Source organism: Pseudomonas sp. FW300-N1A1 (assembly GCF_058789115.1).
Window position 1 is genome coordinate 1 of record NZ_JBYTBK010000027.1, and the last position, 55280, is coordinate 55280.

General features: G+C 61.4%; 53 protein-coding genes and 2 pseudogenes (1 of these 55 running past the window's edge). 25 read left to right on the forward strand and 30 right to left on the reverse strand.

Translation table 11 applies throughout. From position 1 onward, the window contains the following. The 3 genes from AC3WQN_RS17750 to AC3WQN_RS17760 all read right to left on the reverse strand — a co-directional run. Positions 1 to 356: toxin VasX (locus AC3WQN_RS17750; protein ID WP_492606947.1), on the reverse strand; the 356-nt coding region annotated here is incomplete at its 3' end. Beyond that, entirely contained in the window at positions 353 to 1291 is a 939-nt protein-coding gene (locus AC3WQN_RS17755; RefSeq protein WP_103402417.1) for a hypothetical protein, read from the reverse strand. The genes AC3WQN_RS17755 and AC3WQN_RS17750, both read right to left, overlap by 4 nt. Then, positions 1288 to 3357 (reverse strand): type VI secretion system Vgr family protein, encoded by a 2070-nt coding sequence (locus AC3WQN_RS17760; protein ID WP_492589203.1) that lies wholly within the window; start codon positions 3355 to 3357, stop codon positions 1288 to 1290. Before AC3WQN_RS17760 ends, AC3WQN_RS17755 begins: the two co-directional genes overlap by 4 nt. Before the next feature lie 755 nt (positions 3358 to 4112). Here AC3WQN_RS17760 and AC3WQN_RS17765 point away from each other — a divergent pair. Further along, on the forward strand, positions 4113 to 6737 hold the full coding sequence (locus AC3WQN_RS17765; RefSeq protein ID WP_103402112.1) for an EAL domain-containing protein: 2625 nt from the start codon (positions 4113 to 4115) through the stop codon (positions 6735 to 6737). A 4-nt stretch (positions 6738 to 6741) separates the two neighbouring features. On the opposite strand, the gene AC3WQN_RS17770 is transcribed toward AC3WQN_RS17765, so the two are convergent. Then, positions 6742 to 7488 (reverse strand): SDR family oxidoreductase, encoded by a 747-nt coding sequence (locus tag AC3WQN_RS17770; protein ID WP_103402113.1) that lies wholly within the window; start codon positions 7486 to 7488, stop codon positions 6742 to 6744. 256 nt (positions 7489 to 7744) lie between these two features. Then, positions 7745 to 8686, reverse strand: coding sequence for a class I SAM-dependent methyltransferase (locus tag AC3WQN_RS17775; protein ID WP_103402114.1), 942 nt, complete (start codon positions 8684 to 8686; stop codon positions 7745 to 7747). A 351-nt stretch (positions 8687 to 9037) separates the two neighbouring features. On the opposite strand from AC3WQN_RS17775, the gene AC3WQN_RS17780 reads away from it, so the two are divergent. Genes AC3WQN_RS17780 through thpR form a run of 3 tightly spaced genes read left to right on the forward strand, consistent with a single transcriptional unit; the run spans position 9038 to position 10755 of the window. After that, positions 9038 to 9583 (forward strand): cytochrome b, encoded by a 546-nt coding sequence (locus AC3WQN_RS17780; protein WP_103402115.1) that lies wholly within the window; start codon positions 9038 to 9040, stop codon positions 9581 to 9583. Positions 9584 to 9608: 25 nt separating this feature from the next. After that, the gene (locus AC3WQN_RS17785) at positions 9609 to 10181 is read left to right on the forward strand and encodes a YceI family protein (protein ID WP_103402116.1); all 573 of its coding nucleotides are present in this window, start codon (positions 9609 to 9611) and stop codon (positions 10179 to 10181) included. A 28-nt stretch (positions 10182 to 10209) separates the two neighbouring features. Beyond that, positions 10210 to 10755 carry an RNA 2',3'-cyclic phosphodiesterase gene (gene thpR / locus AC3WQN_RS17790; protein WP_103402117.1) on the forward strand — a complete coding sequence of 182 codons (546 nt, stop codon included), beginning with the start codon at positions 10210 to 10212 and terminating at the stop codon, positions 10753 to 10755. 22 nt (positions 10756 to 10777) lie between these two features. Here thpR and AC3WQN_RS17795 read toward each other — a convergent pair whose 3' ends face one another. Beyond that, positions 10778 to 11767 carry a LysR substrate-binding domain-containing protein gene (locus tag AC3WQN_RS17795; protein ID WP_178081958.1) on the reverse strand — a complete coding sequence of 330 codons (990 nt, stop codon included), beginning with the start codon at positions 11765 to 11767 and terminating at the stop codon, positions 10778 to 10780. Between the two features lie 151 nt (positions 11768 to 11918). On the opposite strand from AC3WQN_RS17795, the gene AC3WQN_RS17800 reads away from it, so the two are divergent. Next, positions 11919 to 13040 (forward strand): M20 aminoacylase family protein, encoded by a 1122-nt coding sequence (locus AC3WQN_RS17800; RefSeq protein ID WP_103402129.1) that lies wholly within the window; start codon positions 11919 to 11921, stop codon positions 13038 to 13040. Between the two features lie 78 nt (positions 13041 to 13118). Beyond that, positions 13119 to 13907 (forward strand): ABC transporter substrate-binding protein, encoded by a 789-nt coding sequence (locus AC3WQN_RS17805; protein ID WP_103402119.1) that lies wholly within the window; start codon positions 13119 to 13121, stop codon positions 13905 to 13907. A gap of 33 nt (positions 13908 to 13940) precedes the next feature. On the opposite strand, the gene AC3WQN_RS17810 is transcribed toward AC3WQN_RS17805, so the two are convergent. Further along, the gene (locus tag AC3WQN_RS17810; RefSeq protein WP_103402120.1) at positions 13941 to 14387 is read right to left on the reverse strand and encodes a cupin domain-containing protein; all 447 of its coding nucleotides are present in this window, start codon (positions 14385 to 14387) and stop codon (positions 13941 to 13943) included. A 195-nt stretch (positions 14388 to 14582) separates the two neighbouring features. Here AC3WQN_RS17810 and AC3WQN_RS17815 point away from each other — a divergent pair, with 195 nt between their 5' ends. Next, the gene (locus AC3WQN_RS17815) at positions 14583 to 15494 is read left to right on the forward strand and encodes a pyridoxal-phosphate dependent enzyme (protein ID WP_103402121.1); all 912 of its coding nucleotides are present in this window, start codon (positions 14583 to 14585) and stop codon (positions 15492 to 15494) included. A 64-nt stretch (positions 15495 to 15558) separates the two neighbouring features. Here the strand turns inward: AC3WQN_RS17815 and ppnN are convergent, their stop codons facing one another. Further along, on the reverse strand, positions 15559 to 16932 hold the full coding sequence (ppnN, locus tag AC3WQN_RS17820) for a nucleotide 5'-monophosphate nucleosidase PpnN (protein WP_095083122.1): 1374 nt from the start codon (positions 16930 to 16932) through the stop codon (positions 15559 to 15561). A 102-nt stretch (positions 16933 to 17034) separates the two neighbouring features. Further along, positions 17035 to 17181, reverse strand: a complete 147-nt coding sequence (locus AC3WQN_RS17825; protein ID WP_158248624.1) for a hypothetical protein — start codon at positions 17179 to 17181, stop codon at positions 17035 to 17037. Between AC3WQN_RS17825 and AC3WQN_RS17830 the strand changes: the two genes are divergently transcribed. From AC3WQN_RS17830 to AC3WQN_RS17840, 3 genes are all read left to right on the forward strand, one after another. Next, positions 17180 to 17629: a thioesterase family protein gene (locus AC3WQN_RS17830; protein WP_103402122.1), complete on the forward strand. Its 450-nt coding sequence runs from the start codon at positions 17180 to 17182 to the stop codon at positions 17627 to 17629. The genes AC3WQN_RS17825 and AC3WQN_RS17830 overlap by 2 nt on opposite strands. A 298-nt stretch (positions 17630 to 17927) precedes the next feature. Then, positions 17928 to 18743: a carbon-nitrogen hydrolase family protein gene (locus tag AC3WQN_RS17835; RefSeq protein WP_103402123.1), complete on the forward strand. Its 816-nt coding sequence runs from the start codon at positions 17928 to 17930 to the stop codon at positions 18741 to 18743. Positions 18744 to 18848: 105 nt separating this feature from the next. Beyond that, positions 18849 to 19949, forward strand: a complete 1101-nt coding sequence (locus AC3WQN_RS17840; RefSeq protein ID WP_103402124.1) for a polyamine ABC transporter substrate-binding protein — start codon at positions 18849 to 18851, stop codon at positions 19947 to 19949. Between the two features lie 44 nt (positions 19950 to 19993). Here AC3WQN_RS17840 and AC3WQN_RS17845 read toward each other — a convergent pair whose 3' ends face one another. Further along, positions 19994 to 20395, reverse strand: coding sequence for a hypothetical protein (locus tag AC3WQN_RS17845; RefSeq protein WP_103402125.1), 402 nt, complete (start codon positions 20393 to 20395; stop codon positions 19994 to 19996). A gap of 118 nt (positions 20396 to 20513) precedes the next feature. Continuing rightward, positions 20514 to 21227: a murein L,D-transpeptidase catalytic domain family protein gene (locus AC3WQN_RS17850; protein ID WP_103402126.1), complete on the reverse strand. Its 714-nt coding sequence runs from the start codon at positions 21225 to 21227 to the stop codon at positions 20514 to 20516. Between the two features lie 146 nt (positions 21228 to 21373). Between AC3WQN_RS17850 and AC3WQN_RS17855 the strand changes: the two genes are divergently transcribed. From AC3WQN_RS17855 to AC3WQN_RS17875, 5 genes are all read left to right on the forward strand, one after another. Then, positions 21374 to 22945, forward strand: a complete 1572-nt coding sequence (locus tag AC3WQN_RS17855; protein ID WP_103402127.1) for a L,D-transpeptidase family protein — start codon at positions 21374 to 21376, stop codon at positions 22943 to 22945. Positions 22946 to 23207: 262 nt separating this feature from the next. Continuing rightward, positions 23208 to 23906 carry an AzlC family ABC transporter permease gene (locus tag AC3WQN_RS17860; protein WP_095146876.1) on the forward strand — a complete coding sequence of 233 codons (699 nt, stop codon included), beginning with the start codon at positions 23208 to 23210 and terminating at the stop codon, positions 23904 to 23906. Further along, positions 23906 to 24217: an AzlD domain-containing protein gene (locus tag AC3WQN_RS17865; protein ID WP_178081959.1), complete on the forward strand. Its 312-nt coding sequence runs from the start codon at positions 23906 to 23908 to the stop codon at positions 24215 to 24217. Before AC3WQN_RS17860 ends, AC3WQN_RS17865 begins: the two co-directional genes overlap by 1 nt. Before the next feature lie 110 nt (positions 24218 to 24327). Continuing rightward, positions 24328 to 25077, forward strand: a complete 750-nt coding sequence (locus tag AC3WQN_RS17870) for a tellurite resistance TerB family protein (protein ID WP_492589205.1) — start codon at positions 24328 to 24330, stop codon at positions 25075 to 25077. A 180-nt stretch (positions 25078 to 25257) separates the two neighbouring features. Further along, complete coding sequence (locus AC3WQN_RS17875; RefSeq protein WP_103402182.1) at positions 25258 to 26043, forward strand: sulfite exporter TauE/SafE family protein; 786 nt, start codon at positions 25258 to 25260, stop codon at positions 26041 to 26043. Here AC3WQN_RS17875 and ampC read toward each other — a convergent pair. The 3 genes from ampC to AC3WQN_RS17890 form a co-directional block, all read right to left on the reverse strand. After that, complete coding sequence (gene ampC, locus AC3WQN_RS17880) at positions 26040 to 27212, reverse strand: class C beta-lactamase (protein ID WP_103402183.1); 1173 nt, start codon at positions 27210 to 27212, stop codon at positions 26040 to 26042. The two genes, AC3WQN_RS17875 and ampC, sit on opposite strands and share 4 nt — an antisense overlap. A 169-nt stretch (positions 27213 to 27381) precedes the next feature. Then, positions 27382 to 28428, reverse strand: coding sequence for a class I SAM-dependent methyltransferase (locus tag AC3WQN_RS17885; protein WP_095083142.1), 1047 nt, complete (start codon positions 28426 to 28428; stop codon positions 27382 to 27384). Positions 28429 to 28824: 396 nt separating this feature from the next. Beyond that, on the reverse strand, positions 28825 to 29190 hold the full coding sequence (locus tag AC3WQN_RS17890) for a VOC family protein (RefSeq protein ID WP_103402184.1): 366 nt from the start codon (positions 29188 to 29190) through the stop codon (positions 28825 to 28827). A gap of 187 nt (positions 29191 to 29377) precedes the next feature. Between AC3WQN_RS17890 and AC3WQN_RS17895 the strand changes: the two genes are divergently transcribed. Further along, positions 29378 to 29905, forward strand: coding sequence for a DUF4174 domain-containing protein (locus tag AC3WQN_RS17895; protein WP_103402185.1), 528 nt, complete (start codon positions 29378 to 29380; stop codon positions 29903 to 29905). A gap of 162 nt (positions 29906 to 30067) precedes the next feature. On the opposite strand, the gene AC3WQN_RS17900 is transcribed toward AC3WQN_RS17895, so the two are convergent. The 3 genes from AC3WQN_RS17900 to AC3WQN_RS17910 are packed head-to-tail and all read right to left on the reverse strand — an operon-like array spanning position 30068 to position 32669. Beyond that, complete coding sequence (locus AC3WQN_RS17900; protein WP_103402186.1) at positions 30068 to 31249, reverse strand: acetyl-CoA C-acetyltransferase; 1182 nt, start codon at positions 31247 to 31249, stop codon at positions 30068 to 30070. A gap of 23 nt (positions 31250 to 31272) precedes the next feature. Continuing rightward, on the reverse strand, positions 31273 to 31932 hold the full coding sequence (locus AC3WQN_RS17905) for a CoA transferase subunit B (protein WP_103402187.1): 660 nt from the start codon (positions 31930 to 31932) through the stop codon (positions 31273 to 31275). A 38-nt stretch (positions 31933 to 31970) separates the two neighbouring features. Beyond that, positions 31971 to 32669 carry a CoA transferase subunit A gene (locus tag AC3WQN_RS17910; protein ID WP_095146890.1) on the reverse strand — a complete coding sequence of 233 codons (699 nt, stop codon included), beginning with the start codon at positions 32667 to 32669 and terminating at the stop codon, positions 31971 to 31973. A gap of 168 nt (positions 32670 to 32837) precedes the next feature. Here AC3WQN_RS17910 and AC3WQN_RS17915 point away from each other — a divergent pair, with 168 nt between their 5' ends. Further along, positions 32838 to 33722: a LysR family transcriptional regulator gene (locus tag AC3WQN_RS17915; RefSeq protein WP_095083154.1), complete on the forward strand. Its 885-nt coding sequence runs from the start codon at positions 32838 to 32840 to the stop codon at positions 33720 to 33722. 121 nt (positions 33723 to 33843) lie between these two features. Here the strand turns inward: AC3WQN_RS17915 and AC3WQN_RS17920 are convergent, their stop codons facing one another. The 5 genes and pseudogenes from AC3WQN_RS17920 to AC3WQN_RS17940 all read right to left on the reverse strand — a co-directional run bounded on the left by AC3WQN_RS17920 (position 33844) and on the right by AC3WQN_RS17940 (position 37422). Beyond that, the gene (locus AC3WQN_RS17920; RefSeq protein ID WP_146038401.1) at positions 33844 to 34218 is read right to left on the reverse strand and encodes a hypothetical protein; all 375 of its coding nucleotides are present in this window, start codon (positions 34216 to 34218) and stop codon (positions 33844 to 33846) included. Positions 34219 to 34334: 116 nt separating this feature from the next. After that, positions 34335 to 35387: a hypothetical protein gene (locus AC3WQN_RS17925; RefSeq protein WP_103402188.1), complete on the reverse strand. Its 1053-nt coding sequence runs from the start codon at positions 35385 to 35387 to the stop codon at positions 34335 to 34337. Positions 35388 to 35450: 63 nt separating this feature from the next. Next, a pseudogene (locus tag AC3WQN_RS17930) lies at positions 35451 to 35584 on the reverse strand (IS5/IS1182 family transposase); the annotation flags it as partial. Between the two features lie 172 nt (positions 35585 to 35756). Continuing rightward, positions 35757 to 36626: a tetratricopeptide repeat protein gene (locus AC3WQN_RS17935; RefSeq protein WP_158248625.1), complete on the reverse strand. Its 870-nt coding sequence runs from the start codon at positions 36624 to 36626 to the stop codon at positions 35757 to 35759. Positions 36627 to 36633: 7 nt separating this feature from the next. Beyond that, the gene (locus AC3WQN_RS17940; RefSeq protein WP_146038402.1) at positions 36634 to 37422 is read right to left on the reverse strand and encodes a hypothetical protein; all 789 of its coding nucleotides are present in this window, start codon (positions 37420 to 37422) and stop codon (positions 36634 to 36636) included. A gap of 12 nt (positions 37423 to 37434) precedes the next feature. Between AC3WQN_RS17940 and AC3WQN_RS17945 the strand changes: the two genes are divergently transcribed. Both AC3WQN_RS17945 and AC3WQN_RS17950 read left to right on the forward strand, forming a co-directional pair. Beyond that, the gene (locus tag AC3WQN_RS17945) at positions 37435 to 37824 is read left to right on the forward strand and encodes a hypothetical protein (RefSeq protein WP_492589207.1); all 390 of its coding nucleotides are present in this window, start codon (positions 37435 to 37437) and stop codon (positions 37822 to 37824) included. A 195-nt stretch (positions 37825 to 38019) separates the two neighbouring features. Then, positions 38020 to 39786, forward strand: a pseudogene (locus AC3WQN_RS17950) (RHS repeat-associated core domain-containing protein); the annotation flags it as partial. A 170-nt stretch (positions 39787 to 39956) separates the two neighbouring features. Here AC3WQN_RS17950 and AC3WQN_RS17955 read toward each other — a convergent pair. From AC3WQN_RS17955 to AC3WQN_RS17965, 3 genes are all read right to left on the reverse strand, one after another. Beyond that, the gene (locus AC3WQN_RS17955) at positions 39957 to 40196 is read right to left on the reverse strand and encodes a Pathogenicity locus (RefSeq protein WP_103402192.1); all 240 of its coding nucleotides are present in this window, start codon (positions 40194 to 40196) and stop codon (positions 39957 to 39959) included. An 84-nt stretch (positions 40197 to 40280) separates the two neighbouring features. Continuing rightward, positions 40281 to 41258 (reverse strand): 5'/3'-nucleotidase SurE, encoded by a 978-nt coding sequence (locus tag AC3WQN_RS17960; protein ID WP_492589209.1) that lies wholly within the window; start codon positions 41256 to 41258, stop codon positions 40281 to 40283. Between the two features lie 75 nt (positions 41259 to 41333). Then, on the reverse strand, positions 41334 to 41477 hold the full coding sequence (locus AC3WQN_RS17965) for a hypothetical protein (protein ID WP_158248618.1): 144 nt from the start codon (positions 41475 to 41477) through the stop codon (positions 41334 to 41336). Between the two features lie 41 nt (positions 41478 to 41518). Here AC3WQN_RS17965 and AC3WQN_RS17970 point away from each other — a divergent pair, with 41 nt between their 5' ends. Beyond that, entirely contained in the window at positions 41519 to 42397 is an 879-nt protein-coding gene (locus tag AC3WQN_RS17970; protein WP_103401767.1) for an SDR family NAD(P)-dependent oxidoreductase, read from the forward strand. 20 nt (positions 42398 to 42417) lie between these two features. Here the strand turns inward: AC3WQN_RS17970 and astA are convergent, their stop codons facing one another. Beyond that, positions 42418 to 43452 (reverse strand): arginine N-succinyltransferase, encoded by a 1035-nt coding sequence (gene astA / locus AC3WQN_RS17975; protein WP_103401768.1) that lies wholly within the window; start codon positions 43450 to 43452, stop codon positions 42418 to 42420. A 31-nt stretch (positions 43453 to 43483) separates the two neighbouring features. Next, positions 43484 to 44500: an arginine N-succinyltransferase gene (locus AC3WQN_RS17980; protein ID WP_103401769.1), complete on the reverse strand. Its 1017-nt coding sequence runs from the start codon at positions 44498 to 44500 to the stop codon at positions 43484 to 43486. Positions 44501 to 45012: 512 nt separating this feature from the next. On the opposite strand from AC3WQN_RS17980, the gene AC3WQN_RS17985 reads away from it, so the two are divergent. Both AC3WQN_RS17985 and cobF read left to right on the forward strand, forming a co-directional pair. Beyond that, a complete protein-coding gene (locus tag AC3WQN_RS17985; RefSeq protein ID WP_103401770.1) occupies positions 45013 to 45600 on the forward strand; it encodes a histidine phosphatase family protein in 588 nt (195 codons plus the stop codon). Beyond that, positions 45597 to 46364, forward strand: a complete 768-nt coding sequence (gene cobF / locus AC3WQN_RS17990; protein WP_103401771.1) for a precorrin-6A synthase (deacetylating) — start codon at positions 45597 to 45599, stop codon at positions 46362 to 46364. Before AC3WQN_RS17985 ends, cobF begins: the two co-directional genes overlap by 4 nt. A gap of 7 nt (positions 46365 to 46371) precedes the next feature. Here the strand turns inward: cobF and AC3WQN_RS17995 are convergent, their stop codons facing one another. Together AC3WQN_RS17995 and xthA are read right to left on the reverse strand one after the other, a co-directional pair. After that, positions 46372 to 47706 carry a substrate-binding domain-containing protein gene (locus AC3WQN_RS17995; RefSeq protein WP_103401772.1) on the reverse strand — a complete coding sequence of 445 codons (1335 nt, stop codon included), beginning with the start codon at positions 47704 to 47706 and terminating at the stop codon, positions 46372 to 46374. Positions 47707 to 47840: 134 nt separating this feature from the next. Further along, positions 47841 to 48653, reverse strand: a complete 813-nt coding sequence (gene xthA / locus AC3WQN_RS18000; RefSeq protein ID WP_103401773.1) for an exodeoxyribonuclease III — start codon at positions 48651 to 48653, stop codon at positions 47841 to 47843. 175 nt (positions 48654 to 48828) lie between these two features. Here xthA and AC3WQN_RS18005 point away from each other — a divergent pair, with 175 nt between their 5' ends. The 3 genes from AC3WQN_RS18005 to AC3WQN_RS18015 all read left to right on the forward strand — a co-directional run bounded on the left by AC3WQN_RS18005 (position 48829) and on the right by AC3WQN_RS18015 (position 54940). Continuing rightward, the gene (locus AC3WQN_RS18005) at positions 48829 to 49479 is read left to right on the forward strand and encodes a GNAT family N-acetyltransferase (protein WP_103401774.1); all 651 of its coding nucleotides are present in this window, start codon (positions 48829 to 48831) and stop codon (positions 49477 to 49479) included. Between the two features lie 65 nt (positions 49480 to 49544). Beyond that, entirely contained in the window at positions 49545 to 51272 is a 1728-nt protein-coding gene (locus AC3WQN_RS18010; protein ID WP_103401775.1) for an autotransporter assembly complex protein TamA, read from the forward strand. Next, complete coding sequence (locus AC3WQN_RS18015) at positions 51269 to 54940, forward strand: translocation/assembly module TamB domain-containing protein (RefSeq protein WP_103401776.1); 3672 nt, start codon at positions 51269 to 51271, stop codon at positions 54938 to 54940. The genes AC3WQN_RS18010 and AC3WQN_RS18015 overlap by 4 nt, the downstream gene beginning before the upstream one ends. 202 nt (positions 54941 to 55142) lie before the next feature. Here the strand turns inward: AC3WQN_RS18015 and lpxH are convergent, their stop codons facing one another. Next, on the reverse strand, positions 55143 to 55280 hold the 3' portion of the coding sequence (gene lpxH, locus AC3WQN_RS18020) for a UDP-2,3-diacylglucosamine diphosphatase (protein WP_103401777.1). It continues 615 nt past the right edge of the window; the window shows 138 of its 753 coding nt (coding positions 616-753); the start codon falls outside the window, past its right edge — the gene reads right to left on this strand; its stop codon occupies positions 55143 to 55145.

The following is a 55280-nucleotide window of genomic DNA, read 5'->3' on the forward strand; positions in this document are numbered from 1 at the left end:
AAGGAAGCCGGGGCATCGTGATCGGCCGAGACGCAGCGCGGTGCCAGCAAGGTCTCGTTGGCAACCGGTGGCGCATACGGATTGAACTGGCGCAAATAACCGTCGGGGGTGACCTGGTAGGCGTGCCAGATCGAGCGGTCCAGCAGGACATACAGGTAGCCGGCACGCAAGGTGCGCAAGCCCAGGCGGGTCTCGACCTGGCCGCTCTCGGAGACGAACGGAGGGCTCATGGGCTGTGGGACCAGGGCCTGGCGCAGGGGCAGGATCGGCAGGCCCTGGCGCTCGCACGCCCTGCACTGATCGGTGGAGAAGTCGGTTTCGGCGACGATGATGTTGATTTGATCGCCGAGGGTCATCGGGCTGCTCCTGAATAGGTCAGGTCCGACACGACCCGTTGCCAAGCCCTGTCGGTGTAAGGGGCGAGCAATGCACCCAGTTGCGTCTGTTCCCGGACGGCCTGCCCAATGAGGGCGCGGACTCTGGCATGTTCATGCACGCGTGGATGGAGCATCAGGCTGTGCAAGGCCAGCTTCCGGATGTCGTCGTGGTCGTGCAGCCCCAGCCCTCTGGCCAGACAAATGTGCGCATAGGCCTGCACGGCCGCCGACGCAGGCAACGAAGTAGGGCCGGTCCAGCGTGTGGGGGCAAAGGTCAGTGGCTGTTGCAGGCTCTGGCGCCAACTGCTCAGCAGGGCTGAAACCAGAATGACGTCCTGTTGCACGGAAGCCGCCTCAGGATCTGGAGGGAAACAGTGTTTGGGGTCGCCGATCAATACGCTGCAGGTACCGCTGCTGGTGGGAAACACCCAGTGGCGGATCGGCCACCAACGTCCCTGTTTGAGGTGGTTGACGCAGGCCGCCAGTAACTCCAGGCGCAGGGGTTCATAGACTGGAATGAACGGCTGGCCTTGTTCTGTTGGAAGGTGACCGAGCGAGAGGATATGGGCGCTGATGATTTCGGCCGGTTCAGGACTGCTGAGTAAGCCGCACACATAGCGTTTCGGCTGGACAAGGTCGATCTGGGAGCGAAGGGCCAGTTGTCGCAGTCGCTGTGTGCAGGGCGACTCGCCGGGGGACGCCAGGGTCACCAAGGCTGGACAATCTTGCGGCGAATGAGCCAGATCCGGGCGGGGCAGGCGTGTAACGGCACGCTCACCCAGTGCGTGCCGTAATGCGTCGATGTGTAGCGGATCGGTGGATGCGCAGCCGGCGAGCGGATCGAGCAGCAGGTACAAGTTGCAATCGGCGGCATGCTGCTCGGCCAGAATTCCCTGAATCGTCGAGAGGTTCATTGGCTTTTCTCCACGCAGCGCTGGCCGAGTTCGGGACTGAGCTGGAGTTTCGGGGCCTGACTGCTGCCGGAAGCGGTCGTTGTGACCGGCCCTTGCAAGTTAATGGTCACACCGGTGAGGTGTATTCCCTCGGCATCGAGCGTGATGCTGCCACCGGGACCTTGAAACACCAGGCGTTCGCTGGCCTGTAATTGATAGACCGTCGTGCGGTGGTGCATGCCCTGGCCCACGGTCAGGTGGTGATGGCCCTTGACTGTCTCCTCACGATGGCCGCCCACGTCACTGCGGTGGTTGACCTGAGTGGCTTCATAACGGTCATTGCCGACCTGTTCCCAGCGATCCTGGCCAATGCGGATCTCGTGGTCATGACCGATGGACAGGTTACGATCACCGCCGATTTCGTGGGATTGATTGTGGCCGACGCGGACCTGCTCATCATTCCCCACCACCTCGCTACGGTCATTGCCAACCTCCGTGGTCTCATTGTTCTTGACCCGGTTGTTCTGATCCCGTTGCGCATGGATAAACACCTCCTCCTGCCCCAGTTCATCCTCGAAGCGCAGCTCATTAAAACCCTCGCCCTTGTGGGTCTTGCTCTTGAGCGTCATGCGCGTCTTGTGTTTCGGCAGCTCGTAGGGCGGCCGGTTGTCAGCGCGGTAGGCGCGGCCGGTGGCGATGGGTTGGTCGGGGTCGCCGTCCAGGTAGCTGATGATCAGTTCCTGGCCGATGCGCGGCACGGCCATGGCGCCCCACAGCGCGCCGGCCCAGCCCTGGGTGACGCGGATCCAGCAGGAGCTGTGTTCGAAGGCCTGGCTGGTGTTGTCCGGGCGGAAGCTGTGTTCGTAGGCTTCGTTTTCGCGGTCCCAGGGGAAGCAGACCTTGACCCGGCCCCATTCGTCGCAATAGATCTCCTCGCCCGGCGGGCCGACCACGGTGGCGATCTGCGGGCCGTCGATGCATGGTTTGTCGCGCAGCGGGGCTTTCCAGTCGGCGTCCCCGCGGATCGCCGTGGCGCTGAAGTGGTAGGCGGTGCCGTGCTCGCTGGCGCTGGCGTCTTCCTGCTGGCTGCTGTGTTGTTGGCCGGTGTGGTGGAGGCTGATCGTGCGCCAGCGGGTGATGAAGTCTTCGCGTGGGTGTTCGGTCAGCCCGAAGGCCAGGCCCGGTTGCAGGCGCGCGTCGTCGCCGTCGAAGTGGGCCAGCCGGGCGTCGTTGCGCAGGGCGGCGAGGCGGGTCTGGGTGAAGGGTTTGCCGGCGGCATCGCGTTTGTAGCGGCCGGGGTAGTCGTAACGTTCGTAGTCCTTGTGCTGGTTGTTCAGCTCGCGCCCGCCGTCGGCGCGGTGCTGCAGGTTGTAGCGCGGGTGGCTGAAGGTGTAGTCGCGCTGCACCTGGCGTGCGCTGCGGACCTGCTCGGTGTAGTGGAAACGCTGCAGGGCCGGTTCCGGCGAATCGCCGCCGGCCATGGGCTGGTAGCGCACGTTACAGTCTTCGTCGGAGCCGATGCTGCCGAGGCCACCGACGCGGTCGGTGAGGATCAGGCGGTGGCCGTCGGCGCGGTGTTCGAAGCAGTAGAGCAGGCCTTCTTCGGCGGCCAGCCGGTCGATGAAGTCGAGGTCGGTCTCCCCGGCCTGGACGCAGTATTCGCGGGGCTGGTGGTCGAAGCAGATGATCGGTTGCACATCGCCCAGGCGCTGGGTCTTGAGCACGGCAGCAATGATCTCGGGCACGGTCTTGCCCTGGAAAATCCGCCAGTTGGAACACAGGCCCGCGCGGGCCAGCGCCGGTTCGACCACGGCGCGGTAGCGGGTGCGGCGAAAACCGGTGTCGCCCTGGCTGAACAGGCTGACCAGGCCGTGGACATAACGCACCGCGGTCTCGCCGCGCCACAGGGTGAACAACGCCGGCAGGTCGAGCACGCGGTTGAAGTCGATGGCCGGGTCGTGGCTGGCCAGGTCCAGGGTCAGCTTGAAGGGGCGGGACAGGCCCTCTTCCAGCTCGAACTCGACCACCTCGAAGGCGTCGCCTTGCAGGGGCTCGAAGGTGAAGCGCAGGTCGCTTTGACGGGGCATGGGGACTCCTTGTCGAGTGGCCGGCGTTCGTCGATCAGCCAGCGGTCGTCAACGTTTCCGGGGGGAGGGGGTGATCGATGTTGCCGCAGCCCCCCCACTCTAAGCGGGTCTGATTTCTGGCCTCAATAGGCTGTAAAAAATCAGGAAATGTCCTACTGCGCATCTGGCTGTATCTGGCGGATCAGGAGGGGGGACGGGGCGACCGGTCTGTTTCAGGCACCCAAGCAATGCCAGTGCGACCCCGTAGCGACCAGCACGGCGGGCAAGTACCGGGCTTGAGTGCTTGTGGCACGTTTGCCGGTCAAAAAAAGAGCCTCAAAGCTCTTTGATGGGGAGGAAGTAGAGCCCAGAGGCTCAAGATGCACGTGGAACCAGTGGCGAGCTTGATTGGGGTTCAGAACACTCGCCACTCACGCAACGGCTGGAGCACTCAAGCCATTGCGTAAAGTTATCGTAGAAAGATGAGGGCGCGCGCTCAAGTACCGCTAGTCGCATGCAGCGTAGGTATTTCCGTGGGCTGACGAGCTGCCTGACTATTTTCGATAGGGCCATCATTTCGCGACTATTCTGTGATTTTGCACCGGCAGAACGGTGCCGTCGTTGTCGTACAAAAGTGAATAACCCCTACTGTTCACTATCAGCAAACCGTATTTAGCGTTACTGCGATCAGGACTCCTTCCAGTTCCGAGGGTTCCTATGGCGCCCCACCTGCAGTCAGGGATGCGGGTCAGTGGTGGCTTGAACAAGTGACAGCAATGGACACCAGAGTCAGGCTGGCAAGTGCCCGGGATGCGCAAGACTTTTTCGTGCAGACCCTGGAACAGGCAGTGGATGCGGTGGTGGTCATCGATGACCTGAACAACGTGGTGTTTTTCAATGCCGCGGCCGAGCGCTTTTGGGGCTGTCATCGCCTGGACGTGCTGGGCAGTAACGTCGGTTCGCTGGTGCCCGAGGCCATACGTGCCTACCACGATGGTTATGTCAGCGCGAACCGCGAGACCGGGGTCAACAAGATCGTCGGGGTCAGCCGCGATGTGCGCATCGCGCGCCAGGATGGTGAAGAGCGCTGGGGCGCCATGTCCATCTCGAAGATCACCTTGCCGGGCCGGATCCTGTATGCCGCTTTCCTCAAGGACATTACCCAGGCACGGTTGAACGATATCGAGCACCGCTTGCTGTCGATGTCGGTCAATGTCACCAGCTCGGCCACCTGCATCGTCGACGCCGATACGCGCCTGATCTATGTCAATGACGGGCTTGTGCAATTGCTGGGGTATGGACGCGAGGAAGTGATCGGGCATTCGCCCATGATGTTCTTTGTCGCCGACGGTCTGGCTGACGCCTCTGCGCATACGGCGCTGGAAGGGGTGCTGCTGGGGCAGTCCAGCGAAGCCAGTGCGCTGATCCGCAAGCGCAATGGCCAGCGGTTGTGGGTGCATGTTTCGTCCACCCCGGTGTTCGATGCCCAAGGCAAGGTCGACAACATCGTGATCGTGCTCACCGACATTACCCGCTCAAAGCTGCACGAGGTGCTACAGGAAAAGGTCATCGGGGCGTTGTTGAAAGAGGAACCCCTGGAAGACGTGTTGACCCTGCTGTGCCAGGAGATTGAGCGCATTGCGCCTGAAGTCATCGTCTCGATCCTGAGCGTGGACCCGGACGGGATCCTGCACCCGCTGGCCGGTCCTGGCTTGCCGACGGACTACTCCAGGGCAATCGAAGGCTTGTCCATAGGGCCCGTGGCCGGGTCGTGCGGTACGGCCGCCTATCGCGGCGAACCGGTGCTGGTCACCGACATCGATCACGACCCGTTGTGGGCGCAATACCGGTCGCTGGCCGAACAGGCAGGGTTGCGCGCGTGCTGGTCGATTCCCGTGCGCAATGGCGCCGGACGGGTGGTGGCCACCTTTGCGCTGTACTTCAGGGAATGCCGCGCACCGGATCCGCTGCATGCGCACCTGGTCACGGCCGGGACGCACCTGTGCATGCTGGCGCTGGAGCGTGAAGAGGCCCGGCAATCCATTCGCCGAATGGCCTTCTACGATGCCTTGACCGGCCTGCCCAATCGCGACTTCCTGCTGGCTCAGGCACAACGCTGCCTGGTCGAGGTGGAGCAGGAACAGGCCGAGCTTGCAGTGCTGTTTATCGATCTGGATCGCTTCAAGCAGGTCAACGATGCCCTGGGGCACGCCGCCGGCGATGAGTTGCTGCAAGTCATGGCGCAACGCTTGCGTAGCGTGCTGCGGGAGTCGGACATCGCCGGGCGCTTGTCCGGCGATGAGTTCGTGCTGGTACTGCCCAGGATCAATGCCACGCGGGTCACCGGCTTTCTTGAGCGGCTGAAAATGATCCTGGGTTTCCCGGCCAGCATTGCCGGCACCCCCGTGGTGCTGTCGGCCAGTATCGGCATCAGCATGTTCCCCGGTGACGGGCAGGATATGGAGAGCCTGCTGCAGTGTGCCGATATCGCGATGTACCAGGCCAAGCGCACGGAACCTGGCGGCTTCCGCTTCTTTCTCGAAGAAATGAACCAGATTGCCCTGGAGCGCTTGATGCTGGAGACCGCGCTGCGTGACGCCCTGGCCAATGATGGGCTGGTGCTGGTGTATCAGCCACAAGTGGCATTGAAGAGTGGACGCCTGGTGGGCGTCGAGGCATTGGCGCGCTGGAACCATCCGATCCTGGGCAGTATCTCGCCCGATCGGTTCATACCCTTGGCGGAGGAGTGCGGGTTGATCAACGACCTGAGCCAATGGGTCCTGCAGGAGGCTTGCGAGCACCTGGCGCAGTGGCGTCGACAAGGCGTGACGGTGCCTTCCCTGTCGATCAACCTGTCTCCGCTCAATTTCCAAAATCTGAATCTGGCGGGGCAGATCGCCCAGCAATTGCAGCGATGGGCGTTGCAGCCTGCCGACTTGTGCGTGGAAGTGACAGAGGGCGTACTGCTGTCCAGCAGCCCGGGTCCGGAACAAACCCTGCGGGACCTGCATGCACTGGGTGTGCGCCTGGCCATCGATGACTTTGGCACGGGTTACTCCAGCCTGGGGTACCTGCGCCATCTGCCGATCAGTGAGCTGAAACTGGACAAGAGTTTTGTCGACGATCTGGAGCTCGATGGTTCCTGTCGTGCCTTGAGCGAATCGGTCATCGGCATTGGCAAGGGGCTGTGCCTGCTGGTGGTGGCCGAAGGTATCGAGCATGCCGTCCAGCGTGACATTCTCCAGGCCCAGGGTTATGAGGTCGGGCAGGGCAATCTGTTCTCTGCGCCGCTATCGTACGAAGCATTCCAGCAATGGGTGCTGGCGGGCGAGGCGCTGAATCAACCCGCTTATGTCGCCACTGCCAGCACCGGCATTGGGCCTCCCTCAACGGGGGGCTGAGCCGTCAGGCCTGGCTTTTCAGCCAGGTTTCGAAGTGGGTCGGCCCGATGATCGGTTGGTTCCCGGGTGTCAGGGACAAGTCATCGATCTGCGCACCGAAGTAATGGGCCTTATCGTCGGCGATGATCTGGCGCGGATCGTGATTGTGGTGCAGCCATACCCGGGCAAACTCGACCAGCGGCCAGCGATCGGGACCAGCCACTTCCAGGGTCTGGTTGGCGGGTGCCTGCACGGCGATTTTCGCCAGTGCCGTCGCGACGTCACTCGAGGCGACCGGTTGCAGGTCGGCGGTGGTCAGCCGGATACAACTGCCTTCGCACCCGGATTGCGCAATGCTCTCGATGAACTCGAAAAACTGCGTGGCCCGCAGCAGGGTGTAGGGGATACCCGAGTCCTTGACCAGTTGTTCCTGAGCCATCTTGGCCCGGAAATAACCACTTTCCAGCATCCGCTCGGTGCCCACCACCGATAGCGCCACATGGTGCTTGATGCCGGCGGCGGCCTCGGTCTTGAGCAGGTTGCGTCCAGAGGTTTCAAAGAAGTCCAGGACGGCAACGTCCTCGAATGACGGTGAGTTCGATACGTCGACCACCACCTCGGCGCCGTGCAAGGCGCTTTGCAGCCCTTCGCCGGTGAGGGTGTTGACGCCCCGACTTGGCGATGCGGCCAGGGCTTCATGGCCCATCTCGTGCAGTTTGTTGCAGAGCGCTTTGCCGATCAGGCCCGTACCGCCGATAACGACGATTTTCATGTCCTGTCTCCAACCGTGAGTCCAGTCCTGTCGGGTATCCATGCCCCGCGCCGACGCCGTGCCGCTGGACAAGTGCAAGGGCTCTGCCTGCAGGTGCGGGTGCCGCAGTCGAGCGACCAGCATCCTCTCAATGTAAGCACTATCCAGCAGCCATTCCCATGGACTGACAGACGGTGGCCTTCAGTTGGACAGGATGATCTGCGCATCGTCAGCCTGGACGGGCTTTTCAGTGTTTCGACGGCGGCGCTTTGCGTGCTTACTCAGCCAGGGTGAACACCAGGGCCTTCAAGCCGCTTTGCACGTCGGTGTCGGGAAACTCCGGCGGGTTTTCCAGGCGTTGTGCAAAGTGCAGGGCGGGGGCCTCGCGGGTGACACCGTCGATCAGGAAGTCCGGACCGAAGGCCGGGTCGTTCATGCAGGCCAGCACCGTGCCCCGGGGGCTGAGCAGTTCCGGCAGGCGGCGCAGTACGCGCTGGTAGTCCTTGGTCAGCAGGAAGCTGCCTTTCTGAAAGGATGGCGGGTCGATGATCACCAGGTCGTAAGGCCCGTTGTTGATGACCTTGCCCCAGGACTTGAACAGGTCGTGACCGAGAAAGCTCACTTTGCCCAGGTCATGCCCGTTGAGCCGATGGTTGTCACGGCCCCGGCTCAGGGCGGCGCGGGACATGTCCAGGTTGACCACATGCTCGGCGCCGCCTTCGATGGCCGCCACGGAAAAACCGCAGGTGTAGGCGAACAGGTTCAGGACCCGTTTGCCCTGGGCATTGGCCTTGACCCAATTGCGCCCGTAACGCATGTCCAGGAACAGTCCGTTGTTCTGCTTCTTGCCCAGGTCGATCCGGTAGCGCAGGTCGCCCTCGGTGAGCGTCCATTCCTCGACTTCCTGGCCCAGCAGCCATTCGGTGGTGCTTTGCGGCAGGTAGCGGTGTTGCAGCAGCAAGGAGTGGGCGCCGGACTGCTGCCATTCAGGTGACTGGCTGATCTGCAGCAGCAGCGTTTTGAGCGCCTCCAGCTGTTGCGGCTCTGGCTCCTTGAACAACGCAACCAGCACGATGCCTTGCATCCAGTCGACGGTCAGTTGCTCCAGCCCTGGCCAGCAGCGACCCCGGCCGTGAAACAGGCGACGGGTTTCATCGGGTATCGCTGCCAGGGCCGTCAACAAGTGGTTGTGCAGGGTGGCGAGAGCGTCAGGGTTCATCGAGCAGGGGCCAGCAATGTGAGGGGGCGGCATTTTAACCACAATACCGGGGGCAAGGCCTAATGCCGGTCAGTTAAGCCAAAGACCAGCCGAACATAGAACCCGTGGCGAGGGAGCTTGCTCCCGCTGGGGCGCAAAGCGGCCCTGTTTTGGGGCTGCTACGCAGCCCAGCGGGAGCAAGCTCCCTCGCCACAGGTTTCGTGTTCGGCTTTATTTCTCTTAACTGACCGGCATTAGGGGCAAGGCCTGCTTATTGGATTTGCACAGGCACCGGTACGGATCAACAATGTAGCGAACCTTGTCAGGCAGTGTCGTTGCATCGGGCACAGCGTCGGTCGTCACGGAGCGCTCATGAATGATCGTTATACCCGCACGGCGATTTATCTGCATTGGCTGGTGGCGCTGGGGCTGATCGGTACCTTTGCGCTGGGCCTCTACATGCCCGACCTTGCCCTGTCTCCCACCAAGCTGAAGCTGTACGCGTGGCACAAATGGGCCGGGGTGACCCTGTTCCTGCTGGTGCTGATCAGGCTGGGCTGGCGCTTGAGCCATCCCGCGCCACCGCTGCCCGCCACGGTGGCCCCGATGTTGCGGTGGGTGTCCCATGTCAATCACGGGTTGATGTACGGGCTGATGCTCGTCATTCCACTGAGCGGCTGGTTGATGAGTTCGGCCCTCGGTTTCCAGACCTCCTGGTTCGGCGTCCTGCCGTTACCCGACTTGCTGGCCAGGGACGTCGGGCTGGGGGAGCGCCTCATAGTGTTGCACCAGGCACTGAATTACCTGCTGCTGGCGCTGGTGGTCATCCACACCGGCGCCGCGCTCAAGCATCATTTCGTCGACCGTGATGAGGTGCTTGAGCGCATGCTGCCCCGACGGCAAAAACCTCACCCATGAGCCCGCTCACCCTTTGGAGCCTCCCATGAGCGATCGAGTTGTGCGCGCAAGTGCCTGGTTGGTCATGCTGGCTTTCGCGGTGCCGATCGGTGCCGACGCGGCTCGGTACCAGCAGGTGAATGCGACGGCCAGCCAGATCACCTTCACCTACCACCAGATGGGGTCGCGGGTGTACGGCACCTTCAGCAGGTTCGAGGCGACCATCGACTTCGACTCGGCGAACCCGGCGGCGGCCCGTGCAGCGCTGACCATTGATCTGGACAGCATCGATGTCGGCAACCGTGACGCCAACAGCGAACTGAAAAAGCCAGGCTGGTTCAACACGGCCGTCTACCCGCAGGCCCGGTTTGTCTCGAACCGGGTGACGGCGCTGGGCAATAACCGTTATCAGGTCGAAGGGTTACTGACACTCAAGGGCCTGACCCGCGAGGTGGGCGCACAGATCACCTTGAAGCCGGACAGCGCCATTGGCATTTTTGATGGCAACTTCATCCTCAAGCGCGCCGACTTTGATATCGGCGAGGGTGAGTGGGCGGATTTCGGGGTGGTCTCCAACGAGATCAACATCCGCTTTCGCGTGGTTGTACCCGAACAGTAACCGGCGTGGACGCCTAGAGGTCGTGGACATGAACAGCGGACCTGGTGAACAACGCGAACCCTTCAAGCGTTTGTTTTTCGCCTTGCCCTGTGCGCCGGCGCAGCGCCGGGCGATTGCCCAATGGCGCAGTGCTCTGGGGCTATCTCTTGGGCGGCCGGTACCGGCTGAGAACTTTCACCTGACCCTGATGTTTCTGGGGGCTGTGCCGGTCCGGCAGATTCCGGCGATCTGCAGCGCGGCCGCGACGGTTCGACCACCAGGCGAGCCGCTGAGGGTGGTCCTCGATCGCCTGGACGTCTGGCGCCGGGCCGGCATCCTGCTCCTCGCCCCGGTGCAGGCGTCGCGGCCATTGCTTGAGCTGGTGTATGCCTTGCAGCAAGCGATGCTGCCGCTCGGGCTGGAAGACGCGCCACGGGAGTTTCGCCCGCACCTGACCTTGATGCGTGAATACCGGGCGCCGGTTCCTGAATCGATAACGGCCCCGGATTTTCAGCTCAGCGCCAGGCACTTCGTGCTGTTCGAATCCCATAAAGGCCGCTATCGGGCTTTGGCCCAATGGCCGCTGGAAGGGTGACCGGAGGCTGGGTGCCCGCGCTTCAGACCAACACGCGCAGCGTCTCGAACAGCGCCCGGTCTGCCTGTTTCGCGGAGCGGGCGTGGCGGCGAATGACCTGCAACAGGCAATCGGTGAAGCACAGCGCCGGCTGGCTGAGTGCGCCATTGCGACGGGTGACGATGCTCAGTTGACGCGGCTCGAACTGCTCCTGCAGTTCCAGCGACACCAGGCGTCCGAGGAAGGGCGGGGCGGTGCTCAGCAGCGACGGCCCCCAGGTACACATGTCTGCCCGCTCCACCATCATTTGCAAAATCGCCAGTGAATGGGCGCGGACGATGCGTTTCTCGTCGATCTGCGCGCCGTGCTTCCAGAACAATTCCTGCATCAAGGCGTCGTGGCCGTCGGGTGCATAGTTCAGGGTCCAGTCCAGATCCAGCAGTTCGTGCAGCGACCGTGCCCCTTGTCGCGGGTGGCCCTGGCGCACCAGCACCGAGGTCTGGTAGTCCAGCAGGGTTTCGCAGGCAAATTCCGTGGTCGCCTGGGCCGGGTGCAATTGGCCGATGGCGAAGTCCATGCTGCCGTCACGCAGCAACGGCTGGGCCACCGCCATCAGGCTTTCGAACAGTTCCAGTTGAATGTCCGGCATGCGTGCGCGAAAGGCCAGTACCACTTCCGGCAGGAAGGTCAGCGCGACCCAGGGCGTGACTCCGACGCAGAGCCGGCCCCGGGCCTTGCCGCGCAGGTGATCGAGCTCGGTTTGCGCATGCTCCAGTTGCTTGAGCACCAGTCGCGCGTGGGTCAGCAGCACCTTGCCGTAATCAGTGAAAGTCAGGCCGCTGGGGGTTCTGACGAACAGAGGCAGCTGCTGTGTGCTTTCCAGTTCACGCAAGGCCTTGGTGACGGCGGCCTGGGACACCTCCAGCGAGCGGGCGGCGGCGCGGATGCTGCCGGTTTCGGCACTGGCGACCAGCGCTTGTAATTGATGCAGCTTCATGCGCTCACCCTGATGACAACCATGGGTTGTCATCATAACCAAACTGAGCCTCCCCAGCCGGTATTCCAGTGCCTAAGATCGACGCCAGCAATGTCGGTCAGGCTCTGGCCGCCGACTGAATCTACCGAGGAGTAGTGCCGTGGACGCGGGTCATGTTTTGCCGGGAATCGCTGCACAGCAAGAGGAAATGATCAGCCTGCGTCAACGCATACACGCCCATCCCGAGCTTGGGTTCGAGGAGTTCGCCACCAGTGCGCTGGTGGCGCAGTGCCTGAGCCAGTGGGGCTATGACGTCAGCACCGGCGTGGGCAGGACCGGCGTGGTGGCGACGCTGCGTAATGGCGTAGGGCGTTCCATCGGGCTGCGCGCCGACATGGATGCACTGCCGATTCAGGAAACCACCGGCTTGCCCTATGCCAGCCGGGTCGACGGTGTGATGCATGCCTGCGGCCACGATGGTCATACCGCAACCCTGCTGGCAGCGGCCAGGCACCTGGCCCACACCCGGGACTTCAATGGCACCGTGCAGCTGATTTTCCAACCGGCCGAAGAGGGCCTGGGTGGCGCAAGAACAATGCTCGAAGACGGGCTGCTCGAGCGCTTCCCCTGCGATGCGGTGTTTGCCATGCACAACGTGCCAGGCTATCCGGCGGGGCAACTGGGTTTCTACAGTGGCCCGTTCATGGCCAGCGCCGATACGGTGACGATCAAGGTCATTGGCACGGGCGGCCATGGTGCGGTACCGCACAAGGCGGTCGATCCGGTGGTGGTCTGCGCCTCGATCGTGATCGCCTTGCAAAGTATCGTCTCGCGCAATGTCAGCCCGCAGGAGATGGCGATTATCACCGTGGGTTCGATCCATGCCGGGAGCGCGTCGAACGTGATTCCCGAATCCGCCGAGATGAGCCTGAGCGTGCGCGCGCTGACCCCCGAGGTGCGCGGCTTGCTGGAACGGCGGATCACCGATCTGGTGCAGGGGCAGGCCGCCAGTTTCGGGGCGCGGGCCGACATCGACTACCAGCATTGTCATCCGGTGTTGATCAACGATCCCGAGCAGACCGCGTTCGCCCGCCAGGTCGCACAAGACTGGCTGGGAGCGGGGCACTTGATCGACGACCTGCGGCCCTTTACCGCCAGTGAAGACTTTGCGTTCATTCTGCAACAATGCCCCGGCAGTTACCTGGTGATCGGTAATGGCCTGGGCGACAACGGCTGTTTGCTGCATAACCCCGGTTACGACTTCAACGATGCCTGCCTGCCGATAGGCGCGAGTTATTGGGTGAAGCTGGTGGAAGGTTTTCTGCGCTGAGGCGCAGTGGTTCAAGCAACCCGTCTGTACCCATGTGCAGTCAACCCGGCTCGGCGAGCTCCCTGGAGGAAAATAACCATGAACAAGATGATTGCGGCGGTTTCACTGGTGTTGATCTCGGCATCCGGCCTGGCCGGAGCGGCCGACTGGTCCGGCAAAGTGTTGAGGCTGGCGGTTGACCCGACATACCCACCGCTGGAATACAAAAACCAGGATGGCACGCTGACCGGTTTTGGCGTCGACATCGCCCAAGCCCTGTGTGCAGAGCTGAAGGCCAAATGCGTCTGGGTTGAAAGCAGCTGGGACGGGATGATTCCGGGACTGCTGGCCCACAAGTTCGACGCCATTGCGTCGTCGATGACCGTCACCCCCAAGCGCCAGACCCGGATTGCTTTTACCGACAAGGTGTCCAACGCACCGGCCCGCCTGGTCATCAAGCGTGGGGCGGACCTGCAGCCCACCATCGAGTCGCTCAAGGGCAAGCGCGTCGGCGTGGAGCAGGGCTCGACTCAGGAGGCCTTTGCCAAAGCCGTCTGGGGCACCCAGGGCGTGGAGGTCCTGTCCTATCAGAATCAGGACCAGGTTTATGCCGACCTGGTGGTAGGCCGGCTCGATGCCTCGTTACAGGGCTCGATCCAGGCCAGCTACGGGTTTCTCAACAAGCCGGTGGGCAAGGACTACACCTTTGCCGGTGGCACCCTGGATCACCCCGAGTTCTTTGGCGTCGGTGATGGTATCGGCGTGCGCAAGGACGACCTCGAACTGCGCGAAGACCTGAACAAGGCGCTGGCGACGATTCTGGCCAACGGCACGTACGCGCGGATCAACGACAAGTACTTCGATTTCGACGTCTACGGCGCGAAATGACGGTCGCTCCCGCATTGGTCAGTCGCTGCATGTTTACTCGCGTGCAGCCCACGGTAGAAAGGTAACGCCGAACTGCTCGGCAATCGCCAGGATCTGCGGCAGGTCCTCGGGCACCTTGAGCTGATCCAGGGCGGTGAACAGCTTGCCGCCCCTGGGGTCGGAGACCACCCCGATGATCTTGGCGCGGGCACTGAGGTTTTTGTAAGCGTGAATCGTGCCGGCCGGGATATGCACGTAACCGCCGCGGGTCATGGTGGTGGAGCAGCCATCCACGGTGATCTCGACCTGGCCGTCGATGACGTAGAAGGCTTCGTCCCAGGGGTGGAAATGCGGGGGCGGGCCGCCGCCCTGCACGCCTTCCTGGATATGCATTTCGAAGGGTTTGCTCAGGTCGCCCTCGGCGAGAATGGTGATGTTTTCGCCCACAACCTTGACGGGCGCCGGGGTCTGGTCGGCTTCGATGATGTGAACGGTGCGCATGACGGCTCTCCGGCGCGAGGATCAACGCATGTGAGTATAGGCACCCGGGGACCGTGGTCCTGGCAGTTCCCGCCATGCGGTAATCGGCAGGCTCGCGTGGGTGAGGGCGCAGGAAGCTAGACTCAGGTGTACAGCGCATTTTCAGTCGGCACCGCTAGCGGGTTGCCGTCCATCCGGTCATGTCGGGAGGCCCTAATGCTGCATATCAGAACGCCCCTGGTGCTGCACCCGGGGCTGAGCACCGCGAGCCGGCGCATCTGGCTCAAGCTGGAAAACCTGCAACCGGGTGGCTCTTTCAAAATGCGCGGTATGGGCCTGCTGTGTACCGAGGCGGCCTTGCAGGGCAAGCAGAAAGTGGTCTGCCCCTCCGGTGGCAATGCCGGCTATGCCACCGCTGTCGCGGCTGCTGCATTGGGCCTGGCGGCGATCATCATTGTGCCGGACACCACCCCTGAATCGACCCGGGCGCGCATTGCCAGGACCGGGGCCGAGGTGAGGGTGCACGGCAAGGTCTGGGACGAGGCCAATCAGTTGGCGCTGGAACTGGCCAGGGACGCCGATACCGAATACGTGCCAGCGTTCGACCACCCGACACTGTGGGAAGGGCACAGCACGATGGTCGATGAGATCCTTGAGGACTGCCCTCAGGTCGATACGGTGGTGCTGTCGGTGGGCGGCGGTGGCTTGCTGGCCGGCGTGCTCACCGGACTGATCCGCCACGCCCGGCTGGATTGCCGGATCATCGCCTGCGAAACCGAGGGCACGGCCTCATTCGCGGCGGCGCTCAAGGCCGGGCACCCGGTCAAGCTCGCCGGGATCAACAGTGTTGCCAGCTCATTGGGTGCACTGCAGGTGGCGCAGTGGCCGGTGCAGCACATCGGCCGGTTCCCCCACACTTGTGTGGTGTTGCCGGATGCCGACGCCATCATGGGGGTCGTGCGTTATGCCGATGATTTGCGCCAATTGGTGGAACCGGCGTGCGGTGTTTCGCTGGCCGTGGCCTATCTGGACCACCCGGCCATTGCCGATGCCCACGATGTGGTGATAGTGGTCTGTGGCGGGGTGAGCATCAGTGCCCGGCAGGTGGCGCAGTGGGAGCAATCGTAAGGCGGGGGCTGGGGCCTGGGCAGACCCGGAACCTGGGTTCCGGGCCGGTCAGTCGAGGGTGCGCTTAACTGATGACCCGGTAGCACGGGACATACGCGGCGCCACCTGGCAGCTTCATGCGATGTTGGGCCACAAAGGCTTGCAGCAGTTTGTCCAGCGGCTGCATGACGGCCGCGTCGCCGTTGATCTCGTAAGGGCCATGTTCTTCGATCAGGCGAATGCCCTTGTCCTTGACGTTACCGGCGACGATCCCGGAAAACGCGCGGCGCAGGTTGGCCGCCAGTTCATGGGCGGGCAGGTCGTGGCGCAGTTGCAGGCCGGCCATGTTTTCGTGGGTGGGGTCGAACGGGCGCTGGAAGCCTTCGTCGATCTTCAGCAGCCAGTTGAAATGGAACGCATCGTTACGCTCGCGGCGGAACTGCTTGACCTCCTTGAGCCCCTGGACCATCTGCCGGGCGACCTCGGCCGGGTCGTCGATGATGATCTCGTAGTGACTCTGGGCTTCTTCACCCAGGGTGGCACCGACGAACGCGTGCAACTGCTGCAGGTAGGGTTCTGCGCTGCGCGGGCCGGTCAGGACGACCGGAAAGGGCAGGTCGCGGTTGTCCGGGTGCATCAGGATCCCGAGCAGGTAGAGGAACTCCTCGGCCGTGCCGGCACCGCCCGGGAAAATGATGATGCCGTGGCCGACACGCACGAAGGCCTCCAGGCGCTTCTCGATGTCAGGCAGGATCACCAGTTCGTTGACGATCGGGTTCGGTGCCTCGGCGGCAATGATGCCGGGCTCCGTCAGGCCCAGGTAGCGGCCGTTGATGATCCGTTGCTTGGCGTGGGAAATGGTGGCGCCCTTCATCGGGCCCTTCATGACCCCCGGCCCGCAACCGGTGCAGACGTCCAGGCTGCGCAGGCCGAGTTCGTGACCGACCTTTTTGGTGTACTGGTATTCCTCGCTGCTGATCGAGTGACCGCCCCAGCACACGACAATCTTGGGTTCCACGCCGGGGCGCAGGGTGCGGGCGTTGCGCAGCAAGTGGAACACGTAGTCGCTGATGCCTTGCGAGGAGTCGAGGTCGATGCGCTGGCTGTCCAGTTCGTTCTCGGTGTACACGATGTCACGCAGGGCGCTGAACAGCATTTCGCGGGTGCTGGCGATCATTTCGCCGTCGACGAAGGCGTCCGCCGGTGCGTTGAGCAATTCCAGGCGTACACCACGGTCTTGTTGATGAATGCGAATCTCGAAGTCGCGATAGGCTTCCAGAATGGTCTTGGCGTTGTCGACATGGGCGCCGGTATTGAGGATGGCCAGGGCGCATTGGCGAAAGAGAGAGTAGATGCTGCCTGACCCTGCGGCGCTCAATTGTTGAACTTCGCGTTGGGACAGTGTTTCCAGGCTGCCTTTGGGGCTCACCGAAGCATTGATTACTTGTCTTGCTGTCATTCTAAATTCCCTGAGAACGATGAGAGCGGGCCGACAGGCTCGATAACATCAGGATAGTCAGCGCCGAAGCGATCGTGCTGTCGCCATCTTCTAGGCGTGCGGTCATGAATGCAAATATCGCTGACCTGGAGCGTGGGCCATCAGCGCCTGCGGCTGCCCCATGATCGCAAATTGTCTGATAGCGCTGACGCTGTTTGCCCACGGCTGAACAACAGTGGCCAACTCTTTTCCCGTGACGAGAATCAGCATGGCCCGCCTGCACCTGGACTTCCCGCAGAACCCGTTTTTCTATGCCACCGCGTTGACTGTCCGGGTGACGGACGTCAACGCCGCCCATCATCTGGCCAACGACTCGATGATCTCGATGATTTCCGAGGCGCGTGCGCGAATGTTGTTTGAGTATGGGGTGAGCATCGACGACATCATCGTGACTGACCTGGCGACGGTCTATCGCGCAGAAGCCCGCGCCCGGGATCAGTTGCGGTTCGAGGTGGGGCTGATGGACCTGAACAAGTATGGCGGCGACATCATCTTCCGTATCACCCGTCCGGCCGACGGGACACTGATTGCCCTGGCGAAATCGGGCTTTGTGTTTTTCGACTACCCGAGCCGCAAGGTCATCGCCATGCCGGCGGATTTCATTTCCAGGTTTCCCGAGGTCAATGTGCTGTTTGCCACCATGCACAGCAGGCTTTGAGTCATATCACCGTGGCGAGGGAGCTTGCTCCCGCTGGGCTGCGCAGCGGCCCCATCAAGTCCACGTGTTCCGTCAGAACGACAGTGTCCATCGCTTTAAGGGCCGCTTCGCTTCCTGAGCGGGAGCAAGCTCCCTCGCCACGAAGATGGCGGTGCCTGAGCTACCGGGGCGGGCCCGACTACCCCTCTCGGGTTACCCCTTCGACGTAATTACGCCGCCGTTGGCCGGCGCTCCATACTCGGTTGCAGCCCTGGTTCAGGGCTATCGAATCCGCTGTGACGAGGTCGAAAGACAACCCATGAAGATTGAACTGGTACAGCTGGCCGGTCGCGATGGCGACACGGCCTATAACCTGCAACGAACCCTGGACGCTATCGCCACGTGCGCTGCGGACACCGATGTGCTGGTGTTTCCGGAAACCCACCTGATGGGGTTTGCCTGCGCCGAACGACTCGGCGAGGTAGCCGAAACCGTGGACGGGCCGACAGTGCGGGCGGTGCTGCAGGCGGTGCGTGAACGGGATGTGGCGGTGGTGGTGGGTTTCGCCGAGCGTGAGGGCGAGGACTTCTTCAACACCTCGTTGCTGCTGACCCCCCAAGGCATTGCCTTGAGTTATCGCAAGACCCACCTGTGGCCTTCGGAGTGCGGGGTGGTCCAGCCCGGGGACCGATTTGCCACCACCCTGTACAAAGGCGTGCGGGTGGGGCTGTTGATCTGCTACGACATCGAGTTCCCGGAACCGGCCCGTGCGCTGGCCCAACTGGGAGTGGACCTGATGCTGGTGATCAACGCCAACATGGACCCGTTCGGTCCGGTGCACCGCACCGCGATCCTGGCAAGAGCCCAGGAAAACCAGGCGTTTGCCGTGCTGGTCAATCGATGTGGGGAAGGTGATGGCGATCTGATCTTTGCCGGCGCCAGCTCAGTGGTCGATCCGTCGGGGCGGCTGTTGTTCGAAGCCGGGCGCGAGGAATGCCGGCACGTCGTCGAGCTGGACTTTGCGGCGTTGCACACCTCGCGCCAGGACTATGACTACCTCAAGGACCGGCGATTGCCGCTGGCCTGCCAGCAGATCAACCACGCCGATGGGCGTCGTGAGTTGCTGATCCCCTGAGCCGCGCCTGCCAGCGCCGTGTGCGGCACTGGCCCTATTCTTCACATTCAGCAGACATCGCCCGCGAACGGGCCGATGATCGTGCCGTCGCTCTGGAGTCTTGCGATGAAACCTCTGTGTAGCGTGCAACTGGCCGCGGCCGCTTTGCTCAGCCTGGGAATGGCCTGCGCCAGCGCCGCCGAACCCAGCGTCTCGATTTACAACTGGTACGACTACATCGCACCGGATGCCACGAAAAACTTCCAGCAGGAAACCGGCGTCGCCACGGTCTATGACGTGTTCGATAATGGCGATGTGATGCAGAGCAAGCTCATGGCCGGGAGCAGCGGTTATGACGTGGTGGTCGCCAGCAGCGAGCTGCTGCCCAACCTGATCAAGGCCGGGGTGCTCAAGGAACTGGATCGCAGCCAGCTGCCGAACCTGCCGCACCTGGACCCCGAGATCCTGGCCAAGGTGCAGCGCAACGACCCGGGGAACCGTTTCGCCGCGCCCTACCTGTGGGGCACCACCGGCATGGGCTACGACGCCGACAAGGTCACGGCATTGCTGGGCGCGCAGGCGCCGGTCAACTCCTGGGACCTGATTTTCAAGGAAGAGAACATTGCCAGGCTGAGCCAGTGCGGCGTGGCGATGCTGGACTCTCCCAATGAAATCATTCCGGTTGCACTGCACTACCTCGGACTGCCGTACAACAGTCATGACCCCGAGGACTACCGCAAGGCCGAGGCGCTGCTGCTCAAGATCCGCCCGTATATTCGCTACTTCGACTCATCCCGGTTCATCTCCGACCTGGCCAACGGCAATGTCTGCGTGGTGCTCGGCTGGTCGGGCGGTGTGTATGACGCGCAACTGGCCTCGGAGAAGGCGGGCAACGGCCGCAATCTGGTCTACAGCATCCCCCGTGAAGGGGCACCGGTCTGGGTGGAAAACCTGGTCCTGCTCAATGACGCACCGCATCCGCAACAGGGCCTGAGCTTCATCAACTACATGCTGCGCCCCGAGGTCATTGCCGCGACGTCCAACTACCTGGGCTACCCGAACGCCAACAAGGACGCCACCGCACTGGTCGAGCAGAAGGTGCGCGACAACCCGGGCGTGTATCCCTCGGCCGCCACCATGGCGACGCTGTTCCCGCTGGAGCCTTTGCCGCTGAAGATGGAGCGGGTGAGAACCCGGGTGTGGAGCAAGGTGAAAACCGGCAGTTGAACCCAAGGGCACCACCCAAGGGACTGGGTGCCCGTTGCACCGGCTCAGGCGTCGCGCAACAGGTCGTGTTCGTTGAGCAGTTCGTAGGCAATTTCCGGGTGGTTTTCCAGGCCGCGCCGAATGGCGGCGGGGATGGTCTTGCGAGTCTTGCGACACAATCCGGGCAGCTCCAGCAGCCGAATGCCGATGCCGAGCATGCTGCGCACTTCATGGACGCTGGGGGTGATTTCCACGCGAATGCCCAGTTGCTCGTACATTCGCTGCCGCAGGCGCTGCAGATCGGTCAGGCTCTGCAGGTTTTCCAGACGTTCGAGCAGGCGCTTTTCCTCAGGCCGGGTCAGTTGCAGGATGCGCACATCAGTCCCGGCTGATTCCAGCAACTGGTCACGCCCGCAATCGCAGGCGCCGGATGGGCAGGGTGAGCGAATCGGCAAAGAGGCTGTCATGGTCTCCCATCATAGCTAGGGTCTGTTGACGTGTGGTGGTGGGCATCCGTCGCGGCCGTCACCAAACGTCAACAGACCCTAGGGAAAATCGCCTGTGCGGAGCCTTTCAGGTGACCGGCTAGCCTTTGTTGTTGGCAAGGATGCTGGCCACCTGGCGCGGTTGGCAGTTGAGATAGGGCGATGACTTCAACCAGCGCTGGTCCGGATACCAGGAAAACATGAACTGGCCGTCCTTGAGTTTGTCGATCACCTGGCGTGCCACCTGTGGCCGTACCGCCGGGCAACCCTGACTGCGGCCGATGCGGCCCTGGCGCTCGCTCCACAACGGGCTTACGTAGTCCGCGGCGTGAATCACGATCGCCCGATCACGGGCCTGGTCATTGAAACCGGGCTCCAGGCCGTCCATGCGCAGGGAATAGCCGTGGGCGCCCTGATAACTTTCCTGGGTGCGAAACAGCCCCAGACTGGACTGGTAGCTGCCCACGCGGTTGGAGAATCGGGTGGCAAAATTTTCACCGGACATTTGGCCGTGGGCCACCAGGTCGCGCAACACCAGGGCTTTCTTGCGCAGATCGAAGATCCACAGACGTCGCTCTGTGGACGGCTGCGAGTAATCGATCACGGCCAGGTGCTCGGCCCGCCGGGCGCCATTGTTGACCGCGCATCGCATGGCGCTCAGGGCACTTTTTAGCGCTTGGGGATTGAGTTCCGGCGCGGCGTGCGCGAGGCTGTTATACAACGCCTGATGAGTGGTGCTGGCGGCGAGCGCCGGACTGCAGAGGGCGCCAAGGGTGGTGACTGCCAGACAGATCCGGCGCAAAAAAGTCAGCATGGGTAGAGAGTCCTCATTGTTTCTGTTGGCTCCCGACTTCCTGTCGCTCCCCGGGCAGGTCCGTTTACGGGCTCGCCTGACGCTCGCCGCACCTGCTGCAGAGGTCGACCGTCAAAACCTGACGGCCATGGATTGGAGTAAAGCAGTTGTTCAAAAAGCACGCATGTTACTTGAGCCTTTATTTGCTCGCTGTGCCATTGGTCGCGACTGCCCAGAATGAGCTCGCTGATCACGACGCGCCGTTGCCATTGGCGCTGACCCAGTTACCGGTGGATTGCCCGGGCCTGAAAATGCGCCCGAATGCTTCGGCGCTGGCGTTGGTGCAGGCTTTTTACCAGCAGCAAAACCAGGCCCCGGTGTGGTCTGGCGACGCACGCTTGCCGGCCTTGCAGGCGCAGTTGGCGCAGTTGGCCGATGACGGCCTGGACCCGCAACGTTACAGCCTGCCCAAGGAAGAGGCGGTGGGTGGCCCGCTGTGTACCGATATCGGCATTAGCCTGCGTTACCTGCAAGCGTTGCGGGAGCTGCGTTACGGCCGCTTGCAGCAAAGCCGTTTCGAACCGATGTGGCGTGCCCAGCCATCGCAGATGGATCGCAATGCCGAACTGCTGGCCATTGCCGGATCCGGCTTGCAGGACATGGCGGCGGCCTTTGACGCCGCCCGCCCGGGCCTTGAGCAATACCGCAGCCTGCGCGAGGTCTACTCCCTGCAGCGTCAGCAACTGCTGCCCCATTGGCCGGTCGTGGCCAGCGGGCCTTTATTGCGCCCCGGCATGCAGGATGCACGCATACCTGGACTGGCTCAGCGGCTGTTCGGCGAGGGCTACTTGCCCTTCATGCCGGTGCTGGTCGGCACGGATTACACCGCTGAGCTGGCCAGCGCGGTAAAAAATTTCCAGCTCAGCCATTCGCTGCAAGCCGATGGCGTTATCGGGCCGGGCACCTTGACCGAACTGAACATCAGCTCGCAGGTACGACGTGAGCAGCTGCGCATCAACCTCGAGCGTTTTCGCTGGCTGGCCCAGGACATGGAACCCGACAGCCTGTTGGTCAATGTGGCCGCCGCTCAGTTGACCGTGTTCCAGGACGGTGTCCCGGTCTGGCAGACCCGCACCCAGGTCGGGCGTGCCGAGCGCCAGACCCCGTTGTTGAAGTCCCACGTCACACGCCTGACGCTGAACCCGACCTGGACGGTACCGCCGACCATCATGCGTGAAGACAAGCTGCCGGAAATCCGACGGGACCAGGCATTCCTCAGCCGGCAGGACCTGCGGGTGCTCGACCGTGATGGAAACCCGCTAGCGGCGGAGGACATCGACTGGGACAACCCGGGTAACATCCTCCTGCGCCAGGATGCCGGACCGAGAAATCCGCTGGGGCAGATGGCCGTGCGCTTCCCCAATCCGTTTTCCGTGTACCTGCACGACACCCCCAGCCAGGCGCTGTTCCAGAAAGGTCCACGGGCCTTCAGCTCAGGTTGTGTGCGGGTCGAGCATGCCATGCAGTTGCGCGACCTGCTGTTGAGTCCGGCGGAACGCCTACGCACCACCGAGCTGCTGGCCACCGGGCGCACGCACGAATTCAGGCTGTCGGTGCCCGTGCCGATCCTGCTCAGCTACTGGACCGTGCAAGCAGACGGCCATGGCCGATTGCTGTATGCCCCGGATATCTATAGTCGCGACCCGGTGTTGGTGACCGCGATGAGCAATACGCTTTGAGCCCCAGGGTCTGTTGACGTTTGGTGACGAACCGCGTTGCGATGCCAACGTGCGCGAGGCAAGGCGCGGGATGCCGCCAATGGTTGTTCCCTTGGCAAATCCCGCAACGCAGCCTCGCGCACGTTGGCGCGCAACCCGAAGGGCCGCCGTCGCGGTCGTCACCAAACGTCAACAGACCCTAGGTGCAACCGCGCAAGATTGTTCAAGACACGCGGCCGATTGACTGACACATTTGCAAACCCTTTCTTTGTTGTAGAGCGCTATGTCTGACACGTTATTGCCGCGCAGTGCCTTTCTGCGCGGAGCCGTTGCCGTCATGCCCTTGTCCCTGGCGACCGCGCCCTGGGGCTTGCTGGCGGGTTCCATGGCCATCGAGGCCAATCTCACGCCATTGCAGGGCCAGGGCTTGTCGAGCATCGTCTTTGCCGGTGCCGCGCAGTTGGTGGCGATTGGCATGCTCAAGGGCGGGGCCGGGATTTTCTCGATTCTGCTGACCACCTTGCTGCTGACCTCCCAGCACCTGCTGTACGGCATGAGCATGCGCCCCGTAGTGTCGCCACTGCCGGGCCGCTGGCGGGTCGGGCTGGGCTTCTTGCTCACCGACGAACTCTTCGCCCTGACCAGTCAATTCGACCAGCAGCAGTTCAACCGCTGGTATGCGCTGGGGGTCGGGCTGACGTTTTACGTGGCGTGGAACCTGTTCACCCTGGCCGGCATTGTGCTGGGCAGCAGCATTCCGGGGCTGGAACACCTGGGGCTGGACTTCTCCATCGCCGCCACCTTTATCGCCTTGATCACCCCAGTGGTGCGCAGTATCCCGACGGTGGTGTGCGTGGCGGTCTCGTTGTTCTGTTCGGTGTTGTTCAACTACTGGCAAGTGGGGTCGGCGCTGGTGCTGGCCGGTTTGCTGGGGATGAGTGCCGGGTTTGTCTGCAACAAGTTTTATGGAGCACGCACATGATGGTCTGGGCAGTTATTTTCGGCATGGGGCTGCTGGTGTTTCTCAACCGCTACGTGTTCCTGGAACCACGCTTGCCGGTGCGCCTGAGCAGCAATGCGCGGCAGTTCCTCGGGTTCGCGGTGCCGGGGATGCTCACGGCGATCTGCGGGCCGATCGTGTTCATGCCGGACCACCAACTGAATCTGCAATGGGACAATCCGTACCTGCTCAGTTCGATGGTGGCCATTGGCTTGGTGCTCTACACCCGCAGTACCTTGATCAGCATGTTGCTGAGCATGGCGTTCTTTTTCCTACTGCGCTGGTGGTTGTGACCTGGGCCTTCAGCGCTTTGAGGGATGCGTCGGTCGGACGGTCATGGCGCAATCGGCCGCGAGGGCTATCGTTGCCTGACTGAATTACTGCCTTCGAAGAGGACACCGTCATGAACACCAGCGATCTGCTTGAACAATTGTTGCGGGCCGGCCAGGGCTCGATGAGCCAACAGGGCGGTGGTGCCCCGGCAGGGCAAGGCGGCCTGGGCGACCTGGGGGGACTGCTCGGCGGGCTGCTGGGCGGCGCCGGCGGCGGTGCTGGTTCCGGTGGGGCGGGGATGGGCGGGCTGGGTGGTTTGCTCGGTGGACTGGGCGGCATGTTGGGGAGCGCGGGCGGTGGTGCTGGCGGTTCAACCCAGGGCCGCTCGGGCGGGACCAACTATGCCGCGCTGGCTTCCCTGGGCATGCTGGCGTTCCAGGCCTACCAGAGCTGGCAACGGCAACAGGCATCGGCCCCTCGACAGGCACCGCAGACCGTTGACCAGTTGCTGGGTGGGCCCGAAGTCGAAGATCACAGCCATGCGGTCCTGCGGGCATTGATTGCGGCGGCCAAGGCGGACGGTCGCATCGACCCGCAGGAACAGCAGATGATCAGCACCGAGATCGGTCGTCACACCGATGACCCAGACCTCCAGCAATGGCTCGATGAGGAAGTCGCCCGTCCACTGGACGCGGCCGATGTCGCGACCTCGGCGACCGACCCGGGCATCGCGGCGGAAATGTACCTGGCCAGTGTCATGCTGGTGGACGACCAGCAGGAGGCCGAACGTACGTATCTTGACGAGTTGGCGGCGGCACTGAGTATCGATCCGCAATTGCAGGTGCATCTGGAGCAACAGGCCAGGGGCAGGGCGGTCTAGGGTCCAACCCGGTACTTCAGGCAGGGGCGTTGCCGACCCTTGTGGCATCGATCGTGGCAGGGAGCAGGGCGGGTCGCCGGTTATAAAGTCAGATCATATTGGTATAGGTGGTTATAAGAAAAATCGCTATGCTGCTGCCAGCTTTTTCAGGTCGTCACGCTGGTTCGGTAAGGTATGGCAATGGACTTCGGTAATGTTGGATTTGTAGTTGCAGGCTTGCTTGTCGGGTTCATTGTCGGGATGACCGGAGTTGGCGGCGGATCGCTGATGACGCCGATCCTGCTGTGGTTCGGCATCAACCCGGCCACGGCTGTCGGCACCGACCTGCTCTATGCGGCGATTACCAAGTCCGGTGGCGTGCTGGTTCATCAGAAGAACCGCAACATCGACTGGAAAATTACCGGCTGGCTGACGGCGGGCAGCGTGCCTGCCGTGGCGCTGACCCTGGTGTTCCTCAAGTACTTGAATACCGATCCGCAAGCGACCAACGCGATCATCAAGCAGGCCCTGGGCTTTGTCTTGCTGTTGACGGCACTGGCCATCTTCTTCAAGGGCCGGCTGCTGGCCTTCGCCCATAAACACGCGGGCGACCACTACCACTTGAGCGCCAGGAGCCTGAACCTGCTGACGGTCGGCACGGGGGCGTTGCTCGGTGTGATGGTGGCGTTGACGTCCATCGGTGCCGGGGCCCTGGGCACGGTGGCGCTGTTCGTCCTCTATCCGTTCCTGGCCACCAAGCGCCTGGTGGGCACCGAGATCGCCCACGCCGTGCCACTGACCCTGGTGGCGGGCCTGGGGCATGCGAGCATGGGCAACATGGATTGGCACCTGTTGGGATTCCTGCTGATGGGCTCGTTGCCGGGGATCTACGTCGGCAGCCACTTGTCCGGGCGAATCTCCGATAGCGTTCTGCGTCCTTGCCTGGCCACCATGCTGGTGTTCATCGGCTACAAGTTGGCGTTCTAGTCGCGCGACTCCAGTGCACTGAGGATGTCGTGGGCGGCTTTTACCCTGAGTGCATTGGGGTAGTTCCGGTTCGCCAGAATCACGATGCCGATTTTCCGGCTGGGCACGAAGGCGATATAGGCGCCAAAACCATTGGTTGATCCGGTCTTGTTGATCAGCACATCGGCCTGCGGCGATTGCGCTGGCGTGAGCCAGGTGATCGCTTGCGCTTGCAGGGCCATATCCGACGAGTTGCCCGCCTGCAGTCGATCCAGTGTGACCGGGTAGGGGTAGAGCTCCCATCCCAGGCCCTGAGTCATTTCGCCGGCGCTGTAGTAGCCGGTGTGGGTGGTGGCGATTGCCGCTTGCAGCGCAGGCTCCAGCCGTGCCGGGTCAATGTTCGCTTCGACGTAGCGAATCAGGTCCGCGGTGCTGGACTTCATGCCATAGGCTTCGGAATCCAGGGCTCCGGGGCCAACCCGGACCGGTGCATTGGACTTGTCATAGCCCTGTGCGTAATGGCTCAGTTGGTCTTGCGGGACCTTGAGGTAGCTGTGCTTGAGGCCAAGTCTTGGCAGCAGGTCTTGCTCCATCACGTCATCGAAGGGTTTACCCAGGCTGCGGGCCGCGAGATAGCCGAACAGCCCGATACTTGGATTCGAATACTGCCGGTGGCTGCCGACGGGGTAGCGTGGCGTCCACTTTTTGAAATACCCGAGCATGCGCTGCGCGTCGTCGGCGTCGGCCGGAAACTGCAAGGGCAGGCCGCCCGCGCTGTAGGTGCCGAGCTGGAGCAGGCTGACGTTGTCGAAAGTGCTGCCGCGCAACGCTGGCCAGTGCTTGCTCGCCGGATCACTCAGGGTCATTCGGCCGGTGGCCAGGGCGTAGGCGCCCAGGGTTGCGGTGAAGGTTTTGCTGACGGACCCGAGTTCGAACAAGGTGTCATTGCCGACGGCTTGGCCGCTTTCTCGGGACGCCACTCCGTAATTGAAATAATGCACCTTGCCCTCCACCGTGACCGCGACGGCCATGCCGGGAATGTCCTGCTCTTGCATCACAGGCTTGAGACTGGCGTCCACCACGGCTTTGACCCGCAGGTCTTGTTCATCGGCGCTGGCAACGTGGCTGGCACCGAACATCAATAGACAAGCGCTGAGCAGGCGCAGTCGGGTTGTGGGGCAGGTGTGCATGATCGAACCGATATCCCTATGGGTTGAAGAGGTGACCGGCCTTGGGGAAAGGCATGGCGTAATCGATAAGGGGTCGACTGTATGCGGTTTATCGCCGGACGACAAACGAGGCTGGTGAGCTCGCCTGCCTGTATGACGCACCCGGCGCCATACAGGCGGAGTGAGCGGACTACTTGCGCGCCTCCAGAATCAGGTTGAACGGTGTCTCGGCTGCCCGGCGGAAATGCGTGAAGCCAGCCTCGATGAAGACATCCCGCAGCCGTGCTTCACCCGCTTGTGCACCGAGCCCCAGGCCGACTTCCTGCGACAGCGAGTTGGGCGTGCAGATGAACGTCGATGCCGCGTAGAACAACCGTCCGACCGGGGTCGCGTTCTGGTCGAGCTGGTCAGTGGCATACGGTTCGACCAACAGCACCGTACCGTCGGGCTTGAGCGATTGATACGCATGTTTGGCGGCGCCCACCGGGTCGCCCATGTCGTGCAGGCAGTCGAAGTAGCAGACCAGGTCGTAATCGTTGCCGGGGTAATTCTTGGCCGTGCCCTGGACGAAGCGTGCACGGTCCGCCACGCCGCCTTCCTCGGCGCGCTGGGTCGCCGTGGTGATGGAGGGGGCATGGTAGTCGAAGCCGACGAAGGTCGAGGCCGGGAAGGCTTTGGCCATGACCACGGTTGAAGCGCCGTGACCGCAGCCGACATCCGCCACCTTGGCCCCGGCTTGCAGTTTATCGACCACGCCTTCCAGCGCCGGCAACCACTCGCCGACCAGGTGCGCGCGGTAGCCGGGCCGGAAGAAGCGCTCGGTGCCGCTGAACATGCAGGTGTGGTGATCGCCCCAGGCAAGTGCGCCATCGCCGCGCATGGCCGCGACCAGTTTGTCCTTGTCATGGAACAGTGACGCAATCACCACGGCACCGCCGGCGACGTACACCGGTGAGTCTTCGACGGCCAGCGCCAGGGCCTGCTCTTCCGGCAGGCGGAACGTGCCGTCGCTGTGCTCCATGTAGCCTGAAGCCGCATGGGCGCTAAGCCATTCACGCAGCAGCCGGGCATTGCAACCGGTCTTGCCGGCCAGTGCCTCGGGGGTGACGGGTTGACTGTCGGCCATCGCCCGGTACAGGCCCAGTTCTTCTCCCAGAATCACGTTGGCAAGCATCGCCGCGCCGCCCATGTCGGTAACCAACTTGCCCATGAAGTCATTCAGTTTGCCTTCGTCCATCGCCGGCGCTCCCAAAAAAAGGCCACCGGCGAACGAGGAGGCGTGCAATGACGGCGACCTTTCAGGCGGTGGTCGGGTGGATGATCAGGGCAACAGCGCAGACGTGAAGCAAGGCCATGCCGTCTGCCACGCGAATGCCCGGACACAGCGTATGTCCGGGCAGTTTGGACGCGATACCGTCGTCCTGCTGGGTGTCACTGTGGGGCAGGGCCCCACAGGACGATTACGAATGGGCCATTGGTTCCAGCGTCATGAGCGTGGTAATGGGCAGGCACGCTGCTGATGGACGCGAATTTGGCTATGTCCCCCTACCGGGAACACTTTGAGTGTAGTCCGCGCGCACCCTCCCTGCGTTGATCGCGGGATATTTGCCGTGGGCATCTGGACAAACGGCCACTAGGGGCGGGTCATGATTTCCAGCAGGTGGCCATCCGGGTCATCGAAGTACACCCTGCGCCCGCCAGCCATTTCGTTGATCTGAGCGGGGCGCTGTTTGCCGGGGTCCGCCCAGTACGGCAGCCCTTGCGCCGCCAGGCGCGCGAACACCTGGTCGAAGGTCGGGTCGTCGAGCAGAAAGGCATAGTGCTGCAGGCTGATCGTGTCGTTGTCGTAGTAGTCCAGCGACACCCCGTTATCGAGCTTCACGATCAGCATCGGGCCAAAAGGCGTCGGGGCGGGTAGCCCGAGCAGGCTGGCCAGGAAAGGTGCCGAACGCTGTTTGTCGCGGCACCAGACGATGGTGTGATTGAGTTGCACGCTCATGGCTGAAACCTCCGTGACCCTGCTTTGTGGCTTGCCTCTTCAGGCTAGTTCGCGGCTCGGGATCAAGTTGCGGATTAAGCCCGCTGACCTAAGCTTGGCAACATGGCGGCAGAAATTTCAGGCAGCTGATCTGGATCTTTCGCCTTGATGCGCAATCATATAGCGTGGATATCAAAAGGAGATGCGCATGCTCATTCGGTCACTGACCCTCGCTACGCTGTTCGCTGTTTCCGGGCCTTTGTTCGCTGCCGATAGCGACACACCGCTGGCCCAAGAGCGCGGCAAGACCCGCCCACTGATTGTCATCGCTCCCAGCAGTATCGACCCGACACTGGTCAATCTCAAAAAATCACTGGATGAGCCGGCCAACAAGAAAGCCTTTCAAGAGCGCAACATGGTGCTTTACACCGTGGTCAACCTCATGGGCCAACGCGACGGCAAGGACCTTGACGCGCAAACCACCATGGCGCTGATTCGCGAACTGAAACTGGGCGTCAGCGGCGAGACCAAGGTCATCCTGGTGGGCAAGGACGGCGAGAAAAAACTCGACCACCTGGGGCCGATCGAGACCAGGGTGGTGTTCGAGACCGTTGACCAACTGCCCGCCGCCGAGAAAGAAGCGATGCCGCCACCCCCTCCGGTGGTGGAAACGCCACCAGCCAAGGGCGGCAAGGCGGCCAAACCCGCCAAGCCACCTCAACCGCTGGACGACTGAAAACCAGTGCCGGTGCGCGCCTCCCCACACTTGCGGCCAAGGTGTTTGCGCAAGGGCTGCAGGCATAAAAAAACCCGGCGCAACCGAAGTCACGCCGGGTGTGTTGCCAGTCAACGCGCGGATATCGTGGATCCGCGTGCTGACTGTTGAACGCTTGAAAACTCAGGCCCGTTCGAGGGCCAGTGCCACGCCCTGACCACCACCGATGCACAGGGTGGCGAGGCCTTTCTTGGCGTCGCGCTTGATCATCTCGTGCACCAGCGACACCAGTACGCGGCAACCCGAGGCGCCAATCGGGTGGCCCAGGGCAATGGCGCCACCGTTGACGTTGACCTTGCCCGCATCCCATTGCAGTTCTTTGCCGACCGCCAGTGCCTGAGCGGCGAAGGCTTCGTTGGCTTCGATCAGGTCCAGTTGTTCCAGGCTCCAGCCGGCCTTGTCGAGGCAGCGGCGGGTGGCGGACACCGGGGCAATGCCCATGATGGCCGGGTCGACGCCGGCATTGGCGTAAGCGGCGATCTTCGCCATGACCGGCAGGCCCAGTTGCCGGGCCTTGTCGGCACTCATCAGCAGCACCGCAGCGGCACCGTCATTGAGCGACGAGGCGTTGCCGGCGGTGACGCTGCCGTCTTTCTTGAAGGCCGGCTTGAGCTTGGCCAGTGATGCGGCACTGGTATCGGCGCGGGGTTGTTCATCCACGGCGAAGGACAACGGATCGCCTTTGCGCTGGGGGATCAGGATCGGCGTGATCTCCTCGGCAAAACGCCCGCCTTCAATGGCGGCCGTGGCTTTTTGCTGGGAGGCCGCGGCGAAGGCGTCCTGTTCCTCGCGGGTCAGTTGGTACTTGTCCACCAGGTTCTCGGCGGTGATGCCCATGTGGTAATCGTTGAACGCGTCCCACAGGCCATCGCTGATCATGCTGTCGACCATCTTCGCGTGGCCCATGCGCAGGCCGGTGCGAGCGGCCGGCAACACATAGGGGGCCAGGCTCATGTTTTCCATGCCGCCGGCGATGATCACTTCGGCGTCGCCGCAGCGAATCGCCTGGGCACCCAGGTGCAGGGCCTTGAGGCCCGAGCCGCAGACCTTGTTCAGGGTCATCGCCGGTACCGCGTGGGGCAGGCCGGCGAGGATCGCGGCCTGGCGGGCCGGGTTCTGCCCCGAGCCTGCGGTCAGCACGTGGCCCAGGATCACTTCATCGACCTGATCGGCCGCCAGGCCGGTTTGCGCCAACAACTGGCGAATCACCGCCGCGCCGAGTTCCGGTGCCGGAATGCTGGCCAGTGCGCCCTGGAAACTGCCGATGGCCGTACGGGTGGCGGCGACAATCACGACTTCTTGCATCAGATATCTCCTCAGTACGCGAATCAGGCGAACTGCATTTCCGGAACATGGTCAGGGACGATCAGTTTGCCGGCGGTCTTGCTGACGATTTCGTCGACGCTCACACCCGGCGCACGTTCCTTGAGGATGAATGCGCCGTTGTCGATTTCCAGGTAAGCCAGGTCCGTCAGCACGCGCTTGATGCAGTTGGCGCCGGTCAGCGGCAGGCTGCAATAGGACAGCAGTTTGGACTCACCGTCCTTGGAGGCGTGGGTCATGGTGACGATGATGTTGTCGGCACCGGCCACCAGGTCCATCGCACCGCCCATGCCCTTGACCAGTTTGCCAGGGATCATCCAGGAGGCGATGTTGCCGTGTACGTCGACTTCAAAGGCACCGAGCACGGTGAGGTCGATATGGCCGCCGCGGATCATCGCGAAGGATTCGGCGGAGGAGAAAATCGACGCGCCAGTGCGGGCGGTAACGGTTTGCTTGCCGGCGTTGATCATGTCGGCGTCGACCGCGTCGTCAGTCGGGAAGGCGCCCATGCCGAGCAGGCCGTTTTCCGACTGCAGCATGACTTCCATGCCTTCTGGAATGTAGTTGGCGACCAGGGTCGGAATGCCGATGCCCAGGTTTACGTAGTAGCCGTCCTGCATTTCGCGGGCGACGCGCTGAGCCATTTGTTCGCGGGTAAGAGCCATTTTTTATTCTCCGTTGTTCGTCGGGCTGGGGGCGAGAATCACTTGCGCACGGTGCGCTGTTCGATGCGTTTTTCGAACGTGCCGCAGATGACCCGGTCAACGTAGATGCCGGGGGTGTGGATCTGGGTCGGGTCCAGCTCGCCAGGTTCGACGATCTCTTCGACTTCGACCACGGTGATCTTGCCGGCGGTGGCCGCCAACGGGTTGAAGTTCTGTGCGGTGTGGCGGTAGACCACGTTGCCGAAGTGGTCGGCTTTCCAGCCTTTGACGATGGCGAAGTCGCCGGTGATGGATTCTTCCATCAGGTACGGACGGCCATTGAACTCACGGATTTCCTTGCCTTCGGCCACCGGGGTGCCGACACCGGTCGCGGTGAAGAAGGCCGGGATGCCTGCGCCGCCTGCGCGCATTTTTTCCGCCAGGGTACCCTGGGGGGTCAGCACCACTTCGATTTCGCCGCTGAGCAACTGCTTCTCGAACAGGGCGTTCTCGCCCACGTAGGAGGCCACCACCTTGCTGATCTGGCGGTCTTCGAGCAGTACGCCCAGGCCAAAGCCGTCGACGCCGCAGTTATTGGAAACCACGGTCAGGTCGCGGGTGCCTTTGTGTTTGATCTCGGCGATCAGGTTCTCCGGAATGCCACACAGGCCGAAGCCACCCGCAATCACGGTCATGCCGTCTTCAAGGCCGGCCATGGCCTCTTCATAGGAACTCACGCGCTTGTCGAAACCTGCCATATGCACCTCTTTTGTTCTTTGTGGGCGGCTGGCTAGCCGTAGGGGAGCAGTGTTGCGCCGATGGATATATTTGTTAAATTGATTTTTAGGTTAGATTGATTGATAAGTCTCATTAATTGGTTGCGAGCAGCGTGCAGCCTGCAACTGATAGCGGGAGTAGAACGACCGATGACCGTCAAGCAGATCCGGGCATTTCTGGCGGTGGCCCAGAGCCTAAGCTTCGCCGTGGCCTGTGAGCGCCTGCACCTGTCGCAGTCGGCGCTGAGCCTGACCATTAAGGCACTGGAAGAAAGCTTGGGCGGGCGGTTGTTCAGCCGGACCACGCGCAACGTGGCGCTGACCCCGGAAGGTGAGTCGCTGTTGCCGCTGGCCCGACGGCTGATTGCCGACTGGGACAACACCGAGGACGAAATGCGCCAGCGCTTCACCCTCCAGCGCGGCCGGGTGACCCTGGCGGCCATGCCTTCGTTTGCCGGCAACCTGCTGCCACCGATCCTCAAGACTTTCCGTGCCCGTTACCCCAAGGTCAACGTCACGGTCAACGATGTGATCAACGAACAGGTGCTGGAAATGGTCCGCGACCGCCAGGTGGAACTGGGCGTGGCCTTCGAGCCGATGCAGAGTTCTTCGCTGGAGTTCACCCCGCTGTACCTCGACCGGTTTATCGCGGTGGTGCCCAGTGATTCGCCGTTGGCCGAGTTGACTGAAATCGACTGGAACACCCTGCTGGAACAACCCTTCATTACCCTGCAACGACCGTCCACGGTGCGGGTGATGCTGGAAGAACACCTGCAGGCGCGCCAGACCCGGCTGCCGGTGGCGTTCGAAAGTCATCAGTTGGCCACGGTCGGGCGCATGGTCGCCAGCGGGCTGGGTGTCAGCGCCGTGCCCGCCCTGTGTGCCGAACAGATGCGCGAGCTCGGCGCCCGTTGCATCCCCCTGAGCGAACCGACCATCGAACGCGCCATCGGTGTGCTGACCCGCCCCGGTGCCGAACTGTCGACGGCGGCCCAGGCGCTGTTCGACATCCTCAAAGGTGAGGTCCGGCTGTAGGCCCGCAAAGCGAACCTATGATGTTTGGCCATCGTGGGCTCTTGCCTTTGATGGGCGCGGACTCTACTGAATCCCGACGCTTGCAGGGTTCAAATGAGTTTTGACTGATTTCGTACAGAGCCTAGGGTTTAAAGGATGTTCTGACTTCGCCGTGCTTATCTACGGTGCCTATTATTTTTCTCACGATATTATAGCTACCCCCATCGTCATTGGTTTTTTTGTCATCAAGCAAGACCGTGATCTTTTCTCCTGGTGTATAACCAATTGTTTTAATGAGGAGTCCCACAGTGTCCCCAGAGGATGCACTTTCAAGCTCGATAGAAAAGTCACTTGCCATCCATGTTGCCGATATGATTTCTTTACCATCGTCGTGTAATGGAGTGGTCGCACTTCCTGTGCTCTCTATCGTTCCGGTCGGGGTGGGGCAAACCACATTGCTGCAAGCCGTTGTCAGGAGGCTCAGCGCGCAAATTACTACTAACGATGTAAAATTCATTATTTGCTCGCTGTATGGTTTTCACAGGGCGGCGTGCTTAATGTCAATTGGCGCTGAGTCGTCTTTCAAGAGTGGCCTTGCTATCATTTTATGGCCAATTGATGCATTTTAAATGGTTATTTCCGCTTGATTATATAAAGGTGCTCATTCGCTGAAAATAGAGAGTATTTTAAATTTGGATTTGTGTAGTAGGCAAAATCTACGAGTAAGCTCTCTTTTGGTGGAAAAGTTTCACCCTTGAAGTCAGTGCGGGATAAGCTGCCTTTGTTTTTGAACTTCAAGCTGCTTTCACCCACCGTCACTTGATAATAACCTACGCCATCCCAGCTGTAAGACATGTGGCAACCCACCTGATCTGAGGCGCAGAATTTACTGTATGTTTGTCTTTCAAAGTATGGGATTGTAATGTTGTTTGGCGGTACATATCGTCCAAAACTACGTTCAGTGTCAGTGAAGTCTGTGAACAAGGTGTTGAAGCCTGATATTCTTTTGCCAGAATAATCAGATTTTAATGAATTCCCGTACAGGATGTACCACTCGCTCGTTGAGTTAAGATAGTATATTTTTCGAATTCGTCGCTTGTTTTCTTGTGGGCTGATTTTTTCCCAAGCTGCAACGTCATCCAGTCGCGCGCTTTTTCTTACGACTTCTTTGTAGTAAGCGTCGACCTGTTCGGTACTCCAGGTTAACTCTTGGTTGACGGGAATAAACGGTTTCTTTGTATTGTCACCGTTGAATGGCCAGGTGGAGTAGTAAGCCTTCTCTTTGTTTACCAGAAAAACACCATCAACCATTTCTTCATTGCCGGTGTTTTCCTTTGCCAGGAAGCTTCTTGTAAATTGACGTCTGTCAATAATATTTCCAGAGGTGTCCAGTTTGTAGAGTTCGTACAAGCGGGTGCTGTTGTCAATGTCTGTTGCGACTTTAATGATGACGTTGTTTGTGACTTTATTGATGCTGTGTTCGACTGTGGCTCGCGGTGGGGTTTTAAACTTTTCAATGGTGTAGTTTTCGAACTCTGTGATTTCGTCGATATATTTATAATCTACGAATTCAGTGGGTAGCTTTTCTATTTTCTCGCTAGAAAAAAGCGGGGGAGAGTCTTGGTAACCGCAACCCGCCAATACGCTGAGTGCGGAAATGGTAAAAAATGAGATGATTAGGTTCATATATACGATCTTGATCCGTCAAGGTGGCTCGTTGCTTATGCCATAATGCTGCTAACTTCTCAGCCTCGCAGCTATCGACCAGATGATTTCCCGTTCCGCATGCTTCGATTGTGTGGCAGCATCAGTGTAGCTCGCATCGCCAGAAACGTAGCTCTTCCACCCTACAACACATCGGCCAGGTTGGCCGCTGTCCCGACAGGTACCCTTTGCGACTCTTGATCGAGGGCAGCGCGGCAATCCAGATCACTCTGTCATTTGCAAGTAAATTGAGCCGAAAAACGGGATAAATGCGAGCCGGGCCGATTTCAAATGCGCGCCGTAACAGCTAACGAGTGCCTGATCTTTGCCCGCGAACCATGAATGAACTATCTAGATTATTGCAATATTTGGGCAGGTTGCATTTTCAGGTGAGCGCCCAAGGAATTCACTTGCCCAAACTCCAAAGGAGACGTACCAGGGGTCATTGACATCAAGTAATTCTGCTTCGGCTTCTTCAAGCCCGCTGTTCGCCGCATTTTGAAGCCAGAGCCTGCTCTGTTTCGAATCTACGGCGACATTATGATCCCCTGAACCATAAATTTGACTAAGGGTAAATTGAGCTTGCCCGTGATGCTGCAGGGCTGCCTGACAGAGCCAGTACGCGGCTTTGCGATCGTCAGAAGAATACGCGGCGTCCATTTCGTTCATGCTTCCGTCTGCTTCCATGGCGGCCTGTTCGATGCCGCGAGTATCGGTCCAGTACAATGTACTCAAGGTATATTGAGCTTCGGCATTGCCCTGTTTGGCAGCTTGCTCATACCAATACATGGCTTTCATTACATCTTGTTCGACCCCGGTTCCTCGCAAGTAGCTAAATCCAAGCTCCATTTGCGCTAAATCCAAGCCTCGTTTTGCTGCCTGCTGTAGATACGAAATCATTCTTTTTTCGTCAGGCTCGCCAACATCGCCATCTCTATAAAGGATCGCTATTTCAAACGCCGCGCGTGCATTACCTAATTCTGCAGCCTTACCATACCAGCGCAACGCACCGGAGTAATTCTGTTGTGTGTAATACGTGTAGCCTAGATTAAAGGCTGCCTGGGCATCGCCTTCTCGGGCTTTTTGAATCCAGGTCATCTCTTGCTCGGCGCCCTCTGCCGCCTGGGCCTCATAAGACTGTTTATCCTCGGCGTGGACCTGCAGGCTTATGACTGACGTTACAGCAAGCAATACGCGTAGTAGCAGGGTATAGACACTCATGATTTTCTCAATTCCCATTAAGTTCGGCCGCTCTCCAAGGAGAACTGTCATTGCTTATGTTTTTCCATACACGCCCATCGGTCGTTCGAAAGGTGCCTCCTGTCGCACAACATCCACCCGCTCCGAACGCCATCCGTCCAAGCCAGACTGTTACTGCGGCCTCTTCTGCTTTGAGAAATTGCCGATCACAGACGGTGAAAAATGGATAAAATTCAGGTTCGACAACCAGGAATGCCTCCATATTTTTTAACGCGCCATTTATTCTGTATACCTTACAGTCGTGAACGGCAAAGTGAACAGCTTTCCCCTGCAGCGCGCCCTCGAAGGCAAGCTCTGGTGGAACGTCACGAAGCAAAATCTCTGCTGCACTTGGTGTTAGCTCGGGCTCCGCAGATTCTGTAATCGACGGTACAAGACTGGCCACGCTCAGCACCAACGCGTGAGCACCGACGACTATCCAAAATGGCTTGCGCGAGGGCGGTGCGACACTTCGAAGCGCTTCTTCTATGCGTTGCTTCAGCATATTGCGCAAGATCTGATCATCAGTACTAGATAGTGCGGCTTCATGCTGACCTTGCTCCTGTTGCCATTGGGCAAAGATTTCCATCAGTGGAACATGCTGAAGAACGATACCTGTTATTTTGCGCGCGGTCCTTCCTCCTCCCAAAGGAACACTCAGAGTATCGACAGAAAGCCAGCCCTTTGTGCGTGGCAATATTTGTGGTGTACATGACTTGAGTTCAAAACAGTCGGCGATGGCATCGGCAAGCTTTGGGGCCAAGGTATCGATATTCACGTTCAGTACTCAATGCAGGGCTTTGGCTCGACCCTACGCGATGCCCTCGGTTGTGAAGCCGAAGGTGGGCCCCGGCAATGGAATCTGGAGTGTTCCCTGGTGCACATCGCCCAGGCCGAGTGTGGGGTGGTGGTGGTGGTGGTGGTGGTGGTGGTGGTGGTGGTGGTGGTGGTGGCCCAGCAGGAGTCCGCGCAAACGGTAATCGAGCAACTGTGTCAACGCAGCGGCGGCAAGATCCAGCCACCTCAGTTCGCGCAACGTACCCTGGGGGTTGGCGCGCAGATCGTGCGCGATCTCAATGTGCGCAAAATGCGCCTGCTCAGTTCGCCAGTTCCCTACAAGGCCGTGTCGGGGTTCGATCTGGAAGTGGTGGAGTTTGTGCCGTTCCAGATGCCGTCGTAGGGATCGACAGCACCACGCCTGTGGAGCGCCTACTCGACGTTCCACAGGCGTGTCTGTAGTCGTTTTGTCAGATGTTTGAAGGATCTGTCTGCAAAATACCAGGCCGAATCTGAATTTCCGGCAGCCCGATCAACAACCCGTTTCGCTGATGCAGAATCGCTCACCTTCATTCTGCGCCAGAGACATCGGATGCTCGCACCTGCCCAGTACCGCTATGACGTCCAGGACCGACGGCTGCACGTGACCTTGCCGGACGGCGCAACCCGCACCTTCAGCTACAACGACCGTGGCCAGGTGACGGCCGAACAGGATGAGCTGGGGCAGGTCATACGCTACGAGTACGACGACAAACTGCACCTGCTCAGGCGGCGGATCAATGCCGATGGCACTCAGCTTCGTTATGGCTATGACGACACCCGGCGGTTGCTTTGCGAGATCGAAAACGAGGTGGGCGAACAGTATCGGCTGGTGTACGGCAGCATCGGACTGATCGAGCAGGAAACCGGTTTCGACGGGCGGCGTACGGCTTACCGCTATGACCCCAAGGGGCATCTGCTGGAGAAAACCGAGTTCGGCGATGACGGCGCCATGCTGATCACCGGCTACCGACGTGACGGGGCGGGGCGCCTGTTGATCAAGACCTTGCCCGATGGCAATCAGGTGGAGTATGGCTACGACAACCTCGGCCGACTGCTGAGGGTCGATGATGGCAATCACTGGCCACTCAACTTCACGTACGACCTCCAGGCCCGCTTGATCAGCGAGCATCAGGGCTGGGCTCGCTTGTGTTACCGCTACGATGACGCTGGCCGACTCAACCAGGTGCAGTTGCCGGACAACCGCTTCCTCGACTATCGCTACGCCGAGGACGGTATGTTGTCTGCCATTGATTTCGATGGCGAGCGGCTGACCCGTCATCACTTTGAATCCGGTCGCGAGCAGGAGCGCCAGCAAGGCCCATTGCTCAGCGACTACCACTACGACGAACAGGGTCGGTTGCAGGTTCATGCGCTCAGCCGACCCGACCGTCCGCTGTACATGCGCCACTACAGCTATGGGGTCAACGGCAACCTGGCGACCATCGCCGACAGTCGTCACGGCCAGCGCAGCTACTATTACGATGCCCGTAATCGCCTGGTCCGCGTGCGTCACGCGCGTGGCGAAGCGACGCAGCAGTTCGCCTACGACCCGGTCGGCAACGGACGGCAAGGCGACCGTCTCTGTGAATACGACGCCTTTGGCAACCTGGTCTGTGAGCGCCAAGCTAGCGATCCCTCGCTCGTGACCCAGTACCGCTACGACTGTCAGCACCGGCTGGTCAGTGTGCTCCTGCCCAGTGGCCGCTTGGCGACCTACCGCTATGACGCCTTCGGTCGGCGCACGGCCAAAACCGTCGATGGCAATACGGGCGAGTTCTTCTGGCAAGGCGAGCAACTGGTCGCCGAATTCTCCGGCGAGCATGATCGCAGCTACGTGTTCGAGCCCGGCACGTTCCGTCCGCTGGCGATGCTTGACCGTCATGGCGCGGGGCCGGTGCGCCCGTTCTACTACCAGCTCGATCATCTGGGCACCCCGCAGGAACTCACGGACAGCCGCGGCCAGATCGCCTGGGCCGCCACCTACCAGGGTCAGGGACAACTCGCCGGCCTCAGGCACTCCGACGAGGAACCGTTGGAGCAGCCATTGCGGTTTCAGGGGCAGTATTTCGACACCGAAAGTGGCCTGCACTACAACCGGCATCGCTACTACAGCCCGGACCTTGGCCGGTATCTGACACCGGTTGCGAACAGGCTGGCAGGTGGGCTCAACGCTTATCTCTACACGCCGAACCCGACGGGCTGGGTCAACCCATTGGGGCTCACCCCTTGTCCGGCTGGCGCCCGGTGCGAACTGGGTCCGGAGGTGGAGGATCCGACGAGCAAGGCATGGGTCGATGGGGGGGAGCCGACGGTGCCAGGGCCGTGGATACAGGCCGGTTCCCGGCTCAAGTAAATGGCGGTATATCCGTCTGTCAGTTTTTTAATGAGGTGCTGCTCTTTTCACGAAATTCTCACATTTGCAGGCGCAGATTGACCAGACAAAAGGACTTGACCCCATAGACAGAGAACCCGCCATGCGCGGGTTTTTTGTTGTCAATCTGCCAGCATTTTCGCCTGGGTTATTGCCGCCTCAATCGCTGCCCGTGCCTGGGGGCTATTCTTCCAGCAACTGGACCCGACGATGGCTGACGCCTGGGTCACGATCTCAAGCGCATTGGCCTGGCTCAGTTGCTCAAGTGAGTTGAATCCCAATTGCTCCAACCGATGGACGACAGTCGGACCGACTCCTTTGACGCTTAACAGTGTTTGCGTTTCTTCCGTTGAAAATCCCATGGCAACTCCTTTTTCCAGATTCGCGACACTGTAGCCCATGCCTGTCATGAATGGAGCTGGAGTAAGCGCGATTCACGGTTGCGGTCAGGGTTTGACACCACGCAACATAGCTTGCGCCTGGTCCTGCAGCGCCTGCGGGGTGGCCAGGTTGCCGTCGATCACGGTGATCACCGCATGGCCCAGGGATAACAACCAGGCGTCGGCCTGTTGTTGGCTCGGGGTCGGGGCGGGTGGGGCGACCAGATTGACTCGTACGATGCCGTCCGCCCCCCGTTGCGAGGTGAAGTTGACCTTGTCCCAATTGCCGATCGGCGCAAATTTCACCCCTTTGACCTCGCTCGCCGGCAGTGGCGGGTAGTTGAGGTTCAGCCCGTTGACGCCCGGCAGGCCGAGCACGTTCAACTCACAGGCCTGAGGGTCTGTTTTGCAGCGGGCGCGAGCCTGGGTGCCGGCTTCACTGGCCAGGGTGATCACCCGTACCGCAAAGTCGGCGGAGTCGCCCATGGCATCGAGGGTCTTGCGGTAGTCGGCCTTCTGGTCGCGGATGATCAGGTCCATATCAATGGCTGTCGACATGGCCTCCGCCGGCACGCCCTTGAACATGACCCGGACGGCGGCGTTGAGGGTGCCGGACATCTGGGTCAGCGGGCCGACGTTTTCGCCGAAGTTGGTCCCGAAGACCACCAGCTCCGGGCGCCGGTCCTTGAGCAGCAGATCGAGGTCGACGTTGACCGCGTCCACCGGGGTGCCAATGGCCGAGTTCTTGCCGGCCGGCGCGCTGTAGCCGTCCGATGGCCCGACACAGAATTTGTGCGGGGCCAATTCAGTGACCGCCAAGGCTTGACCGGGGATCACCACGCTGGTGGCGCTGATGCCGCTGCTGTCATTCAACGGGCCGACCAGGGTCACGTCGTGACCTGCTGCCGTCAGCGCCTGGTACATCGCATCAATGCCGGGGGCACGACAACCGTCGTCGTTGGTCAGCAGAATGTCCAGCGCCTGGGCATTGAGTGACAGGCCAGCGCTGGCCAGGGCGAAGGCGCCGGTGAGTGGTTTGTTCATGGGGGACTTCCCTGGAGGTAAACGGAACAGACGAAAAAGCCCCGACCGAGTGATTCGGCCGGGGCTTTTCAGCACTTAGCGGGTACCGAGCTTGCGCAAGTCGCCCGGGGTGAAGTTGTCATCGACGAAGTGGCTGGCATTCCCGGCGCCGGCTCGACCATTGGCCCGGCGATGACGTTCGGTTACGTGGCGGCCAATCACATTCACCCGCAGAGTCAATGCCAGGTCTTGTCGGACCGGACGGCGTCGGGGAGTGGCCAGTGAACGGCAAGCGCAATCAGGTCGCGGTGGTCACAGGGGCCAGCCGTGGAGTTGGCCAGGGTATCGCGCTGGCACTCGGGGCTTTGGGTATGACGGTCTACATTACCGGGCGCAGGCCGGAGCAGAGTGGCTCGAATCTCTACGGGCATGCCCTGCGCGGTTCACTGGAGCAGACCTCTGCCGCTATCACGGCGGCGGGCGGGCGTGGTATCGCGGTGGTGTGTGATCATGCCGAAGACCGGCAGGTACAGGCATTGTTTGCCCGGGTCCAGGCAGAGTGCGGGCACCTGGACTTGCTGGTGAGTAATGCGGCATTCATCCACGACCAGTTGCTCGAGCCGGGGCCGTTCTGGGCCAAGCCCCTGGAGCTGGTGCGGATTCTCGAGATGGGGCTGCGTTCGGCCTATATCGCCAGTGACTACGCCGCGCCGCTATTGTTGCGCAGTGAACAGGGATTGATCTGTTTCACCTCCTCGTTTGGCGCCGGGTGTTACATGCACGGCCCGGCGTACGGTGCGCAGAAAGCCGGTTGCGACAAGTTGGCGGCGGACATTGCGATAGATTTCGAAGGTCACGGCGTGGCGGCGGTGTCGCTGTGGCTCGGCCCGCAATTGACCGAGCGCACGCGCATTGCCGGTGAACAGCATGGCGAACAATACCGGGCGTTTCTGGCCGAGGCCGAAACGCCGCAGTTCAATGGCCGGGTGATTCATGCCTTGCTCAACGACCCGCACCTGATGCGCTTGTCCGGCCAGACCCTGGTCACCGCCGAAATGGCCCCGAGTTATGGCATCAGTGAAGCCGGGGGTCGACAACCCCCGTCCCACCGTGCGCGGCTCAACGACCCGCGCCAGCAGCATCCGGCACGGGTGGTCTGAGCCGGTGTCTGTTTGACTGTTTACGCGGCCACCGCCTGCTGTTGTTGCTTGAGCAGCGGCACGGCCCGCACCGAGTCGCCCGGTTGCAGTTGCAGACGCTTGGCTACCAGGCGGTCGACCAGCAGGTGGTGGCCATTCAGTTGGGCGCGCGCGGCGGTGATGCGGCAATTTTCCAGGCGCCGGTTATGGATCAGCCAGGCCGGTGCGTGGTCGTCGGGCGTGCCGATGGCCAGCGCCAGCGTCTGGCTGTCGCGCACGGCGCGGATGTCGGGTATCCGGGCTTCTATCACCGGGCCGGCATCGAAGATGTCGATGTAGCCCTGATGAGAAAAACCTTCGGAACAGAGGATTCTGCGGGCCGGTTCCGCATTGCTGTGGGCCTTGCCGATCACCGCTTGGGCTTGCTCGGTGAGCAGGCAGGTGTACAACGGCTGGCGCGGCATCAGCTCGGCGATGAAGGCTTTGTTGCCGAGCCCGGACAGGTGATCGGCGTGGCTGAAATCCATCTTGAAAAAGTGCCGGCCCAGGCTGTCCCAGAAGGGCGAACAGCCTTGTTCATCCGCGCTGCCCCGGAGCTCGGCAATCAGTTTTTCACCGAACAACTGCGGGTATTCGGCGACAAACAGCAAGCGTGCCACGGACAACAGGCGACCGTTATGGCCCTGGCGTTGATCCGGGTGCAGGAACAGCGAGCAGATTTCCGATTGGCCGGTCATTTCGTTGTTCAGGAACAAGGTCGGGATCCGGCGCTGGATACCCAGGTCTGTCGAGGTATTGACCGTCATTCCCACGCGGTAGTTGTACCAGGGCTCTCGCAAGCCAATGGCACCGCTCAGGGCGCTGATACCGATGACTTGCTGGTCGTCATCCTCGAGTACGAACAGATAGTCGGCATCGGCCCTTTCAACCTGGTTGGCGAAGGTGCGCTGGGCCCAGCGCAGGCGATGGCTCAGGCGCTCTTCGTTGGCGGGCAGGGTGGTGAAGCCGGAGCCGGCGCGTTGTGCCAGTGTCAGCAGTGCACGCAGGTCAGTCAGTTGAGCCGGGCGCACGATCATGATGGCGCTCCTTGAATGCCGAAGACCCGAGTCATAGGGCAACCAACCGGACCGGACTGCCGTCGGCCAGTTGCAGGGCACCCAGCGTGGCGGTATCCAGCATGACCGGTTCACCTGCGCTCCAGTCCAGCTCGATGACCATTGCCCGGTACTGTGGCAGGGCGTCATTGCTGACCAGGTACGGTGTCTTGCCAAGGGTCGGTGTACCTGCCCGCGCAATGGCCATGCGCGAATCGGCAATCGAGCGGATGCTCGGGGGGCGCGCAAACAGCGTGGGGCCGCCGTCGAACAGGTCGATGTAGCTGTTGGTCTCGAAACCTTCGCGCTCAAGGATATCGAAGGCTTCCTGGCCATCGGGATGAATCCTGCCAATGCACGCCTGGGCCTCGGGTGACAGCATGGGCACGTAGATCGGGTAGTGCGGCATCAACTCGGCAAGAAAGGAGCGGTTTTGCAGGCCACACAGGCGCTCCGCCTCGGTGTAGGGCAAGTCGAAGAAGTGCTTGCCCAGGGCGTTCCAGAAGGGAGACTGGCCGGCCTCGTCACTGTAGCCAACGATTTCCGTGATCACCGCATCGGAAAAACGTTGGGGGTGGGCGGCGATGAACATCAGTCGCGCCCGCGACAGCAGTTCCGAGAGAGGTGTGCGTTCAAGTTCGGCGTTGATATGAAAGCCGCGCAGCAGCGTGTGGGCGTTCAAGTCCTGGCACAGCGACAGCGCGGGCACGCCGTGATGGATGTTCAGCTCACGGGACTCACTGGTAAAGGGGCGATTGCGCAGGCTGTAGAAGGCTTCGTTGAAACCTGCGGTGGCAAGGATCTCCGAACAGCCCAACAGCTGCTGGCTGGCCAGATCCTCGAGCACGAAGAAGTAGTTTTCCGGGCCATTGTGCTGCACCTCGCTGACAAACGAAGCACAGGATCCGAGGATTTTCAGGCGCAGACGCTCGGTATCGTCTGGCAGGGACGTGACACCGACCAGGCTTTCACGTGCAAGCTGCTGCAACTGGGGCAGGTCGGATAACTGAACTGGGCGTAAAACCAGCATGGATGTACTCCTGTATCTGAATGACCTGGCGGTTTCCGTGGCCAGGTTTGACTATCACTGTCGGTTTCCACGCGTTGCAGTGGCGATTGGCCAACCTCTGTCAGCGTCCGTCGGGTATGTCGCTCAGCGGTCCCTGTCGGATGATGGCGGGGGCGGGCGGGTGATCACAAAAAAGGTCGCCTGATCGCCGCTCTGCAATTTCCCATAGTAGTTGATCACCTGCAGGTGCTGCAGCATTATGCGGGCCGGTCGGTGAATTTTTTTCAGTGGCTGACAAAGTGATGAAAAATCGCGAAGTCCTTGTCTGATAATGGATTAACAGGGTTCAGTGATAGTCGTAAGGCATTGCATTTTGGCGTGTAAGAATTCGCCCTCCTTGTAGGACTGCTTCGGAGCAGAAGCTTCAACCTGTACGGGTATAGAGGCTCGCAGGCGTCGGTGGTTCCGTTACGAATTGACGTACTTGCTGATGACCTGCCCATTTTCCCATCCAAATTTCAGAGTGGTCCTACGTGCTGGTAACCCGCTTGACCTTGATCTGCCATGCCAGAACCGTCGCGCAAAAACTGGCGCGTTTTCCGATGGATGAGCCACTGGAAATGGATTGGCAGGCGCTCAAGGGCAGTCGGGCCGGTCGATTCCGGCAGCCGCCACGGCTGCTCGTCGGGCCGGAAACCCGTGCCCGGCAGACCGCAGCGTTATTTGGTAGTGACGTGCGGTGCGTGCCGGCGCTGAGGGATTACGATTTCGGACGCTGGCACGGGCTGCGCATCAACGACTTGCACAAGGCCGAGCCTGAAGCGTTACAGGTCTGGCTCGGCGATCCGCACGCAGCCCCCCATGGCGGGGAGTCGGTGACCCAACTGTGCCAGCGAGTGGGGCTCTGGCTGGATGAACTCAGCACAAGGCCCGGGCATTTCCTGGCCATCACCCACCCATTCGTGATTCGCGCCGCCCTGTTGCAGGCCCTGCAGTGCCCGCCGGGGGCCTTCCACCAGATCGACGTCCTGCCACTCTCAAGCGCCGAGCTGCACTTCAATGGCCGCTGGCGATTGCGCTTGACCGACAGGGGCGCACCCGCCGAGGAGGAACATTCATGAAGCAGCTGTTGGTTATCGGCATCGGCGCGGGCAATCCCGACTACATCACCATGCAGGCGGTCAAGGCGCTGAACCGGGTCGATGTGTTCTTCCTGATGGACAAGGGCCAGAGCAAGGACACGTTGATCGACCTGCGTCGCGACATCTGCGCGCGCTATATCACTGATCCGGGTTATCGTTTCGTCGAAGCCCACAGTCCTGAGCGCGTTCGTGGTGACACGGATTACAACGCCAGTGTCGAGGCGCTTAATCGCGACAAGCAACGGACCTTCGAACGGCTGATCAACGATCACATGGCGGATGGTGAATGTGCGGCGTTCCTGGTGTGGGGCGATCCGTCCCTGTACGACAGCACTGTGCGGATCTTGCAGGCGATCCTCGAGTCGGGTCGCTGCCGCTTCGAGTTCGAGGTCATCCCTGGCATCAGCAGCGTCCAGGCACTGGCGGCGCAGCACAAGGTGCCGTTGAACGGCATTGGCCGCTCGATTGAAATCACCACCGGCCGGCGCTTGGCCCAGGGGCAGGTCAGCGATGCCGACAGCCTGGTGGTGATGCTGGATGCGCAAGACGCCTATCAGCAGATTGCCGATCAGGAACTACAGATTTACTGGGGGGCCTACCTGGGTACGCCGGATGAGATCCTGATCGCCGGCAAGCTCAAGGAGGTGGCCGGCGAGATAGAACGGGTGAGGAAAGCCGCGCGGCTGGCCAACGGCTGGATCATGGACACTTACCTGATTCGCAAGCCTGAATCGTCGCAGTGAGGCGGTGTCAGTAGACCCAGACCTCTACCCGACGATTCTTGACGCGCCCTTCATCGTCACTGTTGGCCGCCACCGGCATTTGTGCGCCAAAACCACGGACCTCCCGTAGCACCACACCCCGCTTCACCAGTTCACGGCGCACCGCCATGGCCCGTAGTTTCGAGAGCAGGGCGGCGCGATCCGGGTCGGTCTTGGCATCGCCGAAGCCAACCAGTGTCACTTGTTTGTTCAGTTTGTCGTGCTGCTTTAAATAGTCGAGCACCCGCGACAGGTCTTCTCGGGCCTTGTTGTCCAGGCTGGCGCTGCCTTCCTCGAAGCGAAAGTTCACCGTCAGCCGCTGTGCCTGCCGGGCAAGGGCCTGGTAGTCATCGGGCAGTTGCCCGCTCGGGGGGACGGTCATGGCCTGCACGGTCTGCGCAATAAACCCGTTGGCGGCGACAATCGCCTGGCCCTTGCGGCTCTGGGTAAAACTCACCAGCGCCCGGGCCCATGGATTGTCGGCGTTGGGCGGCAGGTAGAAATACAGCCGGCGGGACAGGGGATAGTCCTCGGTGGCGATCAGGCTGTTGAGTGGCAGCATGGGTTGCGAGGCTCCGTCGACAATCGCCACCGCCTTGGCCTGGCGCACATAGGGCAGCGCGATAAAACCGATGCCCTGTGGGTCCTGGCTGACCGCATCGGACAGTTGCTCACTGGACTCGAATCGCCTGGCCGAACCCGCCAGTGCTTTACCGCGCTCACGCAGTACCAACTCCTTGAAGGTGTCATAGGTGCCTGACCGGTCATCCCGGGCATACAGGTGCACTGGCCCGCCGATGCCACCGAGTTGTTCCCAGGTGGTCGCTTCATCGCTGAAGACCTGTGCCAACTGGTCGGTGTTCAATTGGGTCAGTGGATTGTCCGGGTGCAGGATAATGGCCAGGCCATCGATGGCGATCACGTGCTCGGCGTTGGGGGCTTTCAGGTTGCCAAGGGCCTGGAGGTCCAGCCGTTCGCTGTCCTTGATTGGGCGCGAGGAAGCAGCCAGGTCGGCATGTGCATTGTTCAGGGCAACAAAGCCGGTGCTGGAGCCGTGGGCGGCGATGTCCACGCTCACCTGGCGACCTTCAGTTGTCTGGCCGACAATCCGTTGCTCGTTGTTGCCCGAGGGTTCACTGTGGACCTTGAGCAGGCCTTGCTCGTGCATCAAGCCTTTGACCAGTGCAGGGGCCAGGGCGGCGCCGATGGTGTTGGAGCCCTGGATACGCAAGGCCGTGCCTTGCTCGGGTATCGGCAGTTGGCTGGCGTAGGCAGAGAGTGGCTGCAAGCCGCAGAGCAGCAGCGATAACAGGGCACGCAGCATCGGGCCGACACCTTAAAGGCCAAGGGAAGTGCGGCGACAATAAGTCATTAAGGTGTCTGAAATATGACGGTGGCACGCCGCAGACCGTCCCCCCAGCGCAAGCTGAGGGAACGATCCCGGCGATCGGCGGGGGATCAGCTCAACTCAAGCCAGATCGGCGCATGGTCCGAAGGTTTTTCCATGCCGCGCAGGTCATAGTCGACACCGGCGTCCTTGATCCTTGGCAACAACGCCTGGGACGCGAGGATCAGGTCGATGCGCAGGCCGCGCTTGGGTTCGTCTTCAAAGCCGCGGCTGCGGTAGTCGAACCAGCTGAAGCGATCGGCCACGTCCGGGTTCAGGTGGCGGAAGCTGTCCACCAGGCCCCAGTTTTTCAGGCGGGCCATCCACTCGCGCTCTTCGGGCAGAAAGCTGCATTTACCGGTTTTCAGCCAGCGCTTCATGTTGTCCGGGCCGATGCCGATGTCACAGTCTTGCGGGGAGATGTTCACATCGCCCATCACCACCAGTGGCTGGTCGTTGCTGAACCGGGTTTCCAGCAGGGCTTGCAGGTCGCTGTAGAAACGCGCCTTGGCCGGGAATTTGGTGGGATGGTCACGGCTTTCGCCTTGTGGGAAATAGCCATTCATGATGGTCACGGGCGTGCCGTGGGCATCGGCGAAGGTGCCCCAGATGAAGCGCCGCTGGGCGTCTTCTTCATCGCCGTCAAAGCCTTTGTGAATCTCCAGGGGCGCCTGGCGCGAGAGCAGGGCAACGCCGTAGTGGCCTTTTTGCCCATGGTAGTGCACGTGGTAACCCAGCGCCTGGACCTCGGCGAGCGGGAACTGGTCGTCGTGGACCTTGGTTTCCTGCAGGCCGATGACGTCTGGCTGGTGCTTCTCGATCAGTGCCGCCAACTGATGGGGGCGGGCGCGCAGGCCATTGATATTGAACGAGACGATCTTCATGGTCGGCAGTCCTGGCAAAACTGCGATGCTAGCTGACCTGCGGCATGGGGGCCAGCGTGGCAGTAGTCTGTCTGCGCTGCTAATGTCTTTGAGCGTAGGAAAGATCGCTATTGTGCCGGGATCGTACGACAAAGAGCGGGGCCTTTTGAGTCTCGCCCAGGGGAGATAGACCGCCATGCCTGAAACTTCGACCGCCATTGCTGACATTCACCGGCTCGACAGCGGCTATTCGCGTGAAGCGCGTTCCTTGCTGTACCAGGCTTACCGGCACGAGCCGACCTTCAAGTTCCTGTTCGAGGCCGAGCGTCCCGGCTACGAGCAGCGCGTCCGGGCCACGGTGCGGGAACTGGTCAAGCAGCATTTTCTCCAGGAACTGCCGGCCATCGGGCTGGTGGTCAATGACCGGTTGATCGGCATTGCCCTGATCGCGCCGCCGCAACGACGGCTGGGCATTACCGAAAGTTGGGCCTGGCGCCTGCGGATGGTGCTGAGTACCGGTTTTCGCTGCACCCGTCGTTACCTGGACTATCATGCCGCCGTCACGGCTTGCATCCCTTCGGACTCGGTGCACGTATTGCCGTTGCTGGGGATTCACCCGCAGTTTCAAGGCCAGCACTTCGGCGAGCAGCTACTCCAGGCGGTGCACAACTGGTGTGCGGTCGATGAACATTCCCGGGGGGTGGTGCTCGACACGGGGAATTCTCTCTATCTGGAGTTCTACAAGCGCCAGGGTTATGAAGAAATCGGTGAAGTGGCTGTCGGGCCAATCCGCGAGCACGTGTTTTTTCACGCCAATCCCCAGGTGCTAAACAGCGCAACGGGTTAACGCCGAACTTTTGTTCAGATTGTTCGCTCTATCACGCTCCCACGCTCGTGATAGCATCCGCGCCTATGAAGTTTCCAGGAAGATTTACCAGTGGCTTGCTCGTGCTATTCAGCAGCGCAGGCGCACTGGCGCAAAGTGAATTGGACGTCAGGATCAAACCGTCCAACGATGAGCTGAAGGCCAATATCGAAGGCTATATCGGAGGACTCGGCGATCGTGACGAGGACGCCTTGCTGCGCTTCAGTCGCGGCGCCGAAGAGCAGGCGCGCAAGGCCGCCCAGGCCCTGGGTTACTACCAGCCCCATATAGAAAGCGAAGTCAAGAACGGCAAGTCGCCGCGACTGGTGTTGAACATCGACCCCGGCGAGCCAGTGCGCCTGCGCAACGTGACCATCCGTGTCGAAGGGCCCGCGGCCTCCCTCAAGTCCTTTCGTGTGCCCAAGAGTGATGTGCTCAAGCCCGGTGCCGTGCTCAACCACGGTCATTACGACGACGCCAAGCGCCTGATTCAGAACCAGGCCTCGCGTTTCGGCTTTTTCAGTGGCCGCTTTACCCGCCAGAAACTGTTGGTGGACCCGCGAGCCGGGGTCGCCGACATCGAGCTGATCTATGAAAGCGGCCCGCGTTATGCGTTGGGCCAGGTCAGTTTTGCCGGTGATACACCGTTCGACGAGGACCTGTTGCAGCGCATGGTGCCGTTCAAAAGTGGCGCGCCCTATGATTCAGAGCTGATCGCCGAGCTCAGTCAGGCCTTGCAGTCGAGCGGCTATTTCGAGTCGGTGCGGGTCGACGCCGCGCCCACCTCGGCGGCCAACGAGGTGATTCCGGTGGCGGTCAATCTGGACACCCGCAAGCCACGCACCATGGGCCTTGGCCTGGGTTTCTCCACGGACGTCGGTCCGCGGGCCAAGGCCAACTGGACGCGCCATTGGGTCAACCCTCAGGGCCACAGCTACGGTTGGGAAGCCGAGCTCTCGGCACCCCGGCAAAACGTCGGCCTCTGGTACGACGTACCGCTGGACCCGCCTCTCACCGACAAACTGCGGTTTGCCGGGGGCTATCAATATGAAGAACTGGCCAACACCGACAGTTTGAGCAAGCTGCTGACCCTGGGCCCGGAATGGCACAGCAAGTTGCCCAGTGGCTGGCAACGGGTGATCTCGTTGAAATGGCAGCGTGAGGAATATCGCCTTGGCGATGACTCGGGCCTGAGTAACCTGTTGATGCCCGGCGTGAGCTACTCCTACCTGCGCAGTGACAACCGGATCGACCCGCACAACGGCTATCGCCTGCAGTTCGACAGCAAGGTCGCCAAGGAAGGGCTGGGCTCGGACAACAATCTTCTATACGGCACGGCACTGGTCAAAGGCTTGACCACGGTGTTCGACAATCATCGGTTCCTGGCCCGCGCGCAAGTCGGCGGTTCGGCTACCAATGGCTACAAGTCCATTCCACCGTCCTTGCGCTTCTTCGCCGGTGGCGATCAGAGCGTGCGTGGCTACGACTACCAGAGCCTGTCCCCGGAAAACAATGAAGGCGACCGCATCGGCGGGCGCTACATGGTCACGGGCAGCCTTGAGTATCAGTACTCCATCGCCGAAAAATGGCGAGTGGCGACCTTCGTCGACCAGGGCAACTCGTTCAATACCCTCGAACTGCCCAGTCTCAAGACCGGGGTTGGCCTTGGCGTGCGCTGGGTTTCGCCGGTCGGGCCGATCCGCCTGGACCTGGCCCATGCACTGGATGATCCCGGTGGTATTCGTTTGCACTTTTCCATGGGGCCTGAGCTGTGAAGCGTGGTTTGAAAATAACGCTGCTGGCGACGGTGTCGTTGGTGGCTGTGGTCCTGCTGGGCATCGGTGTGTTGCTGGGTACGCAAGCGGGTAGCCGCTGGGCCCTGGGTCAGGTGCCGGGTTTGACCGTGGACAATTTCCAGGGCCGGCTGGGTGGCCAATGGCGTGCCGATCATCTGGTGTGGCAGCAGGCCGGTGACCGGGTCGAGCTGAGACAGCCGGTATTTGCCTGGTCGCCCATGTGCCTGACCCGCATGACCCTGTGCATCGAGCAACTGAAGGCCGAGCAAGTGATTCTGCAGTTCGCCCCGGGCAGCGAATCCAGCAGCGGGCCGATCAGCCTGCCTGACCTGAAGTTGCCGGTGGCCATCCAGTTGGGAGAAGTGCAGATCGGCAGCCTGTTGCTCAATGGCAGCGAACAGCTCAAGGACTTGCAACTGGCCGCGCACTGGACGGCCGAGGGGTTGCAGCTCGACTCCGTGCATCTGCAGCGCGACGACCTGAGCCTGGACCTGTCCGGCCTGTTGCAACCGACCGGCGACTGGCCGCTGCAGGCCACCGGTAAGCTGACATTGCCGGCACCGGGTAGCACGCCATGGGCGCTGGCGTTGAGGGTCGAAGGCGACCTGCTGAAAACCCTGAACCTGACGGCTGACAGCAGCGGATACCTGCAAGGTCGGTTGACGGGTGAGTTACAACCGCTGGCGGACAACCTGCCCGCCAAGGTGCGAATCACTGCCGATGGTTTCAAGGCCAGTGCCGATCTGCCCGACACCTTGCAGCTCAATCAGTTGGAGCTGACCGGCAACGGTGACCTGAAAAACGGCTATCAATTGCAAGGCAATGCCACATTGCCCGCCGAAGAGGGGCCGGTCGCCTTGCTCCTGCAGGGCCGGGTCGACGCCAGGGGCGCGCAGATCGCGGGGCTGGAATTGAACGCCAGCGACAAGCAGAGCCTGAAACTGACCGGGCAACTCGATTGGTCCGAGGGCTTGAGTGCCGAGGCGAAGATCGATTGGCTGGACTTCCCGTGGCACCGGTTGTACCCGGTGATCGATGAACCCCAGGTGGCACTGCGTAGCTTCAACGCGGAAGCCTCGTACCGCGACGGCAACTACCTGGGCAACTTCAAGGCGGCGCTGGACGGCCCGGCCGGGGCGTTCAGCCTGAGCAGCCCGTTCAGCGGCGACCTGACGAAAATCTTCCTGCCGCAGTTCCAGCTGGCGGCCGGGCAGGGCAAGGCCGAGGGGCATCTGAATCTGCAGTTTGCCGACGGCATTGCCTGGGACACCGCGCTGGATCTGTCGGCGATCAACCCGGCGTACTGGCTCGCGGAGCTGCCGGGTACCCTGGCCGGTCCCTTGCGCAGCAAGGGGGAGATGAAGAACGAACAACTGAATCTTACGGCCGACCTCGACCTCAAGGGCAAGCTACGCGGGCAGCCAGCGGTCTTGCAGGCCAAGGCTGATGGGGCTGGCGAGCGCTGGAACCTGAGCACGCTGCAGATCCGCCTGGGCGAAAACCGCATTGATGGCCGCGCCAGCTTGCAACAGACGCTCGCCGGCCAGCTCGACATCAAGGCGCCGCGTCTCGGCCAACTCTGGCCGCAGCTGCGTGGCCAGCTCAATGGCAGAGTCGATGTCGCCGGCAGTCTCCAGGCGCCCCAAGGCACCCTCAGCCTGCAAGGTGTGCAACTGGCGTTCGACGACAATCGCCTGAAAAGCCTGAACCTGGATGCCACCCTGGACAAGGCGCAGCGCGCGAAGATCGACCTCAAGGGTAGCGGCATCGAGGTAGGTGACAGCCAATTGGGTACGCTGACCGCCAGCGGCCAGGGCGACATCAAGCAGCAGAAACTGCTACTGGACCTGCAAGGCCCCTTGCTGAAGCTGGCGCTGGGCCTGGACGGCACTCTCGACAAGGGCAACTGGCGTGGCCGCCTGGCCAGCGGTGACATTCAGGCCGGCGGCCAGGACTGGAAGCTGCAAGGGCCCGCGCGGATCGAGCGCATGGCTGATGGCAAACTGACCTTCGGCGCCCATTGCTGGATGTCCGGCCCCGCCAGTCTGTGCGGCGAGGACCAACGCCTGATGCCCGAGCCCAAGCTGCGCTATCACCTCAAGCAATTCCCGATCGACAGCCTGGCGCAATGGCTGCCCAAGGACTTCGCCTGGCAGGGCAAGCTCAACGCCGACGTGCAGTTGGACCTGCCAGCCAGCGGCCCGAAAGGCCAGGTACTGGTCGATGCCAGCGGCGGCACCCTGCGCCTCAAGGAAAAGGAGCAGTGGCTGGACTTCCCGTACCAGACCCTGAAATTGACCAGCACCCTCAACCCCAAGCGCATCGACACGCAGCTGGACTTCGTCGGTGGCAAGCTGGGCGAGCTGATGGTGCAGGCGCAGATCAATCCACTGCCCAGGAACAAGCCCCTGAGCGGTTCTTTCCGTCTGAGCGGGTTGGACCTGTCGGTGGCGCGCCCCTTCGTGCCGATGGTCGAGAAACTGGCCGGGCGCCTGAACGGCAGCGGCAGTTTGTCCGGCGGGCTATTGGCGCCGCAGGTCAACGGTAGCCTGACCTTGAGCGACGGTGAAATCTCCGGGCCGGAACTACCGACGCGTCTCGAGGCGTTACAGGTCAAGGCGCAGATCGCCGGTGAAAACGTGCAACTCAACGGTGGCTGGAAAAGTGGCAAGGACGGGCAGGGCAGCCTGAACGGGCACGTCGCCTGGGGACAGGCACTGGTGGTGGACCTGAGCCTCAAGGGGCAGCAACTGCCGGTAACGGTCGAACCCTACGCGGCGCTGGAAGTGGCGCCGGACCTGAACATCTCGATCAAGGACGACAAGCTGGCGATTACCGGCAAGGTGCGGGTGCCCAAGGGTGAGATCACCGTGCGCGAGCTGCCGCCCTCGACGGTCAAGGTCTCCGACGACACGGTGATCGTCGGCCATCAGACCGAGGAGGGCAAAACGCCGATGGCCATGGCGATGGACATCGACGTCGTGGTGGGCGAAGACAAACTGAGCTTTGCCGGCTTTGGTCTGACGGCCAACCTGCAAGGTCACGTGCACATCGGCGACAACATGGACACCCGCGGCGAGCTCTGGCTCAACGACGGCCGTTACCGTGCCTACGGCCAGCGCCTGACGGTACGGCGTGCGCGGCTGTTCTTCACCGGGCCCATCGATCAGCCGTACCTGGACATCGAAGCGGTGCGCCAGACCGACGACGTGATTGCCGGTATCCGCCTGAGCGGCAGTGCCGAGCAGCCGACGACGCAAGTTTTCTCGGAGCCGGCCATGAGCCAGGAGCAGGCATTGTCCTACCTGGTGCTCGGGCGTCCGCTGAGTAGCAACGGTGAAGACAACAACATGCTCGCGCAAGCCGCGTTGGGCCTCGGGCTGATGGGCAGCTCGGACCTGACCGGCAGCCTGGCCAAGAACCTGGGTATTCAGGATTTCCAGCTCGACACCCAGGGCAGTGGCACCACCACCAGCGTGGTGGCCAGCGGCAACATCTCCGAGAAGCTCAGCTTGCGTTATGGCGTCGGCGTGTTCGAGCCGGCCAACACCATCGCCTTGCGTTACAAACTGAGCAAAAAGGTCTTTCTGGAAGCCGCCAGCGGTATCGCCAGTTCCCTGGATATCTTCTACAAGCGGGATTTTTGAGGTGCCAGCACAGGCTTGCTCCCGCTCAGGGAGCGAAGCGCCCCCCAACAAAGCGACCGTGGTCGTTCAGAGCGAGCTCGGCGATAGTTTTGGGGGGGCAGCTGTGCAGCCCAGCGCGAGCAAGCTCGCTCGCCACGGGGGATGTATTGAGAACCCTAGCCTTGACTGAACGGCAGTGCGATCCAGTGGGCGTGTATGGCTGTCAGTTGCCGGGCAGCGCCAGTGGTGGCGGTGGTGCGAAGTCGAACGCCGCCAGTTGAAAACCTTGCTCGTCCACCTGCAGTGCCCAGCCTTGCTTGTCCCAATCCCCCAGCACGATGCGCTTGGCGGCCAGGTCGCC

What these genes read in the sequence shown, in the direction of transcription:
- AC3WQN_RS17755 (WP_103402417.1), bottom strand. Translation starts at nt 1,291, where the DNA reads ATGAACCTCTCGACGATTCAGGGAATTCTGGCCGAGCAGCATGCCGCC.
- AC3WQN_RS17760 (WP_492589203.1), bottom strand. Translation starts at nt 3,357, where the DNA reads ATGCCCCGTCAAAGCGACCTGCGCTTCACCTTCGAGCCCCTGCAAGGC.
- AC3WQN_RS17765 (WP_103402112.1), top strand. Translation starts at nt 4,113, where the DNA reads ATGGACACCAGAGTCAGGCTGGCAAGTGCCCGGGATGCGCAAGACTTT.
- AC3WQN_RS17770 (WP_103402113.1), bottom strand. Translation starts at nt 7,488, where the DNA reads ATGAAAATCGTCGTTATCGGCGGTACGGGCCTGATCGGCAAAGCGCTC.
- AC3WQN_RS17775 (WP_103402114.1), bottom strand. Translation starts at nt 8,686, where the DNA reads ATGAACCCTGACGCTCTCGCCACCCTGCACAACCACTTGTTGACGGCC.
- AC3WQN_RS17780 (WP_103402115.1), top strand. Translation starts at nt 9,038, where the DNA reads ATGAATGATCGTTATACCCGCACGGCGATTTATCTGCATTGGCTGGTG.
- AC3WQN_RS17785 (WP_103402116.1), top strand. Translation starts at nt 9,609, where the DNA reads ATGAGCGATCGAGTTGTGCGCGCAAGTGCCTGGTTGGTCATGCTGGCT.
- thpR (WP_103402117.1), top strand. Translation starts at nt 10,210, where the DNA reads ATGAACAGCGGACCTGGTGAACAACGCGAACCCTTCAAGCGTTTGTTT.
- AC3WQN_RS17795 (WP_178081958.1), bottom strand. Translation starts at nt 11,767, where the DNA reads ATGATGACAACCCATGGTTGTCATCAGGGTGAGCGCATGAAGCTGCAT.
- AC3WQN_RS17800 (WP_103402129.1), top strand. Translation starts at nt 11,919, where the DNA reads ATGATCAGCCTGCGTCAACGCATACACGCCCATCCCGAGCTTGGGTTC.
- AC3WQN_RS17805 (WP_103402119.1), top strand. Translation starts at nt 13,119, where the DNA reads ATGAACAAGATGATTGCGGCGGTTTCACTGGTGTTGATCTCGGCATCC.
- AC3WQN_RS17810 (WP_103402120.1), bottom strand. Translation starts at nt 14,387, where the DNA reads ATGCGCACCGTTCACATCATCGAAGCCGACCAGACCCCGGCGCCCGTC.
- AC3WQN_RS17815 (WP_103402121.1), top strand. Translation starts at nt 14,583, where the DNA reads ATGCTGCATATCAGAACGCCCCTGGTGCTGCACCCGGGGCTGAGCACC.
- ppnN (WP_095083122.1), bottom strand. Translation starts at nt 16,932, where the DNA reads ATGACAGCAAGACAAGTAATCAATGCTTCGGTGAGCCCCAAAGGCAGC.
- AC3WQN_RS17830 (WP_103402122.1), top strand. Translation starts at nt 17,180, where the DNA reads ATGGCCCGCCTGCACCTGGACTTCCCGCAGAACCCGTTTTTCTATGCC.
- AC3WQN_RS17825 (WP_158248624.1), bottom strand. Translation starts at nt 17,181, where the DNA reads ATGCTGATTCTCGTCACGGGAAAAGAGTTGGCCACTGTTGTTCAGCCG.
- AC3WQN_RS17835 (WP_103402123.1), top strand. Translation starts at nt 17,928, where the DNA reads ATGAAGATTGAACTGGTACAGCTGGCCGGTCGCGATGGCGACACGGCC.
- AC3WQN_RS17840 (WP_103402124.1), top strand. Translation starts at nt 18,849, where the DNA reads ATGAAACCTCTGTGTAGCGTGCAACTGGCCGCGGCCGCTTTGCTCAGC.
- AC3WQN_RS17845 (WP_103402125.1), bottom strand. Translation starts at nt 20,395, where the DNA reads ATGACAGCCTCTTTGCCGATTCGCTCACCCTGCCCATCCGGCGCCTGC.
- AC3WQN_RS17850 (WP_103402126.1), bottom strand. Translation starts at nt 21,227, where the DNA reads ATGCTGACTTTTTTGCGCCGGATCTGTCTGGCAGTCACCACCCTTGGC.
- AC3WQN_RS17860 (WP_095146876.1), top strand. Translation starts at nt 23,208, where the DNA reads ATGTCTGACACGTTATTGCCGCGCAGTGCCTTTCTGCGCGGAGCCGTT.
- AC3WQN_RS17865 (WP_178081959.1), top strand. Translation starts at nt 23,906, where the DNA reads ATGGTCTGGGCAGTTATTTTCGGCATGGGGCTGCTGGTGTTTCTCAAC.
- AC3WQN_RS17870 (WP_492589205.1), top strand. Translation starts at nt 24,328, where the DNA reads ATGAACACCAGCGATCTGCTTGAACAATTGTTGCGGGCCGGCCAGGGC.
- AC3WQN_RS17875 (WP_103402182.1), top strand. Translation starts at nt 25,258, where the DNA reads ATGGACTTCGGTAATGTTGGATTTGTAGTTGCAGGCTTGCTTGTCGGG.
- ampC (WP_103402183.1), bottom strand. Translation starts at nt 27,212, where the DNA reads ATGCACACCTGCCCCACAACCCGACTGCGCCTGCTCAGCGCTTGTCTA.
- AC3WQN_RS17885 (WP_095083142.1), bottom strand. Translation starts at nt 28,428, where the DNA reads ATGGACGAAGGCAAACTGAATGACTTCATGGGCAAGTTGGTTACCGAC.
- AC3WQN_RS17890 (WP_103402184.1), bottom strand. Translation starts at nt 29,190, where the DNA reads ATGAGCGTGCAACTCAATCACACCATCGTCTGGTGCCGCGACAAACAG.
- AC3WQN_RS17895 (WP_103402185.1), top strand. Translation starts at nt 29,378, where the DNA reads ATGCTCATTCGGTCACTGACCCTCGCTACGCTGTTCGCTGTTTCCGGG.
- AC3WQN_RS17900 (WP_103402186.1), bottom strand. Translation starts at nt 31,249, where the DNA reads ATGCAAGAAGTCGTGATTGTCGCCGCCACCCGTACGGCCATCGGCAGT.
- AC3WQN_RS17905 (WP_103402187.1), bottom strand. Translation starts at nt 31,932, where the DNA reads ATGGCTCTTACCCGCGAACAAATGGCTCAGCGCGTCGCCCGCGAAATG.
- AC3WQN_RS17910 (WP_095146890.1), bottom strand. Translation starts at nt 32,669, where the DNA reads ATGGCAGGTTTCGACAAGCGCGTGAGTTCCTATGAAGAGGCCATGGCC.
- AC3WQN_RS17915 (WP_095083154.1), top strand. Translation starts at nt 32,838, where the DNA reads ATGACCGTCAAGCAGATCCGGGCATTTCTGGCGGTGGCCCAGAGCCTA.
- AC3WQN_RS17920 (WP_146038401.1), bottom strand. Translation starts at nt 34,218, where the DNA reads ATGAATTTTACATCGTTAGTAGTAATTTGCGCGCTGAGCCTCCTGACA.
- AC3WQN_RS17925 (WP_103402188.1), bottom strand. Translation starts at nt 35,387, where the DNA reads ATGAACCTAATCATCTCATTTTTTACCATTTCCGCACTCAGCGTATTG.
- AC3WQN_RS17935 (WP_158248625.1), bottom strand. Translation starts at nt 36,626, where the DNA reads ATGAGTGTCTATACCCTGCTACTACGCGTATTGCTTGCTGTAACGTCA.
- AC3WQN_RS17945 (WP_492589207.1), top strand. Translation starts at nt 37,435, where the DNA reads ATGCAGGGCTTTGGCTCGACCCTACGCGATGCCCTCGGTTGTGAAGCC.
- AC3WQN_RS17955 (WP_103402192.1), bottom strand. Translation starts at nt 40,196, where the DNA reads ATGGGATTTTCAACGGAAGAAACGCAAACACTGTTAAGCGTCAAAGGA.
- AC3WQN_RS17960 (WP_492589209.1), bottom strand. Translation starts at nt 41,258, where the DNA reads ATGAACAAACCACTCACCGGCGCCTTCGCCCTGGCCAGCGCTGGCCTG.
- astA (WP_103401768.1), bottom strand. Translation starts at nt 43,452, where the DNA reads ATGATCGTGCGCCCGGCTCAACTGACTGACCTGCGTGCACTGCTGACA.
- AC3WQN_RS17980 (WP_103401769.1), bottom strand. Translation starts at nt 44,500, where the DNA reads ATGCTGGTTTTACGCCCAGTTCAGTTATCCGACCTGCCCCAGTTGCAG.
- cobF (WP_103401771.1), top strand. Translation starts at nt 45,597, where the DNA reads ATGAAGCAGCTGTTGGTTATCGGCATCGGCGCGGGCAATCCCGACTAC.
- AC3WQN_RS17995 (WP_103401772.1), bottom strand. Translation starts at nt 47,706, where the DNA reads ATGCTGCGTGCCCTGTTATCGCTGCTGCTCTGCGGCTTGCAGCCACTC.
- xthA (WP_103401773.1), bottom strand. Translation starts at nt 48,653, where the DNA reads ATGAAGATCGTCTCGTTCAATATCAATGGCCTGCGCGCCCGCCCCCAT.
- AC3WQN_RS18005 (WP_103401774.1), top strand. Translation starts at nt 48,829, where the DNA reads ATGCCTGAAACTTCGACCGCCATTGCTGACATTCACCGGCTCGACAGC.
- AC3WQN_RS18010 (WP_103401775.1), top strand. Translation starts at nt 49,545, where the DNA reads ATGAAGTTTCCAGGAAGATTTACCAGTGGCTTGCTCGTGCTATTCAGC.